A 57,671-nucleotide genomic window follows, 5' to 3' on the forward strand; every position below is an offset into this window, starting at 1 on the left:
CCACGCTTCCTTCCCACGCTCGGTCGCCCTGGCGCAGTTGCGCTTCACTTCATTCGCTGTGACCAACTTATGGCGGGACTTGCACCCACAGGAGTGCGCCCATGCTGGGCGCACAAAAAAAGGATGCCATGGCAGGCATCCTGAAAAACGTCCGCTTTGATACGAGGGGAAGAGAAGAGGCGGACGAAAGGGGTATCCTGACGCCTGGCCCGCCTGGCGATCTGGAATCGGGCGAGCCTGCAAAGCGGCAGGGATACGATGTATGACGTGGGCCGAGCAAAAAGGTTCACCCCTGCTCGGTACCAATTTGCAACCAACTGTACACTGGCTTGAGCCCGGACGAGACCGCGCAGACTGCAATCCCGGATCGCTCAACGCAGATCATGCAGCCCGGATCACGCGCTCGGAATCACACGACCCGGATCAGGCCGCCTGAAAATCGGGCGCCTGCCCCTCGAGGGCCACGCGCAGCTTCTTGAGTGCTGCGGCTTCGATCTGCCGCACCCGCTCGGCCGACACCCCGTATTCGGCGGCCAGTTCGTGCAAGGTGGCGGCCTTGTCATCAGCCAGCCAGCGCGCCCGCATGATGTGCTGCGAACGCGCATCGAGCGTGGCCAGGGCATCCTGCAGGCCCTGGCCCTGCAGCGTATCCATCTGCTGGCGTGCCAGCACCTCGGCGGGCTCCTGACCGGGATCCGACAGCCAGGCAGCGGGTGCATACTGATCTTCGGCATCGGCCGGGGCATCGAGGGCGCAGTCGGCCCCGGACATGCGCACTTCCATTTCGGCCACGTCTTCGGGGCGCACGTTGAGTTCGCGGGCGATGTCAGCGACCTGATCGGGCGCGAGGCTGGTGCCGTCGGGGCGCATGCGCCGCAGGTTGAAGAACAGCTTGCGCTGCGCCTTGGTGGTGGCCACCTTGACGAGGCGCCAGTTGCGCACCACGTATTCGTGGATTTCGGCGCGGATCCAGTGCATGGCAAACGACACCAGACGCACGCCACGGCCTGGATCGAAGCGGCGCACCGCCTTCATGAGGCCGATGTTGCCTTCCTGGATCAGGTCGGCATGGGGCAGGCCGTAGCCCAGATACTGGCGCGCCACGGACACGACCAGACGCAGATGCGACAGGATGAGATCGCGCGCGGCGTCGAGGTCATTGTGGTCGTGCAGACGGCGGCCGAGGTCGGCCTCTTGTTCGGCCGTGAGCAACGGCAGGCGGTTGACCGCCGAGATGTAGGCTTCGATGGTGCCCAGCGCTGCCGGATTGGCAATGGCCAGCGACAGCTGCGACGGCACCAGGGCCGTGGTGGTCGGTTGTGTTGTCATGTGGCTGGGGCCTCGTTCAGGGTTTTCCACTATTTTAGCACTCGAGTGGTTAGAGTGCCAATATCTGCCGGAGTTCCCGTTCAATCTGCCAGAGTTCCCGCTCAGGGCAATTCGAGATCCGCCACCAGCGGCGCATGATCCGACAGCTGCTTCCAGGGCAGGCCATGCAGCACGCGCGCCTTGCGCACGGCAAAACCGCGCTGATAGATGCGATCGAGCCGCAGCCACGGAAACATGGCCGGAAAGGTGCGCGGCGGCGGGGTCGTGCGGGCCTGGCCATGAAAGGCCAGTTCGGGCGTCGAGCGCAGGGCGGCGTCGGCCGTCCAGGGCAGGCGCTGGCGCAGGCGGGCCACCGTGTTGCGCAGGCGATACACCTCGTCCATCCCCTGCGGCGCCGCCGAAAACACCTCGACCAGCCCGAGCTGCTCGACGAACAACGGCGCGAGACGGTTGCTCCAATCGTTGAAATCACCGGCAATGAGCAGTGGCTCGGGGTCGGGCACCAGGCGCCGGATACGATCCACCAGCGCCTCGACCTGCCGCGCGCGCCCCCCCGCCAGCAGCCCCAGGTGCACCACCAGGCAATGCACCGGCACGCCGTTCATTTCGACCACGGCATGCAGCAGGCCTCGCTGCTCGAGCCGGTGATCGGAGACATCCTGATTTTCGAAGCTCAGGATGGGGTAGCGCGACAGCAGTGCATTGCCATGATCGGTGGCGGCGCGCACGGCATTGCAGCCGTAGGCGGCCTCCATGTGTAGCGCGGCGGCCAGGGACTCGTGCTGGGCATCGAGACTGACCTGCGCCTCGTTGCGCCCCTGGACTTCCTGCAGGAACAGCAGGTCGGGGCGCAGGCCGTACAGGCCCAGGCGCAGGTCGGCCAGCGACTCGCGCCCGCCCGTGGCCGAGCGGCCCTTGTGGATGTTGTAGCTGACGACGCGTATGCCCGACACACCCCCCACCTATTCTGTTTTTTCGATCTGGCGCAGCCGGATGTGCAGCTCGCGCAGCTGTTTTTCATCGACGGGTGCCGGTGCATGCGTGAGCAGATCCTGGGCGCGCTGCGTCTTGGGGAAGGCGATCACGTCACGGATCGAATCCGCCCCGGCCATCAGCGTCACCAGGCGATCCAGCCCGAAGGCCAGGCCACCATGGGGTGGCGCGCCGTACTGCAGGGCATCGAGCAGGAAGCCGAATTTCTGCCGGGCCTCGTCGTCATCGATGTGCAGGGCACGGAACACCTTGGTCTGGATCTCGGCGCGGTGGATACGCTCCGACCCCCCGCCGATCTCCCAGCCATTCATGACCATGTCATAGGCCTTGGCCAGGGCCTGGCCCGGATCGGACTCGAGCAGATCTTCGTGGCCATCCTTGGGGCTGGTGAAGGGATGATGGGCTGCCGTATAACGGCCTTCGGCCTCATCGTATTCGAACATCGGAAAATCGACCACCCACAGCGGCCGCCAGCCCGGCTCGAAGAGCCCGTTCGCGCGGCCGAACTCGCTTTGCCCGAGTTTCACGCGCAACGCCCCCAGCGCATCGTTGACCACCTTGGTCCGGTCGGCGCCAAAGAAGATCAGATCACCATCCTGGGCCCCGGTGCGTTCGATCAGGGCACGCAAGGCGGCCTCATGGATGTTCTTGACGATGGGCGACTGCAGCCCGCCCGGAATGTCTGCGGCCGAATTGACCTTGATGTAGGCCAGCCCGCGCGCCCCGTAAATGGCCACAAACCGGGTATAGGCGTCGATATCGCTGCGCGGCAGGCTGCCACCGCCAGGCACGCGCAAGGCGACCACCCGGCAGCCCGGATCATTGGCCGGACCGGAAAAAACCTTGAAGGCGACATCGCGCATCAGGTCGGCCACATCGGTGAACTCGAGCTGGACCCGCAGATCGGGCTTGTCGGAACCAAAGCGCTGCATGGCCTGGGCCCAGCTCATGACCGGAAAAGGATCCGGCAGCTCGACCTCGAGCACCTGGCGGTAGACCTCGCGCACCATGCCCTCGAACAGGCTGCGGATCTGCGTCTCGTCGAGGAACGACGTCTCGCAGTCGATCTGCGTGAATTCGGGCTGGCGATCGGCGCGCAGGTCTTCGTCGCGGAAACACTTGGTGATCTGATAATAGCGGTCGAACCCGGCCACCATCAGCAGCTGCTTGAACAACTGGGGCGACTGCGGCAGTGCGAAGAATTCGCCCGGGTTCACCCGCGACGGCACCAGGTAGTCGCGGGCGCCTTCCGGGGTGCTGCGCGTGAGCATCGGGGTTTCGATATCGATGAAGCCCTGGGCGTCCAGATAATTGCGCACCACCATGGCCACCCGGTAGCGCAGCATCAGGTTGTGCTGCATCTGCGGACGGCGCAGGTCGAGCACCCGGTGCGTCAGGCGCGTGGTTTCGGACAGATTGTCGTCATCGAGCTGGAAAGGCGGTGTAACCGAAGGGTTGAGGATCTCGAGATCCTGGCACAGGATCTCGATCTCGCCCGACGTGAGTTCGGGGTTTTGGGTGCCTTCGGGGCGGCGCCGTACCCGGCCGGTGATGCGCAGGCAGTATTCGTTGCGGATCCGCTCGGCGCGGGCGAAGACCTCGGGCGTGTCGGGGTCGACCACCACCTGGGCCAGGCCGGCGCGGTCACGCAGGTCGATGAAGATCACGCCGCCGTGGTCGCGACGCCGGTGCACCCAGCCAAACAGGGTGACGGTCTGGTCGAGGTATTGCGTGGAAACCTCGCCGGTATAGCAGGTACGGTTCAAGAAGGGCTCCGTGTCGGAAGGGTGTCTGGGGAAGTGGGGGTCGCCGGCGGGGCCACCACGCCCATGGAGATGATGTGCTTCAAGGCGGCTTCGACCGGTATGTCGAGCATGCGGACATCGCTGCGCGGCAGCATCAGAAAGAAACCCGAGGTGGGGTTGGGCGTAGTGGGCACATAGATGCTGACGTAATCCCCCGGCAGATGTGCGGCCGCCTGGACACAGGGCACCCCGGTGATGAAACCGATGGTCCACAGGCCCTCGCGCGGGTACTGCACCAGTACGGCCTCGCGAAAGGCCTGGCCGTTGGGTGCAAACACCGTGTCGCCCACCTGCTTGACCGAGTGATAGATGGAGCGCACCAGCGGAATATGACTCAGCAGGGCCTCCCAGCGGGCGAGCAGCGCCCGGCCGATGAAATTGGCGAAGATCAGCCCGGTGAAGAACACCACCACCAGCACCAGGGCCAGTTCGAACCCGGGGATATCCACCCCGAACAGAACCTCGGGCGACAGAAACGCCGGCACCAGCGAGACCAGGGTGCGGGCCAGCATGGCCAGCACCCAGATGGTGGCCACCAGCGGCAGCCAGATCAGCAGGCCGGTCATGAAGTAGCGTTTCAGAAAGCGCATGGTGCAAATGCAGGCACAAAAGCCCGCCCCCTATGAAAAGGAGCCGGGCAAAAGGAACATGATAGCAGCCACCAGCGTGGGCACGCTGGCCGCCCCCAGCAGTTTCAAGGGCGAGATCGTACCATGCGCAAAGCAGCCCTTGAGCAGCGAGAAGCCGGCCGGATTGGGCGCATTGGCGATCACCGTCAGGCCCCCGCCGGTGACCGCACCGGCCACCAGCATGTAGCGCCAGAGCTCATCGGTGCCCTCGACCAGCGAACCCAGATACGTGAGCGCCGCGTTATCGGTGACGGCGGTCAGCAGCGTGGCCCCCGCGTACAGCACATAGGGTGACAGGCCCGCCAGCAGTTCCTGCAGCCACCACTGCTGCAGCCCGCCCAGCACCACCAGACCGGCCAGGAAGAAGCCCACCATCAACCCCTCGCGCAGCAGCAGGGGCGACTGGTAACGCTTGTAGGCGTGCGCGTAGCCGATGAACAGCACCAGCAGGGCGAGAAAGATCGTCATGTGGTGCGAGGCCATGACCACGGCCAGCAGGAACAGCACGTGCACCAGCATGACCACCACCGACATGGGCCGCTGACCTTCGCCCGCGTCCAGTTCATGCTGCGGCTTGCCGATCGAGCCATCCACCAGGAACGGCCGGCAGATCCAGGTGAGCACCAGGCTGTTGATGAGTACGGCCGATACCGCGCGCCAGCCGAAATGGGTGGCCATGAAGGCCGTGTCCCAGCCGAAGGTGTGCGCCACCATGAGCACCGGTGGCGCGGCATAGGCCGTGAGCACGCCGCCGATCGAGACGTTCACGAACAGCACGCCAATGGCCAGGTACTTGAAGCCGTCCTGCCCCGGGCGGCGGAAATAGGCATCACGCAACAGCAGAGCCGCCAGCGTCATGGCCGCCGGCTCGGTGATCAGCGACCCCGACAGCGGCACCAGCGCCATCACCACGAAGAAGCGCGACAGTTCGTGGCGCACCGGTATCCAGCGCGAAACCATGTCGACCACCCGCTGCACGAGTTCGATGATGGGCCGGCTGGCGGCCACCACCATGATCACGAACACGAAGGCCGGCTCGGTGAAATTGCGCGTCTCTAGATACTGGACGGCCCCTTCGAGCCCCAGGGTCAGCGTCATCCAGACGAACAGCGCACAGGCCCAGACACCGAACACCGCTTCGACTTCGGAGAGCAGGTGCCACAGGCCGGCGTGCGCGCCCCCCTTGTTGGCCAGCCGGGCAAAAACGGGAACGGAAAAGGTATGGACGATGGCGATGGCAAAAAGAACGGTTGCCACGACTTCGGTATGACTGACCATATTCGGGTCCTGGTGATGACGGATGAGGTATCAGGGTGATGGATGCCGTATCGGCGCAAGAAGGGTGGTCAGGCAGCCAGAATCATGCGGGCGCCTTTTTCGGCAATCATGATGGTGGGCGAATTGGTGTTCCCCGAGGTGATGCGCGGCATGATCGAGGCATCGATGACGCGCAGGCCCTCGAGCCCGTGGACCCGCAACTGGGGATCGACCACCGCCTGCGGATCGACGCCCATTTTACATGTGCCCACCGGATGGAAAATCGTCGTGCCGATGTCGCCCGCCGCTGCCTCGAGCGCTTCCTGCCCCTGTACGGCGGCCCCCGGCAGATACTCTTCGGGGCGATACGGCGCCATCGCCGCCTGCGCCATGATAGTGCGCGTCAGGCGCAGCGCATCGGCCGCCACGGCACGATCGTGGGTCGTGCTCAGGTAGTTGCACAGGATTTCGGGCGCATCGGAGAACTCGGGCGTGCGCGCGCGCACATGCCCGCGGCTTTCGGGCTGCAGGTTGCAGATCGAGGCCGTCATGGCCGGGAACCGGTGCAGCGGATCGCCGAACTTGTCGAGCGACAGCGGCTGCACGTGATATTCGAGGTTGGGCCGCGGTTGCGCGGCATCCGAACGGGCAAACGCACCCAGTTGCGAAGGTGCCATCGACAGCGGCCCGCTGCGCCAGAGCAGATACTGCAGCCCCATCCAGGCCTTGCCCCACCAGGCGTTGGCCAGGGTATTGAGCGTGAGCGCCCCCTGCAGCCGGAAGATCATGCGCAACTGCAAGTGATCCTGCAGGTTCTCGCCCACCCCGGGAAGATCGTGCACCAGCGGCACGCCCAGCGCCTGCAGATGCGCGCCAGGGCCCACGCCCGACACCTGCAGCAGTTGCGGCGAGCCGATGGCCCCGGCGGCCAGGATGAGTTCGCGCCGCGCGCGCGCCTGCAGGCGCTGGCCTTCATGGGTGAATTCAACCCCCGTGGCCCGCCGGCCTTCGAACAGGATGCGGCCCACCTGGGCATGCGTCATCACCTTGAGATGATCGCGCCCCATGACGGGATGCAGGAAGGCCTTGGCCGCGTTCCAGCGTACGCCGCGCCGCTGGTTGACCTCGAAGTAATTGCAGCCGAAGTTGTCACCCCGATTGAAGTCATCGGTGCCCGGGATGCCCGCCTGCCCGGCCGCGGCACGAAAGGCATCGAGCACCTTCCAGCGCAGGCGCTGCTGCTCGACCCGCCAGGTGCCCGAGGCACCGTGGAATTCGCTCGCCCCGGCGTGATGGTCTTCGACCGCCATGAACAGCGGCAGAACGTCTTCCCAGGCCCAGCCCGTGTTGCCCAGCGCGGCCCAGCCGTCGTAGTCGGCCGCCTGGCCGCGCAGGTAGAGCATGCCGTTGATGGACGATGAGCCGCCTAGCACGCGCCCGCGCGGATAACCCAGCGCGCGCCCATTGAGGCCCGGGTCGGCCTGGGTGCGGTAGCACCAGTCGGTGCGCGGGTTGCCTATGCAGTACAGATAGCCGACCGGGATGTGGATCCAGCGCCAGTCATCCGGCCCGCCGGCTTCGAGCAGCAGCACGCGGTGCTTGCGTGACAGGCGGTTGGCCAGCAGGCAGCCGGCCGAACCGGCCCCCACAATGACATAATCGAAGTCGAGCGCACTGGCGCCGGACGGGGCATCGGGCATGATCGGTCTCCCATGGGAACTGTGCGGACCCGCCGCCGACCCACAGGCCAGGCCACAAGCGCACAGGCAATGCTTCGTGTTCTGTTGCGGCTCAGTCTACTACAGCCAGGGGCGCAGTATCGTGCCGGCCAGCGCCGCCACCACCATCAGCACCCCGACCAGCATGTTCGAGCGAAACAGGCGCAGCCCGCGTTCCGGGTGGCGCACGTCGAAGTGCACCATCTGCCATACGAAATGCGCGGCAATCACGGCCAGCACGACGAAATAAGGCCCATCCAGGCGCATGCCCAGACCAGCCGCCCCCCAGAGCACGATGGTGAGCGCGTACATGGCGCTGATCCAGGCCTTGCCCCGATCGCCAAAGCGCATGGTGACCGATTTCAGGCCCAGGCGCAGGTCATCGCGCAAATCGATGTAGCCGTAGATCGCGTCATAGCCGATCTGCCACAGGATGGCCCCCACCCACATGGCCAGCGCCGGCCAGGGCAGCATCTCGCGCGTATCGGTCCAGGCCATCAGCATGCCCCAGTTGAAGGCCGCACCCAGCACGGCCTGCGGCCAGTACGTGAAACGCTTGCACAGCGGATACACGATCACCAGCGGCACCAGCAGCAGCGCCAGCCAGCGGCTGGGCGTGTTGATGGCCAGCAGCAGCAGCGCGCACACCAGCAGTTGCGCGAACACGAACCACAGCGCCGCCCGCAGGCTGATCTGCCCGCTGGTGAGCGGCCGAAAGCGCGTGCGTTCGACCTGGTGATCGAAATCGCGGTCGAAAATATCGTTGAAACAGCAGCCCACGCAGCGCATCAGCAACGCGCCCAGCGCAAACACCACCACGCGCCACAGCGTGGGCCAGCCATCGGCCGCCTGCACCAGGGCCGCCAGCGCCGGCAGCAGCGTGAGCCAGGTGCCCACCGGCCGGTCGAGCCGGCACAGGCGCGCGTACGGCCCCCAGGTCGCCGGCAGCCAGCGCGCCACCCAGTCGTCGGGGTGCATGTCGGCGAGATCGGGCCGCGGCCGCGCAGGCCCGTGTCGACTATCGGACATGCTGAGGCAGCCAGGTGACCAGGTCGGGCCAGGCGATCAGCACGAACACCATCGCCAGCATGATCAGGAACATCGGAAAGGCCGCCTTCGCCAGATAGCCCAGGTCGTGCCGCGTCAGCCCCTGCAGGATGAACAGGTTGAAGCCGACCGGCGGCGTGATCTGGGCCATCTCGACCGTGATGACGATGAAGATGCCGAACCAGATCGGATCGATCCCCGCCTGGGCGATGATGGGCTGCACGATGGACACCGTGAGCACGACGATGGAGATGCCGTCCAGAAACATGCCCAGCACGATGTAGAACACCAGCAGCGCCATGAGCAGTTCGAACTGGGTCAGGCCCAGCGTGCCGATCCAGGTGGCCAGCATGCGCGGCAAGCCGACGAAACCCATGGCCAGGGTCAGGAACGCCGCGCCGGCCAGCAGCAGCGCAATCATGGCCGAGGTGCGGGTGGCGTTCATCAGGCTGGCCAGAAACATGGGCCAGGTAATGGCCCGCTGCAGCACGGCAATGATGAGCGCGCCCAGCACGCCCACCGCCGCCGCCTCGGTGGCGGTGGCCAGCCCCATGTACATGGAGCCGATCACCGCGATGATCAGGCTGACCACCGGCAGCAGCCCACGCGCCCGGCGCAGTTTCTCGCGCAGGACAATGCGGGGTTCCTGATCGGGCGCCCAATCTGGCGACAGGCGCGCAGCCACCCCCGCATAGAGCATGAACAGCAGCGCCAGCACGATACCGGGCAGAATACCGGCGATGAACAGCTTGCTGATCGATTCGTTGATCGTCACCCCGTACACGATGAGGATCAGCGAAGGCGGGATCAGCAGACCCAGCGTGGCGGCCCCGGCCAGGGTGCCCATGATCAGGCCCTCGGGGTAGCGCCGCTGGCGCAGTTCGGGGATGGTGATCTGCCCCACCGTGACGCAGGTGGCTGCCGAAGACCCGGACACCGCGGCAAACACGGCGCTGCCCACGATATTCGTGTGCAGCAGCCCGCCCGGCAGGCGGGACAGCCAGGGCGACAGGCCCTTGAACATGTCCGATGACAGGCGCGTGCAGTGCAGGATTTCGCCCATCCAGATGAACAGGGGCAGCGCGGTCAGCGACCAGGCCGTGGAAGAGCGCCACAGGATCGTCATCATCGCATCGCCCGTCGGGCGGGAGGCGAAGAACTCCATGCCCAGATAGGCGCACCCCAGCAGCGAGAGGCCGATCCACAGGCCGCTGCCCAGCAGCAGGGCCAGAATGAGCAGGAACAGGCCGACGATGATCAATGGATCCATGGAGACACCTGCATGGAGAGACGGGAGATGGCTGGCGGATTCGCCCTAGCTGCCGAGGTCATCGGCTGCATGAGCGATATTGTCGTGCCCGCAAAAGAGCATGGACAGCAGATTGTCCAGAAAGCACAGGGCCAGGATCACGGCCCCCACGGCCACCGGCGTCTGCACCACCCACAGCGCGGAGGCGTCCTGCCCCTGGCTGACATCGCCCAGCATCCAGGACCAGTACACCATGCTGACGGCGTGCCAGGCCAGGGCCACGCACAACACGCTTGCCGCCGCATGGCAGACGAGTTCGAGCGCCCGGCGGCGCCCCCCGGTGAGGCGCCCCAGCAGCAGGTTGACGCGCACGTGCCCGCCGCGATTGAGGGTATAGGCAAAGGCCAGGAACGACGCAGCCGCCATCAGGTAGCCGGCGTAATCCGTGGCGCCCGGCAGGCTCCAGCCGAGCGCCCGAAACAGCATCTGCAGGATCACGGTGACAAACAGCAGAAAAATGCACAGGGCAGACAGCCCCCCTGCCGCCAGATAGACGAGATCCAGCGTTTTGCGCAGCCTGTGCCGGGGCGCGCTCAAGAGCGCTGCCCCAAGGCCCGGGCCCGCGAGGGGCCCGGGGTCAGAACGGCGCGGTCTTCAGGACTGGGGCTTGCGGTAGGCATCGAGTATCTTCTGCCCGTCTGCGCCGGCCTTCTGCAGCCATTCTGTGGTCATGGTCTCGCCCACCTTGGCCAGGCCCTGCTTGAGGTCTGCGCTGGGTTCGAGCACCTGGATGCCGTTGTCGACCAGTTTCTGCTGGTACTGGGCAGACAGATCCTTGGCGGTTTGCAGGCCGCGATCGTAGGCTTCGTTGCCGCACTCGACGAGTGCCGCACGGGTGGCGTCATCGAGCCCGTTCCAGACCTTCTTGTTGACGAACACCGTGTTGCGGGGCAGCCAGGCCTGCACGGCATAGTAATACTTGAGGCCGGATTCCCAGACCTTGCTGTCGACCCCCGTGGTGCTGGAGGTCATGATGGCATCGACCACGCCCGTGGCCAGGGCCTGGCTGAGGTCGGCCGCCTCGACCTGCACCGGCACCAGCCCGGTGAGTTCGGCGATGCGCGTCTGGGCCGCATTGTAGGTGCGGAACTTGATGCCCTTGAGATCATCCATGGTGTGGATCTCTTTCTTGGTGTAGAGATCGCTGGATGGCCAGGGCACGGAATACAGGTAGACCAGATTCTGCTTGTCGAGGACTTCTTCCATGACCGGCAGCCCGGCCTTCCAGAGCTTGTCGGACGCATCGAAGGACGTGGCCAGGAACGGAATGGCCTCGAGCCCGTAGATGGGGTTTTCGTTTTCGTGCGCCGACAGCACCCGTTCGCCGATGTTGACCTGGCCGGTCTGTACGGCCCGCTTGATGTCGTCACCACCGAACAGCGAGCCATTGGGGTGGGTGACGATGTCGAGCTTGCCGCTGGTCTTGTCGTGTACGCAGGTGCCGAAATCGGCGGCATTGATTGAATGGTAGTTGGCTGCAGGATAGGCCAGCGGCATATCCCATTTCTCGGCATGAGCCGCCAGCGACAGGGTGCCCAGTGCCATGGCGGCAACGAGGCAGGTACGTGCTTTGGCCATTGATTTGTCTCCTGAAGGGTACGGGTGACGCATGATTGAAACAATATAGCAGAGAACTGGGCGTGTCCCGCCCTTGGTACATTGATCGCGCCGACCAGATCGGCGCATTGGCCGTTCCTGCTGGCCGCCGGGCCGAAGTTCATGTTTGAAGGCGTGCAGGACGCGGTTTGCCGCAGGCCTGATCAACAAAAATGCACCCGGTGAATTTCAGAACGGGATGTCGTCATCCATGTCGGACAGGTCGGCGGCCGCCGCGGGTGCCGCCGGGCGGGCCTGCTGGGCGGGGCGCTGGGGTGCCGGCCGGCGGGCCGGGGCCTGGTCGAAGCCGGCGTCTGTGTCGGCGCTGTCGCGCCCACCCAGCATCTGCATCTGGTCGGCCACGATTTCGGTGCTGTAGCGATCCGCCCCGGTTTCCTTGTCTTGCCACTTGCGCGTGCGCAGGCGCCCTTCAATGTAGACCGAACGGCCCTTTTTGAGGTATTCGCCCGCGATTTCGGCCAGCCGGTTGAACAGCACCACGCGATGCCATTCGGTTTCTTCGCGGCGCTCGCCCGTGGCCTTGTCTTTCCATTGGCTGGAGGTGGCCAGCGCCAGATTGCAGATGGCGGCCCCATCGGGGCTGTAGCGCACTTCGGGGTCGCGCCCGAGGTTGCCGACGAGGATGACTTTGTTGACTGAGGCCATGGTGGTTCCTGTGCGTGAGGGACAAAGCCCGATTATGCCCATAACGGCATGCCGGGCCCCATCGTGAAGACATGAACGGGACATTATCGCCCAAGCGGGATTTGCGCTACAAGCGCGCCGGCAAGACGGCGTGACCCCCGCTCCGGCCTCCCTGCCAAACCCTCTGCCAAACCCTCTGCCGAGCCCTTCTGCCAAGTCCCCGGCCAAGCTTGCTGCCGAACGCCCCTACAGGCGCACCTCTTTGAAACCCCGCGCCGTGTACAGCCAGACCACCGCCAGCATGGCACAGACCCAGAACACCATGGAGGGCCCGCTGGCGCGCACCAGCATGCCGCCCGCCAGGCTGCCCGCGAACACCCCCAGCGACTGGGCCGTGTTGTAGAACCCCAGCGCCAGCCCCTTGTAGCTGGGTGGCGCCACATGCGACACCAGCGACGGCTGCAGGGCCTCGAGGATGTTGAAGGCCACGAAGAAACCCACCAGCGCCGCCGCCACCGGCCAGAACCAACCCGAGATCCAGGGCAGTACCGCCAGCACCACCGCCAGGCCCAGCACCGCCCACTCGAGCGCGTACTTGTGTACCTTGCGGGTTTCTGTATAGAAGACCGCCGGCACCATGAAGACGAACGACAGCAGAATGACCGGCAGGTAGACCTTCCAGAGACTGGCCGAGGTGTAGTCGCCCAGCCGCCCCAGCAGGCCCGGCGTGACCATGAACAGCGCCATCAGGATGAAATGCAGGCAGAACACCCCGAAGTTCAGGCGCAGCAGATCGCGATGGGCCAGCACGTCGTGTGCCGACGCCTGCACGATGTCGGCCTCGGAGCGCGGCACGGCGGGCACGAAGAACATGGCGATCAGCAGGCACACGAAACCCAGCAGGCTGATTGCCCAGAACAGGCCCGACAGGCCGAACGCCCCCACCAGCATGGGCGAGAGCACCAGCGACAGGGCAAACGAGATGCCGATCGAACCGCCCACCATGGCCATGGCGCGCGTACGCACTTCGGGGCGCGTGGCATCCGCGATCCAGGCCGTGATGGCCGCCGACACGGCACCCAGGCCCTGAATGATGCGCCCCACCGTGACCCAGTCGACATCGTCGGTGAGCGCGCACACTACCCCGCCCAGCACGAACAGCAGCATGCCGAACACGATGATCGGCCGGCGCCCGTAGCGGTCGGAGGCCATGCCCAGCGGGATCTGCATGATCGCCTGGGTGAGCCCGTAGGCCCCCAGCGCAAGCCCCACGCGCACCGGATCGTTGCCACCCACCAGGGTCTGCGCAGCCACCGCGAAGATGGGGGTGAGCAGGAACAGGCCCAGCATGCGCGCGGCAAACAACAGGGCCAGCGAGATGCTGCTGCGCCGCTCGAGGGGAGTGAGCCGCAGGGCAGGAGTGGGAGCAGAAGAACGGGCCATGTGCGCGCCATAGAACAGTGAGAGGCCCTTCGATTGTAAACAGGGCTGCGCGTTATAGTAGCAAGTTGCCCGTCGAAAAACCTGAACCGCCCCACCCGCATGGACGTCATCGGTATCCGTGGTGCCCGCACCCACAACCTGAAGAATCTGTCGCTCGAGATCCCGCGCCGGCAACTCGTGGTCGTCACCGGGCTGTCGGGGTCGGGCAAGTCGTCGCTGGCCTTCGATACGCTGTATGCCGAAGGCCAGCGGCGCTATGTCGAAAGCCTGTCGGCCTACGCACGCCAGTTCCTGCAGATGATGGACAAGCCCGATGTGGACGTGATCACCGGCCTGTCGCCCGCCATCGCCATCGAGCAGAAAACCGCCGGCCACAACCCGCGCTCCACCGTGGGCACGGTGACCGAGATCCATGATTACCTGCGCCTGCTGTACGCCCGGGTGGGCACCCCGTACTGCCCTGAACATGGCGTGCCCCTGCAGGCCCACAGCGTCAGCCAGATGGTCGACCAGACCCTGGCCCTGCCCGAGGGTACGCGCATCGCCGTGCTCGCCCCGCTGGCGCGGGCCAGTCGCGATGACCTGGGCGACGAATGCCGCCGCCTGCAGGCGCTGGGTTTCATGCGCGTACGCGTCAACGGCAGCCAGCACCTGCTCGATGGCAGTGTGCCCACGCCCGTGAGCGACGGCCCCTGGGACCTGGACGTGGTGGTCGATCGCCTGCGCGTGCGCCCGGACGCGCGCCAGCGCCTGGCCGACAGCCTCGAGACGGCGCTCGAACTGGCGCGTGGCCGGGTGCGCGTGCTCGACATGGACCGCCACACCGAGGCCGCGTACTCGGTGGATTACGCCTGCCCGCTGTGCGGCCACACGCAAGAGCCGCTCGAACCACGCCTGTTCAGCTTCAACAACCCGGCCGGTGCCTGCCCCGAGTGCAAGGGCCTGGGCCAGGTCGACGCCTTCGATCCCGAACGCGTGGTCGCCCTGCCCGAACTCAGCCTGGCAGGCGGTGCCATCCATGGCTGGGATCGCCGCAACGCCTTCAGCTACGCCACCATGGCCAGCCTCGCACAGCACTACGGCTTCGAGCTCGAAACCCCCTATCAGGATCTGGACCCGGCCATCCAGCAGGCCATCCTGCATGGTTCGGGCGACACCCCCATCGCCTTCCAGTATCTGGGCGAAGGCGGCCTGCCCGTGCTCAGGCAACACCCCTTCGAAGGGGTCATCCCCAATCTCGAACGCCGCTGGCGCGAGACCCACTCGAATGCGGTGCGCGACGAACTCGCACGCCTGCGTCGCAGCACGCCCTGTCCGGCCTGCCACGGCACCCGCCTGGGCCGCACGGCGCGGCATGTGCGTCTGGGCGATCAGGCCATCTACCAGCTCGAAGCCCTGTCCCTGGCCGATTGCCGGGCCTGGTTCACGCACTGGCAGCCCACGGGCGCACGCCGCGAGGTGGCCGCCCGCATCGTGCATGAAATCCGCGCCCGGCTCGATTTCCTGAACGACGTGGGGCTGGACTATCTCACGCTGGACCGCGGCACCAACACCCTCTCGGGGGGCGAATCGCAACGCATCCGCCTGGCCAGCCAGATCGGCTCGGGGCTCACCGGGGTCATGTACGTGCTCGACGAACCCTCCATCGGCCTGCACCAGCGCGACAACCAGCGCCTCATCCACAGCCTGCAGCAATTGCGCGACCTGGGCAACAGCGTGATCGTCGTCGAGCACGACGAAGACATGATCCGCGCGGCCGACCACGTGATCGACATGGGCCCGGGGGCGGGCGAGCTCGGGGGTCACCTGGTGGCCCAGGGCACCCCGGCGCAAGTGGCTGCCTGTGCCGCCTCGCTCACCGGCCAATATCTGGCCGGCACGCGCCGCATTCCCGTACCCGGGCGGCGCGCCGTGCCCGACGGGCACTCATGGCTGGTTCTGCGCGGCTGCTCAGGCAACAACCTGAAACATATCGACTTCGAACTGCCGATCGGGCGCTTTGTCTGCGTCACCGGCGTCTCGGGCTCGGGCAAATCCACCCTCGTCAACGACACCCTGGTCCCCGCGCTGGGGCGTGCCCTGCAGCGCGCCCAGGCCCAGCCGGCGCCCTTTGACGCACTCGAAGGCCTGAGCCATTTCGACAAGATCATCAGCATCGACCAGGAACCCATCGGGCGCACGCCGCGCAGCAACCCGGCCACCTACACCGGCCTGTTCACGCCCCTGCGCGAACTCTTTGCCGGTGTGCCGGAAGCCCGCCTGCGCGGCTACGACGCGGGCCGCTTCTCCTTCAACGTCAAGGGGGGCCGCTGCGAAGCCTGCCAGGGGGACGGCGTGGTGCGGGTCGAAATGCACTTCCTGCCCGACATGTACGTGCCCTGCGAAGTCTGCCAGGGGCGCCGTTACAACCGCGAAACCCTGGACATCCGCTACCGCGGCCTGAACATCAGCCAGGTGCTCGAGCTGACCGTCGCCCAGGCCCTGGACCTGTTTGCCGCCGTGCCATCCGTGGCCCGCAAGCTGCAGACCCTGGCCGACGTGGGCCTGGCCTACCTGCGGCTGGGGCAGAGTGCGACCACCCTCTCGGGGGGCGAGGCCCAGCGCATCAAACTGGCCCAGGAACTCTCGCGGCGGGGCACCGAACGCACCCTGTACGTACTCGACGAACCCACCACCGGCCTGCACTTCGAAGACATCGCCGTATTGCTGCGCGTCCTGCAGCGGCTGGTCGACAGCGGCAGCACCGTGCTGGTCATCGAGCACAACATGGACGTGATCAAGACGGCCGACTGGGTGGTCGACCTGGGCCCCGAAGGCGGCGCGGGGGGCGGTGCCATCGTGGCTGCCGGCACCCCTGAAGACCTGGCCGCCTGCGCGGCCAGCCACACCGGCCACTGGCTGGCCCCCGTGCTCCGATCCCGCCCTCAGGCCTGACCCGCCACGATCACCCGGTTGCGCCCGTCCCGCTTGGCCTGGTAGAGCGCGTCATCGGCGCGCCGGATCAGGTCCTCTACCCCCACCAGATGACCTGGCACCTGCTGGGCCACCCCGATGCTGATCGTCAGGCGCCCCATCACACCCAGCGGATGCACGATGCCCAGATCCTGGATCTTGCGGCGCACGGTGTCGGCCAGCCGGCCGGCGGCCGCCACATCCAGCCCCGGCACGATGACGGCAAATTCTTCACCGCCATAGCGGGCGGCCAGGTCGGCCGGGCGCTGCAACGCCGCCTGCAGCACGGCGGCCAGGCGCGACAGGACCTGGTCCCCCGCCTGATGGCCATAGCGGTCGTTGTAGGCCTTGAAATAATCCACGTCCAGCATGAGCAGACTGAGCGGCTCGCCCGAACGCCGTGCACGGGCCCATTCCTTGGCGAGCACCTGGTCGAAATGACGCCGGTTCGCCAGGCCCGTCAGCCCATCGGTGAGCGACAGCGCCTGCAGCCGCGCATTGGCCAGCGTGAGTGCCTCGGTGCGCTCGGCCACCTGCTGCTCGAGCTGGCTGGCATGCGCCTGCATATGCCGGGCCATCCGGCTCAGGGCACGCGACAGCGTGGCGATCTCGCGCACCGGGCTGTGTACGGGCTCCGTGCGACCACTCTGATCATGCGCCAGCTGCTCGGCCCAGACGCTGAGCTCGCGCAAGGGGCGCGAGAACCACCAGGCCAGCCCGAAGGCCAGCAGCGTGCCCATCAGCCAGAAGCCCATCACCAGCAGACCGATGCGCAACAGAATCCCCTCGATTGACTCGGTATAGCGGTCTTCGGGCAGCGCAAGCGCCAGCTGCAGGCGCGGCCCGTTGGGCAGTTCGAGCGAACGCCAGTGCAGCAGCGTACGCACACCATCCACCCTCATCCAGTACTGACCGGTCGATTCGCGGCTCTCGTGGATCCATTCCATACCCTGACGCACCTCGGGCAGGGGGCTGTGCACGGCCTGGGTATACATGAAACCATCGCGCATCGGCTGGCCCAGGGCCTGCGGCGACGAGGCCGCCAGCAAGGTACCATCGGGCAGCGTCAGCCAGGCCAGCCCGGAAAGGGGCGCCATTTCATCGCGCAGCAGCTCGTTGATCTGGGCCAGCGCCACATCGGCCATCAACACCCCGGTCGGTTGCCCCTGCGCATCACGCAGTTGCAATGACATGCCGATACCCCAGTCCTCGTAGAGCATGGCCGCATCCTGCAGCGCATACGGATCGGGCAGATTCCAGTGCAGGCCTGGCGTATCCGCAGCGCTGCGGTAGCGTGCATGCGAGCGCATGTCGACGTAGCGATCGCCCAGCGACTCGAGCGGCCCGTGCCGGTTGGCATCATCCACATGGAACTTGCGCATCCGGCCATCCAGCCTCATGTCCGACTCGAGAATCCGCAGGCTGGATACGCCCCCCTGCCAGGTACGGCTGGCCGCCCAGAAGCGGCCATCCTCACGTGCAAAGCCCAGCAACGTCAGGTGCGGCTGGGCACGCAGCTGCAACATGAAGCTGTCCAGCATCGCTGCGGGATCGCGTGCCTGGATCAGGCGCCCGTGCCACTGCCCCTGATTGAAGGTCAGCACACTGCCCGGAATCCCGAAAGCCGATGCCAGACGCCCGCGAATGAGGCCGCCCAACTCGGTGACCTGCTGTTCTTCGAGTATCCGTACGGCACGGATCGAGGCACCATAGACCCACCAGCCGGTAAGCCCGGCGATGATGGGCAGCGGCACCAGCACGGCCAGCAGAATGAACGTGCGCAGCGAGGTCAGCCCATCGCGCGGCAGGCGACGCAGCCGCTTGTGCAGGGTGCCGCTGTGCCGCCACCACAGCGCCAGCACCGCAAGCGCCAGCAGCAGGCCCAGCACCCGGATCAAGCCCGCCCATGCGGCCGGGTAGGCCGCCAGCGTGCGGCTGGGCACGGCACGCAGCCACCAGACCTGATCAGGCAGTTCGAGGCGCGTCTCGCTGCGGTGGTTCACGGGCAATTCGACGGGCCCGTGCAGCAGATGCTCCACCCCATCGGCATCTTCCTGGCGGATCTGCAGTTCGAACGGCACATCGTCGCCCGCCAGCCCCTGGCGCTGCAGCATCCCGTGCCAGTCCAGCGACAGCACCACATGCCCGCGATACCGGTCCTTGTCATCCTGGCGATAAAAGGGGCTGCGCAGCAATACCCCCGGACGCCCGGTCTGCAGCAGACGCGGCACCGGATCGAGTATGGTGCCGCGACGTGCCAGCATGCGCTGGATACCGCCCATGTATTCCGGATGCCGGCCATAGTCCAGGTCCACGATGCCTTCATTGCCGGCGGGCGGCGCCACGCGGCGCAGGCTCAGGCCGTCTATCCAGGACTGGCTGATCAGTTCGGGGTGCTGGCGGTGCAGCTCGGCTGTCCAGAGGTCGAAGGGCTGGATTTCATCCCCTTCGGCCACGGCCAGGGCTTCGGCCAGCCGCTCGTTGATCTCGACCAGGCTCAGCAGATACGCCTCCAGATTTCGTGTACCCGCCTCGAGCCGCTGCTGCACCTGCTGCGTCGCCTGCGCGGCATGGCGCACCCGATCGATTCGTTCTATCGCCAGGGTTCCAGCGTATATGGCCAGCAGCAGGAAAAAGAAGAAAAGATGCTTTCTGACCATGTACGGACCGTAAGGACGCTAGCCCATGCGGTAAATGGCGTCGTGCTCGCGGATCGCGTAGCGATCCGTCATGCCGGCGATGTAGTCGGCGATCGCACGCGCCTGCTGCACGGGATCGTCGCGCCGGTACTCGGGCGCGAGCAGACGGGGTTCTGCGAGAAAAGCCGTGAACAGCTCGCGCACGATACGCCGGGCCTTGCCGGTCATGCGCACGACACGCCAGTGGCGGTACAGATTGTCGTGCAGGAAGCGCTTGAGCTCGTTGGCCTGCGCGCGCACCGTATCCGAAAAGGCCGCCAGTGGCGGCGCAGCCCGCACCGCATCGACCGAGCCCGGCGCCTGCGCGGCCAGCCGCACGGCCGTGCTGTGCGTCAGATCGAGCACGAGCGTATTGATCATGGCCCGGATCACTTCATGCACCAGGCGGCGGGCCTCGATCTGCGGCCAGCGCTGCAGGACGGCCGCGTGATGGCGGGCGAAGAATTCGACCTCGAGCAGTTGCGGCACGCTGATCAGGCCCGAACGCAGGCCGTCGTCCACATCGTGATTGTTGTAGGCGATCTCATCGGCCAGGTTGGTCAGCTGGGCCTCGAGCGAGGGCTGGCTGCCATTCAGGAAACGCTCGCCCACGGCGCCCAGCTGGCGGGCCTGCCGGCGCGAGCAATGCTTGAGTATGCCCTCGCGCGTCTCGAAGCACAGGTTCAGGCCATCGAAGGCCGCATAGCGCTCTTCGAGCGTATCCACCACCCGCAGGCTCTGCAGATTGTGCTCGAAGCCGCCGGCTGCGGGCGCGAGTTCGCGCAGGCAGGCATTGAGTTCATCCTGCCCCGCATGGCCAAACGGCGTGTGACCCAGGTCATGCGCCAGCGCGATGGCCTCGATGAGGTCTTCGTGCACCCCCAGATTGCGCGCCAGCGTGCGCGCGATCTGGGCCACTTCGAGGCTGTGGGTGAGGCGGGTACGAAACAGATCGCCCTCGTGATTGAGAAACACCTGGGTCTTGTATTCAAGCCGCCTGAAGGCCCCGCAATGCACGATGCGATCGCGATCACGCTGGTACTCGGTGCGCCCTTCGGGCGGCGATTCGGCAAACTGCCGCCCGCGCGTGGCGCGCGGGTCACAGGCGTAGGGCGCGAGAGCAGGCATGGCAGGTTCGGGGGACGAATGGGTGGACATGCAAGCAGGATATCACCGTCACGGCCGGGAACGGCCCGCCTGCGGGTTTTCACCGCCTGCACACGCCCCTTCAGGCCCCCGATTGCAACAGCAGGGCGGCCACGACGGCGTCCTCGACCTCGTGCACCTGCGCTGCGCCCAGCCGGGGCAAGAGTACATAATGGATCTTTCCGCCGCGCGATTTCTTGTCGACCCGCATCAGTTCGAGCCAGCGCCCGGCACCCAGGGCAGGCGCCCGGGTCGGGCAGCCGATGGCCTGCACCAGGGCCTGGATGCGCGCCACTGCCGCCGCATCCAGCCCGCAGACCCGCGCCGAGAGCCCGGCGGCGAGCACCATGCCGCAACCCACGGCCTCGCCGTGCAGCCACTGCCCGTAGCCCAGCCCGGCCTCGATCGCGTGGCCGAACGTATGGCCGAAATTCAGGTGGGCGCGCACCCCGGCCTCGCGCTCGTCCTGCGACACCACGGCCGCCTTGATCTCGCAGGACCGGCGGATGGCCTGCGAGATCAAGGCGGCGTCCAGGGCGCGCAGGCCTGTCACGTGCGCCTCGCACCAGTCGAAGAACGCCGCGTCGGCGATCATGCCGTGCTTGATCACCTCGGCCAGCCCGGCCGAGACCTCGCGCGCCGGCAGAGTCTGCAGCACATCGGGGTCGATCACCACGGCCTGGGGCTGGTGGAAGGCACCGATCATGTTCTTGCCGCGCGGATGATTGATCGCCGTCTTGCCGCCCACCGACGAATCCACCTGCGCCAGCAGCGTGGTCGGCACTTGCACGAAACGCACCCCGCGCTGGTAGCAGGCCGCCGCAAAGCCGGCCAGATCGCCCACCACCCCGCCACCCAGGGCCACCAGCACCGTTTTGCGGTCATGGCCCCGCGCGAGCAGCGCATCGAAGACCTGGTTGAGCGAATCCCAGCTCTTGTGTGCTTCGCCATCCGGCAAGGCGATGGTCACCAGCGGTTTGCCGGCGGCGGCCAGCAGATCGCGCACCCGCTCGCCATACAGGGCATCCACCGTCACATTGGTGACCAGCGCCAGGCTGGTGGCATCCGCCGGAATGCTGTCGGCCAGGGCGTCCAGGCAGCCACTGCCGATGTGGATGGGATAGTGCCCCCCAGGGGCTTCGACCAGTACGGTATGCATGTCACCTCGATTCAGGGTCAGTCCATTCAATTGCTGCGCGTTCCGGGCCGGCGGGCCATCCCCGGGCTGCAAGCCCACCCCCGGGCTGCAGGCCCACCCCCGGGCCGCCGGGCCGCCCATTGACGCCCACTCAGGTCGGCGGGCCGCCCAGCTGGGCCACCAGCCGACGCAGGATCTGGCTCGCAGGCTGCCTGCCCGTGGCCACCGTGATGTGGGCCACCTCGGCATACAAGGGCTCGCGCTGCTCGAGCAGGGCGACGATGCGCCCCTGCGGGTCTTCGGTCTGCAGCAGCGGCCGGTTGCGGTCGCGCGCCACGCGCTGGTAGAGCTCATGGGCCTCGGCCTGCAGGTAGATCACACAGGCGCGCGTACGCAGCATCTCGCGGTTCTCGGGTGCCAGGACGGCCCCCCCTCCGGTGGCCAGTACCAGATCGAACTGGCGCGTGTACTCGTCCAGGATGGCGGTCTCGCGCCGACGAAACCCCGCCTCGCCCTCGATATCGAAAATGGTGGCCACACGCACCCCGCAGCGCGCCTCGAGGGCCTGGTCGAGGTCCACGAACGGACGCTCGAGGGCCGCTGCCAGCTGCCGGCCCAGCGTGGTCTTGCCTGCCCCCATCATGCCCACCAGACAGACCGGCTTGCGGCCTTCACCTCCGCCTGCCGGCGCACCTTGTGCAGCGTCGGTGGTGGTGGCAGGGCCGGCAACCACGGGCTGTAACGCAACGGAACCTGGGACAGAGGAATATCGGGCAGCGGGGTCAGACATGACAATCCGGCTTGGTTTGCAAGGTGATCGTGACCCGCCGTCCCGGCGGAATCCGGATCGAATCACGTAAAATAACGTGTATTATCGCATCAGCCTGTCCCTGGCCCATCGGGGTCCTGAAATACACGTTTACATCCCTACTCGCCTGCTTGCACGTCCGGTTCTGGCCAGCGCTTACAATCGCCTCTGATGACCTCCACCCGCACCCAATCCGCAAATCAGTCAGCCGGGTCATCCTGGCTGACCCGGCTGATCGTCAAGACCATCGCGGTTCTGGCGGGTCTGGGGCTGTGCGCGGCCTTGCTGCTGGGCATGGCCCTGGCACTGGCCTGGCCCAACCTGCCCGACCTGGGCGCCATGATCGACTACCGGCCCCGTGTGCCGTTGCGCATCTACACGGCCGACAAGGTGCTGATCGGCGAGTTCGGCGAAGAACGGCGCAACGTGCTGCGCTTCAACGAAATCCCCGATGTCATGAAGTCGGCGGTGCTGGCCGCCGAAGACGACCGCTTCTACCAGCACGCCGGCATCGACTGGCTGGGCGTGCTGCGCGCCGCCCTGGCCAATACCATGCACATGTCCAAGACCCAGGGGGCCAGCACCATCACCATGCAGGTGGCGCGCAACTTCTACCTGTCGTCCGAAAAAACCTATACGCGCAAGTTCTACGAACTGCTGCTCACCTTCAAGATCGAGGCCACGCTCACCAAGAACGAGATCCTCGATCTGTACATGAACCAGATCTTCCTGGGGCACCGGGCCTACGGCTTCGCGGCTGCCAGCCGCACCTATTTCGGCAAGCCGCTGGCCGAGATCACCGCGGCCGAAGCCGCCATGCTCGCCGGCATCCCCAAGGCGCCCTCGCGCTACAACCCGATCGCCAACTTCCAGCGCGCCAAGGCGCGCCAGATGTACGTGCTGGGCCGCATGCGCCAGCTGGGCTACCTGACCGAAGCCGAATACCGGCAGGCGGCCGACCAGGCCATCGTCATCAAGTCGGCCGCCGGCACCCCCACCGGGCGCTACGCCGTGCACGCCGACTACCCGGCCGAACTGGCCCGCCAGCTGCTCTACGGGGTCTATCAAGACGACATCTACTCACGCGGCCTGAACGTCTACACCACCATCAACGCCAAAGACCAGGAAGCCGCCTACCAGGCCCTGCGCGCCGGCGTGCTCGACTACACCCGGCGCGCACCGTACACCGGCCCCGAAGAAACCATCGACCTGCCACCGGGCATCGAGAAAGACCCCGAAGCCTTCAACGATCTGCTCGACGAAGCGCAAGAGCGCCACCCCGACAACGGTGACCTGCTCACCGGCATCGTACTCTCGGCCAGCCCCACCGAAGTGCGGGTGGCCCGCAGCGCCGATCAAGTCATCACCATCAACGACAAGCAGGCCCTGCGCGTGGTGGCCCGCGGCCTGGTGGCCAACGCCAAAGACAATGTGCGCATCGAGCGCGGCGCCATCGTCTACGTGCACCAGAACGGCGACACCTGGGAACTCATCAACAAGCCAGCCATCCAGGCGGCCCTGGTCGGCATCAGCGCCCAGGACGGCGCGATCCAGGCCATGATCGGCGGTTTCCATTTCGACGAAGGCAAGTTCAACCGCGTCACCCAGGCCTGGCGCCAGCCGGGCTCGTCGTTCAAACCCTTCATCTACGCGGCGGCACTCGAGCGCGGCCTCACGCCGGCCACCCAGATTTCCGACGAGCCCTTCTCGCTGACCGCCGAGCAGACCGGCTCCAAGCCCTGGAACCCGAAGAACTACGGGCGCAGCTACGAACCCATGCTGACCATGCGCCAGGGCCTGTACAAGTCCAAGAACATGGTGTCCATCCGCATCATGCAGGCCATAGGCCCGCAGTACGTGCAGGATTACGTCACGCGCTTCGGCTTCGATCGCGAACGCCAACCGGCCGTGTTGCCGCTGGCCCTGGGCGCCGGCAGCGTCACCCCGCTGCAGCTGGCCGGCGGCTTTGCGGTGTTCGCCAACGGCGGCTACCGGGTGCCGCCGTACCTGATCGATACGGTCACCGACAGCGAAGGCAAGGTCATCATGCGCGCCCATCCCACCGTGGCCGGCGATGCCCTGGCGCGCGTGATCGACCCGCGCACCGCCTACGTCATGGCCGACATGCTGCGCGGCGTGGCCACGTCGGGCACCGGCGCGCGGGCGCGCCGCGAACTCCAGCGCGTCGACCTCGGGGGCAAGACCGGCACCACCAATGACTCGCAAGATGCCTGGTTCGCCGGCTTCACCCCCAAAGAGGTGGCCGTGGCCTGGATGGGCTTCGACCAGCCCCGTTCCATGGGCCAGGGCGAAACCGGTGGCGGCGCCGCACTGCCCATGTGGATCGACTACATGCGGGTCGCCCTGCAGGGCCAGCCCGAGATCCAGCCCGGCCCGCTGCCCAGCGGCCTGGCGCGCATCGATGGCGACTTCTACTTCTCCGAATACCCGCCCGGCATCGCCATCGCCCGGGTCGGCCTGCCCCAGCCGGGCGACACCTACCCCGCAGCCAACAGCCTGGACGGGCAGGAAATGGACGACATCAACCGGCTGCTCAACCAGTTGCAGACCCAGGTCCTGCCCAGCGACGCCACCCCATACGAAGCCGCGCAGCCACAGCCCGTGCGGGTTCCCTTTTAAGGACGGTATCCCATGCCAGCCCACCCCGCCGAAGCACGCAGCAAAAACACCACCCACGGCACACCTGGCATGCATGCCCCATGCGCGCCGGCAGGCCATCCGGCCCAGGGCGTCGTACCCGCAATCCGCGCCCGCCGGCTGCGCATCACCGGCAGCCTGGCGCTGGCCAGCCTGCTGCTGGCCGGCTGCGGCATGAAAGGCCCGCTGTACATGCCCGAGCCGCCGCCACCGGCCGATGAGCAACTGGCCCTGCCCCCGGACGTGCCACTGGGCAGCAACCCCACCCAGCAACCACTGCCCTGAGGCCACATCGATGCTGCCCAGCCAACCCTGGTTCGACCTGCGCGATGGCGTGCTGCACGCCGAGGGTGTGGCGCTGCCCGCGCTCGCGCGCCGCTACGGCACCCCCTTGTATGTGTATTCGCGCGCGGCCCTGCAGGCCGCCTGGCACGCCTACCGTCAGGCCCTGCATGGGCGCCGTGGCCTGGTCTGCTACGGCGTCAAGGCCAACAGCAACCTCGCCATCCTGCACGAATTCCAGCGCCTGGGGGCCGGTTTCGACATCGTCTCGGGGGGTGAACTGGCCCGCGTGCTGGCCGCCGGCGCGCGGCCCGAGACCATCGTCTTCTCGGGCGTGGGCAAGCAGGCCTGGGAAATCCGTGCCGCACTCGAGGCGGGCATCCTGTGCTTCAACGTCGAATCGGCGGGCGAGCTCGAATGCATCGCCCAGGTGGCGGCCGACTGCGGCCGCCCGGCCCCCGTCTCGGTGCGCGTCAACCCCGACGTGGATGCCCACACCCACCCGTATATCTCCACCGGCCTGAAAGACAACAAGTTCGGCGTGCCCATCCAGGATGCCCGCGCCCTGTACCATCGGGCGCGCAGCCTGCCGTCGCTGCGCATCGTGGGGATGGACTGCCACATCGGCTCGCAGATCACCACCATAGCGCCCTGGCTGGATGCCCTCGACCGGCTGCTCGCCCTGATCGACCAGCTCGCGGCCGATGGCATCCAGCTGCAGCACCTGGACCTGGGCGGCGGCCTGGCCATCCGCTACACCGACGAAACCCCGCCCCAGCCGGCAGACCTGCTGGAGCCCGTATTTGCCACCCTGCAGGCGCGTGGCCTGGGCCACCTGAAGGTCGTGCTCGAACCCGGGCGCTCGCTCGTGGGCAATGCGGGCGTGCTGCTCACCGAAGTCCTCTATCTGAAGCGCGGCGAAACCCGCCAGTTCGCCATCGTCGATGCCGCCATGAACGACCTCATGCGCCCGGCGCTCTATGAAGCCTGGCATGGCGTGCGCCCCGTCTGCCCGCGCGATGGCGAGCCCACCGAGACCTGGGATGTGGTCGGCCCGATCTGCGAAAGCGGCGACTGGCTCGCGCGCGGGCGCGCGCTGGCGCTTGCCCCGGGCGACTGGCTGGCGATCGAATCGGCCGGTGCCTATGCATTCTCGATGGCCAGCCAGTACAACAGCCGCCCGCGGGCGGCCGAGGTGCTGGTGGATGGCGAGCAGGCCTGGCTGGTGCGCCCGCGCGAAAGCGTGCACGAACTGTACGCGCAAGAGCGCATCCCTGGCCAGCCCGCGCACCCCGGGGTTCGCGGGCCGTAGCCCGGGGGCCCGAAGACCCGGCCGCCGGCCTAGAGTTCGCCGTACGAGTGCAGCCCCGACAGGAACATGTTCACCCCCAGGAAGGCGAAGCTGGTCACCAGCAGGCCGGTGAGCGCCCAGTAGGCCGCCATCGCCCCGCGCAGGCCTTTCATGAGGCGCATGTGCAGCCAGGCGGCATAATTGAGCCAGACGATGAGCGCCCAGGTTTCCTTGGGGTCCCACTGCCAGTACGTGCCCCAGGCATCGGCCGCCCACAGGGCCCCCAGGATGGTGGCCACGGTGAAGAAGGCGAAGCCGATGGCGATGGCGCGGTACATGATGTCATCGAGCACCTCGAGCGATGGCAGGCGCTGCGCGATGGGCCCGCGAAACGCCAGGATGCTGCCCACGATCAGGGCGCCGATGCCGAAGAACAGCATCCACGTGGCCGAGAGCTCGCGCGAGCCGAACATGAAGGGCTCGGCGCACAGCACGGCACCCAGCAGAAAGAGCGGTATCAGTGGTTTGATGCCGCGGGTCTCGCCATGCGCCTTGACCAGATAGGCAAAACCCACCATGGCCGCCAGGCTGAAGGTGCCATAGCCGATGAAGTTGGCCGGCACGTGCAGCTTCATCCACCAGCTCTTCAGGGCGGGCACCAGCGGCTGGATCTGGTAGGCGTCGCGGGTGAACGAATACCACAGCAGGAACACCACCAGGGCGCTGATCACCAGCAGCGCGAAGCCGCCCAGCGCGCGCGTGGCATAGCGCCGCTCGTAGTAGAGATAGAACAGCGCCGTGATGAGCGCCAGCAGCACGAATACTTCGTAGAGATTGCTGACCGGCACGTGGCCAATGCCCGGCCCCAGCAGATGGCCCTCGCGCCAGCGCACCAGCAGGCCGGTGAGCCCGGCGTAGACCGCGCCCCAGGTGAGCACCGTGCCCACCCACGAAAACGTCGGCACGGCAAAACCCACCCAGTAGCAGACCGTGGCGAGCACGAACAGCGCGCACATCCACAGCACCGCCGACTGCGACGAAATCAGGTACTTGAGCAGGAACACGCTGTCGACGTGTGTAAGGTCGCCCTGCAGCAGATTGCCGGTGGGGCTGTACAGCCAGATGGCCAGCAGCGCCGTCAGGCCGCTGGCCAGCATCAGCGTGCGCAGCGGCCGCCAGAGCCAGCCCATCCAGCTGAACAGGGCCACGCAGCCCAGCAGGATGAGGGTCTCGTAGTAGTCCATGAAATGGCCATAGGCGTCGATCGCATAGCCCGCACCCGCGGCCAGGAGCACGAAGAAGGCGATATCGGACCAATCGGGGCGGCCCCGCCGGCCGCGCCGATCGCCACTTGCGTTCATGGGCCCGGCCCACAGGCCGGGCGCTTGGCGGACCATTGAATCAGACGTCATGTTGACCTCCCAGTGTGCGCAAGGCATTGCGCAAGCGCTCGAATTCGTGATTGAAATCCAGTGTACGACGTTGTGTGGTCATTGCGGCCAGCCAGCTGCTGCCCGCACCGCTGGGCCGCACCCAGACCCACACCCGCCGCTCGCGGATGTAGAACATGGAGAACACCCCCAGCACCAGGAACAGGCAGCCCAGATAGACGATGGTCTTGCCGGGGCTGCGCGCCACCTGGAAGACGCTGGCCTGGACGTGATCGAACCCCGCGAGCTGCAGGGCCACCGGGGCAGGATAATCCGGCAGCATCGCCAGCGCCACCACCGCCAGCCCGAGCCACTGCTGCTCGCGCTGCGCGGCGTCGCCCTGCAGCCCGGCCAGGGCCGGCAAGCCTGCGCGGGCCCGCATGAGGTTGCGCAGTTCGGCCACGCTGAGCTGGACCATGGGCACCGCGAAGTTGAGGATTTTCTCGCGCTGGTCTTCAGGAGCGGCGGCGATGATGCCATTGAAGCCCTCGCGCTCGAACGTGGTCAGGGCGCCGCGCGCCGCCTGGAACATCAGGTCGCGCTGTTCGCCTTCGGGCGCATTGTGCTCGGCAAACGCCTGTGCCGCCTGCTCGCGCAGCGCCGGATCGGCCAGCGCCGCGCGCAGCTGCATGAACTCGTGCATCTGGCCCCGCGCATCGGCCGGAATGCGCAGATAGCGCCAGGGCTGCGCCGGGGTGTCGCGCACCCCCAGCAGGAACAGCGGAAAGCCATCGAGTGCCACCGGCAGCATGTACTGGTTGAACTCGTGCGCCTGCCCGTCGGCCCCGATCAGGCGGTATTGCACGCTGGGGCCCACGTTGCGCAGATCCTTGTCGCGCGGCCGCGCCGCACTGCCGGTGACGGCCGCCACGTGCTCGATCACATTGGCCGGCTGCGGCCCCTGGCCATCGCCCAGGTTCTCGACGTTGATCAGGCGCAGGTCGGTGTAATCGACCATGTCACCACCCAGACCCGCCGGCAGCTGCGACTCGGTGCCCACCGTGCCGGTGAGTGCGACCGGCTCGGAGCCCTGGCCGCGCAGGGGCCAGCCGCGCAGCTGCAGCGCACTGCCGCCGTCATCGAAGCTCGACTGATACACCGTGAGCCCACGATAATGCAGCGGCTCATTGACCTGGATCGTCTGATCGAAGGACTCGCCCGTGACCCGGTCGGTGACCGTGACGTCACTGCGGAAATCGCTGGGCTGGCCGTTTTCGTAGTATTCGATATGAAACTTGTTCAGCCGCAGGCTGAAGGGCAGCGGCTGCAACAGCACCCCTTGACCCGACGGGATGATGCCCACGCTGCTCTGCTTGCCATCGGGGATCAGCATGTTCGCGCGGAAGCTGGGGTTGTAGGCCGACAGGCGGCCCGACTCGGGCACCTCGGAAATCAGCATGTTGCCGACCACCGGCTGCTTGTCGAACAGCCAGGTCTGCAGGCGCACGGGCAGCTCGCTGTCGAGCAGCCCGCCCACGCAGATCACCACGATCGCCACGTGCGCAAAAATGTAGCCCAGCCGATTGGCGGCACCCTTCTTGGCGGCCACCATGCGGCTGTCGCCATCGATGCGCACCCGATAGCGGAAACCCTGCGCGCGCAGCAAGGGGCCCAGGGCATCGACGGCCGCATCGGGGGCCAGCGCGCTGTGCACCTCGACCTTGTGGCGGAACGCCTTCAGGCTGCTGCCGCGCACGTATTCGCGAAACGAGCGCATGTCGCGAATCATCTTGGGCGCATTGCGCAGCACACACAACGAGGTGGACACCACCAGAAAGGCCATGATCACCAGGAACCACGGGCTGTTGTAGATGTGCCAGATCGAGAACTGGTCGAACAGCGTATACCAGAACGGCCCGAACTGGTCGATATAGGTGTTGGGCGCCTGGTTCTGGGGCAGTACCGTACCGATCAGGCTGGCCACGCAGATGAAGACCAGCAGGCTGATGGCAAAACGCATCGAACCCAGGAGTTCGATGATGTCCGCGCCACGTGCGCGCCAGGACGAAGATGAGGCCACTGCGGTGAAATCCGTAAAAAAGGGGCCCTGTATGACCAGAACCCCCTGTATCCGTATTATTGAACCTTGAACCTTGAACCTTACACCCGAAGCCCGGCCCATGGCAGGATAACCCTGCCCCGAACGAGGAAACCGCTTCAGGGACGCAGGCCGGCGGCGTAATTGGCCACGGCGGCCAGGTCGGACTGGTTCATGCGATCGGCGATGTCGTGCATGATCTCGTTCTTGCGGTCACCTGTCTGGAACAGCTTGAGCTGCTCGAGGATGTAGTCTGGGTACTGGCCGGCCAGGCGCGGAAATTCGGCCGGGATGCCGGTGCCCGCAGCGCCATGGCAGGCCGCGCAGGCCGGCACGTGGCGATCGGCAATGCCGGCGCGCCAGATGGTCTGCCCGCGCTCGACCGTGTCTTCGTTGGTGGCCGTGGGGGCCGTATCCCAGTCGAGTGCCTGGTTGGTGAGATACAGCGCAACATTGCGCATGTCTTCGGGGGTCAGCGCCGGGGCGATGCTGGCCATGACCGAGGGCGCGCCATCGGGCCCGGTGCGCACGGCGGGCTTGTCGCCCTGCGGGGTGAAATCGTGCAGTTGCTTGACCAGGTATTCGTGCGGCTGGGCCGAGAGATTCGGATTCATGGGGATGGTGCTGTTGCCACCCTCGCCATGGCAGGTGATGCAGGCCAGCACCCCGCGCGACATGTCGCCATTGAGATACAGCTGTTCGCCGGCCGCGGCATCGGGTTTCTGATCCTGGGCGTGAGCCATGCCGGGCAGGACACCGGCCAGGACCAGGCTGCCGGCCATGAACATACTGGAGAGCGCACGCTTCATGAGATCCTCGGTGATGATTCGTTCAGCACGAAATTATACAATAGGCAAAAATTCAATCATTTGGGGCTTGTACCGCGTGTCCTTGCTACATCGTGCCCGCTTCGTGGCCTCGGCAGCCCGGCTCGACCAGCTGCCGCCGCCCACCACGGCCGAGATCTGTTTCGTCGGCCGCTCCAATGCGGGCAAATCCTCGGCCATCAATGCCCTGTGCAACCAGAAGCGCCTGGCGTTTTCCAGTAAAACCCCGGGGCGCACCCGGCTCATCAACCTGTTCGGCCTGCCCGACCCGCTGCAGCCCGACGCCTGGCTGGGCTTTCTGGTCGACCTGCCCGGCTACGGTTACGCGGCGGTCGACCAGGCCGCCCGCGAAGCCTGGGCCGAAGTCCTGGGGCGCTATCTGCACGAACGCCCCAGCCTGGCCGCCGTGGTGCTGATCCTCGACATCCGCCGCGGCGTCACCGACCTCGACCGGCGCCTGGCGCACTGGATCGCGCTGCGCGGCCTGCCCACCCTGGCCCTGCTCACCAAGGCCGACAAACTGCCCCACGGCCAGCGCCTGCGCGCCGTGGCCCAGGCGCGCCGCGATCTGGCCGATATCGGCACCCTCACGGCCGTGCCCTTTTCGGCTACCCAGCGGCTCGGCCTCGAAGAGGCCACCGCGTGCATCCTGCACTGGATCGCCCCTCCTTCAGCCTGAACCCGCCCCGGCCTGCATGCCGGGGTTCTCCGGAGCCTTTCATGACCCGTTTCCTGCCCCACGCCGAATTTCCCACCGTGCGCCTGCGCCGCAACCGGCGCGATGAGTTCTCGCGCCGCCTGGTGCGCGAGCACCGCCTGAGCACCGACAACCTCATCTACCCCGTGTTCGTGCGCGAAGGCAGCGGCGTGCGCGAGCCCGTGGCCTCGATGCCCGATGTCCTGCGCCACTCGCCCGACACCTTGCTGGCCGTGGCCGAGCACAGCCTGCAACTGGGCATCCCGGTCATCGCGCTGTTTCCGCACATGGACCCGGCCACCAAGACGCCCGACGGCATCGAAGCCACCCGCCCCGATGGCCTCATCCCGCGCACCGTGCGCCTGCTCAAGCAGCACTTCCCCGAACTGGGCATACTCACCGACGTGGCCCTGGACCCCTACACCAGCCACGGCCAGGACGGCCTGGTCGATGACCAGGGCCAGTTGCAGAACGATGCCACCGTAGCCCTGCTGGTGCGCCAGGCCCTGGCCCACGCCGAGGCGGGCGTGGATTTCATCGCACCCAGCGACATGATGGATGGCCGCGTCGGCGCCATCCGCAGTGCGCTCGACGCCAACGGCCATATCCACGCACGCATCATGGCCTACTCGGCCAAGTACGCCAGCGCATTCTACGGGCCATTCCGCGATGCCGTGGGCTCGGCGGCCAACCTGGGGCAGTCGAACAAATCCACGTACCAGATGGACCCGGCCAACCGCCTCGAAGCGATACGCGAGGTGGCCGCCGATCTGCGCGAAGGCGCCGACATGGTGATGGTCAAGCCCGGCATGCCGTATCTGGACATCGTGCGCGAGGTCAAGGACGCCTTCGGAGTGCCGACCTACGTCTACCAGGTGAGTGGCGAATACGCCATGCTCAAGGCCGCCGCAGCCAACGGCTGGCTGGACCACGACAAGGTGATGATGGAGTCGCTCATCGCCTTCCGGCGCGCCGGGGCCGACGGGATACTGACGTATTTCGCACCGGCGGCGGCCGAGATCCTGCGGGGCGGTCATTCAGATTCATGAGCCCGCTCAGGCCGGGTTGTCAATGTCGATGAACGTGCAGCGCACCCCGAATGTGGTCTCGATGGCCGCCCCCAGCGCCTGGACCCCGTAGCGCTCGGTGGCATGATGCCCGGCGGCCAGATAGGCGCAGCCCGTTTCACGCGCCCAGTGCACGGTGGGCTCGGAGATCTCGCCACTGAGATAGCAGTCGGCGCCCGCGGCCACGGCGTGTTCGATCATGCCCTGCGCCGCCCCGGTGCACCAGGCGAGCCGGCCCACGGGCCGGTCGGGCTCGCCCACCAGCAGCGGCTCACGCCCCAGGCGCCCGGCCACCTGCGCGGCCAGTTTGGCCACCGTGCAGGGCTGCGCCGGCCGCCCCAGCCAGACCAGGCCTTCGGGCCCGCAACGCAGCGGCAGGCCTGCGGCATCAAGATCGGGCTGCCAGCCCAGGATACGCGCCAGCTGCGCATTGTTGCCCCATTCGGGGTGCGCATCCAGTGGCAGATGGTAGGCAAACAGGTTCAGCCCCGCCCCCAGCACGGCGGCCAGGCGCCGGTACTTGGGCCCGCGTATGGTGGGGTCTTCGTTCTTCCAGAACCAGCCATGGTGCACCAGCAGCGCGTCGGCCCCCTGACCGATGGCGGCCTCGATCAGGGCCTGCGAGGCCGTGACCCCGGTGACGACATGGCGGATGAGATCACGCCCCTGGACCTGCAGGCCATTGGGGCAGTAGTCACGAAAGCCATCCGGCTTCAGCTGCGCGCTGAGCCAGGCTTCGAGGGCAACCCGGGTGATTTCAGCCATGGCGTACCCGATCGCTGGTACCGCAGGCCCGCACAGGCTCGCCCGTTGCACCCTGCCAGCCCGATGCCCCCTGCCGGCACGGTACGCCAACCGGGCCTGCGAAGCCCGCCGCTGGCATGAGCCGCGCCGTCATTTCTTGAGCGAGTCGCGGATTTCGCGCAGCAGCAGGACGTCTTCAGGGGTGGCCGGCGGTGCCGGTGGCGCGGCCTGTGCCTCGGCTTCGGCCTCGAAGCGGCGCCGGGCGGTGTTGACCATCTTCACCATGATGAAGACCACCAGCGCCAGCAGGAGGAAGTTCACGAACACGGTGAGAAAATGGCCCCAGGCGAACACCACGGCCCCGGCCTTGGTGAGTTCATCGTAGGTTTGCGCGCCGACATAATCTTGTGGGGCGCGCAGCACCCAGTAGAGATTGTCGAAATTGACATCACCCCCGAGGATGAAGTTGATGATCGGCATGAAGAGGTCGTTGACAACCGAATCGATGATCGTGCCGAAGGCGCCGCCGATGATGACGCCGATGGCCAGATCCATCATGTTGCCCTTGATGGCAAATTCGCGAAACTCGCTGATGAAACCGCGTCCGGTGCTCATTGATCTGTTTTCCTTGTCTGTACCCTGGCGGGCGTAACGCTATAATACGCGGTTGAAAGCCCTCATGGGCGGGCAGCGCAATTACGCCGCCGGCAAACAACCGATACACCTTGACACGTTTCGCCCTCGTGGCGATCAACCGGGATAACCACATGAGCCAGCAACCGACACAGCCTGACAATCAGGGCGCAGTCGATCCCACCCTGCCCTCCGACCCCAAGCGGCGCTTCTGGGTCGCCACGGCCTGCACCCTGGGCGGGGCCGTGGGCGTGGGCACCGCCGTGCCGTTTGTCGCGTCCTTTGCGCCGTCCGACAAGGCGCGCGCCGCCGGTGCACCCGTCACGGCCGACATCTCCGATCTGGCCATGGGCCAGATGAAGGTGGTCGAATGGCGTGGCAAGCCCGTCTGGATCGTACGCCGCAGCAAGGTCACGCTCGAAGACCTGCCCAAGCACGATGCCGAACTGGCCGACCCCGAGTCCGACCGCCCGGGCTTCACACCGCCCTGGGCCAAGAACGAGTGGCGCTCGCGCGATCCCGAATACTTCATCTGCATCGGCATCTGCACCCACCTGGGCTGCTCGCCTACCGCCTACTTCCAGACCGGCGCCCAGCCCGGGCTGCCCACCGGCTGGCCCGGCGGCTGGCTGTGCGCCTGCCATGGCTCCACGTTCGACCTGGCCGGGCGCGTCTTCGCCAACAAGCCCGCGCCCGACAACCTCGAGATCCCGCCCTACGTCTTCTCCGCCGACGGCACCAAGGTCACCATCGGCGTCGACGAAGACAACAAGGCCTGATGCGCCCCGCGCCCATCGTTTCAAGCAATCAACAGGAGCCATCCATGGCCGAACAAAACGTCGAGACAAGCGGCTTGCTGGGCTGGGTAGACCGCCGCTTTCCGCTCAGCAAGCTGTTCAAGGAGCACATGTCCGAGTACTACGCTCCGAAGAACTTCAATTTCTGGTACTTCTTCGGGTCGCTGGCGCTGCTGGTGCTGGTCATCCAGGTGGTCAGCGGCATCTTCCTGGTCATGAACTACAAGCCCGATGCCACCTTGGCCTTCAGCTCGGTCGAGTTCATCATGCGCGAAGTGCCCGGCGGCTGGTTCATCCGCTACATGCACTCCACCGGCGCCTCCATGTTCTTCGTGGTGGTCTACCTGCACATGCTGCGCGGCCTGTTCTATGGCTCGTACCGCAAGCCGCGCGAACTGGTCTGGATCTTCGGCGTCGCCATCTTCCTGTGCCTGATGGCCGAAGCCTTCTTCGGCTACCTGCTGCCCTGGGGCCAGATGTCGTACTGGGGCGCCCAGGTCATCGTCAACCTGTTCTCGGCCATCCCCTTCATCGGCCCCGACCTGGCCATCTTCATCCGCGGCGACTACGTCGTGTCCGATGCCACGCTGAACCGCTTCTTCGCGTTCCACGTCATCGCCATCCCGCTGGTGCTCATCGGGCTGGTGGTCGCGCACATCATCGCCCTGCACGAAGTGGGCTCGAACAACCCCGATGGCATCGAGATCAAGCAGGGCCCCAAAGACAAGTACGGCCATCCGGTCGACGGCATCCCCTTTCACCCCTACTACTCGGTGCACGACATCGTCGGCGTGGCGGGCTTCCTGATCGTATTTGCCGCCATCCTGTTCTTCGGCCCAGAAATGGGCGGCTACTTCCTCGAATACAACAACTTCATCCCGGCCGACCCGCTCAAGACGCCGCCGCACATCGCCCCGGTCTGGTATTTCACGCCGTTCTACACCATGCTGCGCGCCACCACCAGCGACTTCACCTGGGTCCTGGCCGCCGGCGCCGTCATCGCCGCCCTGTGGATCTTCATCAAGGCGCGCGGCTGCGGCCTGTGCCGCTATATCGCGCCGCTGGTGCTGCTGGTGGTCGCCGTGCTGCTGCGGGTCATCGACGCCAAGTTCTGGGGCGTGGTCTCCATGGGCGGTGCCGTGGTGCTGCTGTTCTTCCTGCCCTGGCTCGACCGCTCACCGGTCAAGTCCATCCGCTACCGGCCGGGCTGGCACAAGTGGCTGTACGCCATCTTCATCATCGATTTCCTGGCGCTGGGCGTGCTGGGCACCCTGCCCGTCACCCCCGAATACACCATCGCCGGGCAGATCTGCACGGTCATCTACCTGGCGTTCTTCTTCCTGATGCCGGTCTGGTCACCCCTGGGCACCTTCAAGAAGGTTCCGAGCCGGGTCACCTTCCGCGCCCACTGAAACCGCCCCTGACTGCTACGGAAACATCATGATCAAAAAACTGCTCGGTGTCCTGGCCCTGTCGCTGACCTGCACCTTTGCCTACGCGGCCGATGGGGGCGCCCAGATCCAGAAGGCCCCCGACCGCATCGCCGACCTGGCCGCGCTGCAAAACGGCGCCAAGATGTTCGTCAACTACTGTCTGAACTGCCACAGCGCCAGCGCCATGCGCTACAACAAGCTGATGGACCTCGGCCTCACCGAAGAAGACATCAAGAAGAACCTGCTCTTCACCCGCGAGCGGGTGGGCGACCTGATGACCATCTCCATGACGCCCGAAGACGCCAAGCGCTGGTTCGGCACCACCCCGCCCGACCTGTCCGTCATCGCACGGGCCAAGAGCACCAGCTTCGGGCCCTCGGGGGTCGACTACATCTATACTTACCTCAGCACCTTCTTTCGCGACACCGAGCGCAAGACGGGCTGGAACAACGTGGTCTTCCCCAACGTCGGCATGCCCAACCCGCTCTGGGAACTCGAAGGCCCGCGTTCGCTCACCGACGTGCAGGTGCACCAGGTGCCCGACGAAGCCGGCAACATGCACTGGGTCAAGACCACGTCGATTTTCGACCACAACGGCTATGCCGAGATCACCAATGAGAAGCTCGCCAACTACCATGGCGATGTCACGCGCACGACCACGTTCGACTCCAAAGACGCCAAGACCTTTGCCAAGTTCGAAAACGACGTGGCCGACCTGAGCAATTTTCTTGGCTGGATGGCCGAGCCCGTGCAACTCGAACGGCGCGAGATCGGGGTCATCGTGATGATCTTCCTGGTCCTGTTCCTGTTGATCGCAATCCGCATGAACAGCACCTACTGGAAGCACGTGCGCTAAACCCCGGGTGCCTTCCGGGGCACCCCTTTTTCTGGATGGGAACCCACATCATGATGGTGCTTTATTCCGGCACGACCTGCCCTTTTTCGCAACGTTGCCGCTTCGTGCTGTTCGAAAAAGGCATGGATTTCGAAATCCGCGATATCGACCTCTACAACAAGCCCGAAGACATTGCCCTGATGAACCCCTACGACCAGGTGCCCATCCTGGTCGAGCGCGACCTCATCCTGTATGAGTCCAACATCATCAACGAATACATCGACGAGCGCTTTCCGCACCCGCAGCTGATGCCGGCCGACCCGATCATGCGCGCTCGCACGCGCCTGTTCCTGCACAATTTCGAAAAAGAGATTTTCACGCACGTCTGCACTCTCGAAAGCCGCAGCATCACCGACGAAAAAGTGCTCGATGCGGCCCGCAGCGCCATCCGCGAACGCCTCACCCAGCTGGCGCCGCTGCTGGTCAAGAACAAGCACTTGCTGGGCGATGACTTCACCATGCTCGACGTGGCCATCGCACCCCTGCTGTGGCGCCTCGAACACTATGGCATCGACCTTCCCAAGAGCGCCGCACCCCTGCAGAAATACGCCGAGCGGCTGTTTTCGCGCCCGGCCTACATCGAGGCCCTGACGCCATCCGAAAAAGTCATGCGCCGCTGATCCTGATGATGCAAGAAACCAGTACCAAACCGTATCTCCTGCGCGCCCTGCACGAATGGTGCACCGACAATGGCTACACACCGTATATCGTGGTCCGGGTCGACGACAACACCGCCGTGCCGCCCGCCCACGTGCACGACGGGCAGATCACGCTGAACATCAGCCACCTGGCCACCAACCACCTGACCATGGGCAACGACTACATCGAGTTCGAGTCGCGCTTCAATGGCCAGGTCGAGCAGCTGTTCATCCCGGTAGCCGCGGTATCGGCCCTGTATGCGCGCGAGACCGGCGCCGGCATGGGCTTCGAAGTCACCCCGTCGCAGGCTTATCCTGGGGGCGATGACACCGACCCGCAGCCGGCCTCCAGCGCATCCGGCTCGGGGGCCGCCACGCGGGCCGAGGCACCCAAGCCCTCGCACCTGAAAGTCATCAAATAGTCAGGCCGCCACTGCGGGGGGCAATTCCTGTAGAATGGCGGCCCGGGCCGGCTTAGCTCAGTTGGTAGAGCAGCTCACTTGTAATGAGAAGGTCGGGGGTTCGACTCCTCTAGCCGGCACCATCACTAAAAGAGACGAGATCCCGCCCGCGCTTGAAACCTGGCCGCTAGGCCGTACGCCTGCCGTATGCCACATTCGCCACGCCGGATACGATGACGATCATGATCCCGAACAGGGTGATGCCGTCGGGCATGGAATGAAACAGAAATATGCTGAACAGCACGGCCATGGCGAGCTGCAGGTAGTTCAGCGGCGCCAGGGCCGACGCCGCTGCTTTCTCGAAGGCGGCAATCAGGATCAGGTGCCCGGCCGCATTCAGTGAGCACACCGCAAGAATCAGCAGCAGCATGCCGGGGGTCGGCCAGGGGTCGGGCGGGTACAGCGCCGCCGGGACGATCGCAATCAGGAACGCCACGATCGCCGTGCTGCCATACTGGATATGGATCGGGATACCGCCACTGGACAGATATTTGGTCAGCACCTGGTAGCAGGCATAGCTCAGCGCCGCGATGACCATCAACACCGTGCCGTACAGCGGCAGCGCACCCCCCGGTCGGATGATCAGCAGCATGCCCAGAAAGCCCGCAATCACGGACAGCCACTTGATGGTGCCCACGGTTTCACCCAGCACCCAGCGCGAAACGACCACCACCATGAACGGTGCCGTGAAATAAATGGCCGTGGCTTCGCCAAGCGGCATCCACGTCAGGGCCAGCATGAAACAGATGCCCGCAACGCCAAGCGCAATGCCGCGCAACAGCAGGAACCAGCCGGCAGACACCCCACGCGCAGGGGGGCTTCTTTTCCCGCGCATGAAGACCATGGCGCCCACACCCAGAAAGGCAAGATAACGCGCCGCGTTCAGGAACAAGGCCGGCAGTTGCAATGTGATCAGGTACTTGCTCGATGCGTCGAACGCGGCGAACAACAGCATGGCGAGCAGGAAGAGCGCCATGCCCTGTCGACCGCTGCCCGCCCCCGCGTCGCCTTGCAACATGGCCGGATCAGGACGAGCCGGCCTGCCCGATCACCGGCGCATCCGGCCAGAAACGCGTGCCCTCGCGGGCGTTGCCCCCCGAAAGCCCCGCAGGCGCGCCATCGGCACGCCAGCAGGACGCGCCGATGCTGGTGCCATCCGCAGCGAATTCGATGGCCGCCATGCCACCCCCTACATGCGCGACCCGGTCGATCACCCAGCCTTTTTTCTCGAGCAGGCCATCGAGCGCCGCATCGAAACCTGCCTCGAGTTCGAGATGTTCGCCGCTGGTCCACAATCTGGGCGCCTCGACCGCCTCTTGCAGGGACATCCGGTGATCGATCAGGTTCACGATCGCCTGCATGACCGAGCCGAATATCCTCAGGCCGCCCGGCATCCCCAGGGCATAGCGTGGGCCGTGCCCATCGCAGACGATGGTCGGCGCCATCGACGTCGTGACCCTTTTCCCTGGGGCAATCGAAAGCGCCTGCCCCGGTTCCGGATCGAAAAGACACATATAGTTGTTCGGAATGATGCCGGTTCCGGGGATCATCATGCGCGCGCCGAACAGACCGTTGATGGTCTGTGTGCTGACCACGATGTTGCCATCTGCATCATTGACGGTGACGTTGGTCGTATGGGCCGATTCGCCCGCCAGGGGGCCGGCCTGCCAATCGGAGGTCTGATCCAGTTTCAGTTCGGCGCGCTTTGCCGCCGCATACGCGCCGGACATGATCGCCTCTGTGGGTACGGCAACGAATTCGGGGTCGGCGGTAAATGCCTTTCTGTCGGCAAACGCGATCTTCAGGGCCTCGGCAAGCAGATGCGCGCCGTCTGCGGAGCCGAAACCCAGCCCCCGAAGATCGAAACCTTCGAGGATGTTCAGCATCTGCACGATGTGAATACCCCCGGCCGAAGGCGGCGGCGGCCCGTAGATATCGAAACCGCGATACACACCATGCACTGGCGCCCGATCGATGGTGCGCACCGCGGCCAGATCGCCCAGCGTCATCAGACCGCCGCTGTCCTGAATGGACTGGCACACCTGCTGGCCCAGCGCGCCGGTGTAGAACGCATCGGGCCCGCCCTCTGCGATCGCCCTGAGCGTATCGCCATAGTCATTCATGACGATCAGATCGCCGGCACGCCGGGGCACCTGGCCATCAAAAAACACTTTTGTGATTTCGTGATCGCGCAGCAGATCGGGCGCTGCTTCGGCGATGCAATTGGCCAGGTAGGGGGTGACCCGGAAGCCGCGCCGCGCCACCCGTATGGCCGGCTCGAGCACATCGGCCAACGACAGGCGCCCGTAACGCGCCTGCGCGTCGCACCAGCCGCGCAGCGAACCGGGGGTTGCAATCGCCATGGGCCCGATGCGGTTGCGATGGCCCACCGTACCGTAGCCATAGCCGCCATCTGCAAGCGGCTCGTACATCGTGGGGCTGGCCTGCATGGGCGCCTGACTCAGGCCATCCAGAATGACGTGGGCGCCATCGGCCATCCGGATATGCGCCATGCCACCGCCGAACAGCCCCACCATCATGGGCTCGACGATGGTCAGCACGAACAGCGCCGACACGGCGCTGTCGACCGCGTTGCCGCCGATGGCAAGCATCTCGAGGCCGGCGGCAGACGCCACGGGATGGTTGGTGACCACCATGCCCCGGCTGGAGCGGCCGGGCTGCTTTTCGGGCGCGAACTGCGTCTGTGCCAATTGCCGCCACCCCGGCTGGCGTGCGTGTGCTGTCATGATGACTCTTGCCCCCTGTGTCCCGGGAACAGCCTGGCCGCCCCCGGTCGTGCTTCATGGCATGCCTGGCCTACTGCAGAAAGCCATTCATGTACGCCGTCAGGTTCTTGCCCAGTGCCTCGACGCAGTAGCCGCCCTCTTGCACAATGACCGTGGGCAGTGCGAGATCGCGAACCATGGCACCGAGCTGCGTGAAGCCCGACGTGGGAAATGCGATCTTGCTTTGTGGATCGTCTTTGTACATGTCGAAACCCAGGGCCAGCACGATGGCTTCGGGTTGATAGATGCGGATGGCCGCCAGCGCCGTATCCAGGCGATCGAAGAACACCTCTTCCTTTGAGCCGTGGGGCATGGGCAGATTCAGGTTGTACCCATGGCCGGGCCCTTCACCTCTTTCGGTGTCCAGGCCCGTGACCACGGGGTAGAAATTGCGCGTGTCGCCATGAATGGAGATATAGAACACGTCATTGCGCCGGTAAAAGATCTCCTGTATGCCCTGCCCATGATGCATGTCGGGATCGAGGATGACCACGCGCCTGTACTTGTGCAACAAGGCCTCTGCCGCAAGCGCACAGTTATTGATGTAGCAGAACCCGCCCGCCGCGTCCCGGCGGGCATGGTGGGCTGTCGGGCGGGTCAGCGCATAGGCACTGGGCGCCCCGCCGACCACCGCCTGCGCCGCACTGAGCGCCGTTTGCGCGGACCAGTAGGCCGATGTCCACGTGTGTTCGCCTATGGGGCAGCTGCCGTCGGCCAGGTAGTACGCCGCCTCGGCCAGGATGCTGTTGAGCGGGTTGTTCTCGCGAATGAACACGTTGGAAATCACCTCGTCGCCCCAGTCGTATGGCAGCGCGTGCCACCTGCGGTAAGCGGATTCGAGGAATCTCAGGTAGCCAAGGGAATGGACCTGCAGCAGCGGGGCATGGCCGTGATCGGTAGGCGATTCGACCGACATGCCCATCTGCTCGAGTGCCCCCAGCAGTTCGAGCGCCCGCTGGGGGACTTCTTCGGGCGTACGCATCTGGCCACGGGAAAGATACGTCTTTGGGGTATGTAGAAGCTGCTTCTCATGAAAGAATGAACGCATGATCTGATGTGCCTGAAAGTTGAAAAAAGGCGGCCAGTCGATGGAAAATCAATTTCTTGCTGGTCGTCGCCTGAAAAACTGGATCAACCCCTTGGGCCAGAACAGCACGAATATCACCAGGGCAAGCCCGTAGACCATCATCCGGTAATTGCCGATGGCGCGCAGCTGCTCGAGCCCGAAAATGATCACGAAGGCACCCAGTATGGGCCCGAATATGGTGCCCGTACCACCGATCAGGGTCATGGTCAGGATGAGGATCATGATGTCGACCGCAGCCGTCGACTCTGGCGTCAGGACCCCCAGATAATGCGCATAAAAGGCACCGGCCAGGCCCGCCAGCATGGAACTGATCACGAACACGATCAGCTTGTACCTGACGAGATCGATCCCCAGGCTTTCGGCGGCGTCTTCGGAATCACGAATTGCCTTCAGGGCCAGGCCCGTACGCCCGTTCAACAGCCGGATGATGATCCCCAGGGTGATCGCCACGATGAGCAATATCAGGTAATAGCTGCCGATCCGGCTGCTGACATCGAAGGTCACCCAGGGCTCGCCACCGATCACCAGCGGATCGAACACCGGAATCGAAGACAGGCCCAGCGTGCCGCGAGTCAGTTCGGGCAGGTTGGCGATGCACAGCCTGACCACTTCGGCGAATACGAGCGTGATGATGGCGATGTGGGCGATGGACCGGATGCGCAGCACCGGCAGCCCGATGAGCAGACCCGCCAGCCCGCCCAAAAGCACCCCGACCCACAGGGTGGCCCAGGGCGACAGCCCGAAATTCATGGCAACCAGCGCCGAACCATAGGCCCCCAGCGCAAAGAACGCCTGATGACCGAAGGTGAAGATCCCCGAATACCCATTGATGAAGTTCCAGCTCATGGTCAGCACGCTGAATATCATGCTCATCACCGCCAGGTGCAGCACATAGGGGCTGTGCACGAATATCGGCACCAGGGCGAGGACCAGTATGACCAGCACGGCCTGCAGCCCATGGCTGTTGATCTTGATCGGCATGGCTAGTTCCTCTCCTCGATCCCGAGCAGGCCCCATGGCTTGGCCCAGATGATGAAGATCAGTATGGCATAGGAAATCACATCGCCCCATTCGGCTGACGTGTACAAGGAACCGATGGCCTCGAGCACCCCCAGAAGCAGTCCGCCCACAATGGCCCCCGCAAAACTGCCGAGGCCCCCGAGAATGACCACGACGAACCCCTTGAGCAGCGGCCCGACCCCCATCAGCGGGTTGACGGACACGATCGGTGCCATCATCACCGCGGCAATCCCCCCCAGCACGGCCGACAACGCGTAGGTCTGGCTATAGACCCGCAGGACATTGATGCCGTACAGTTTCGCCGCATCCGGATCCTGTGCGGTGGCGCGCAATGCCATGCCGAAGCGCGTGTATTTGAGCAGGTACCACATGACGCCCAGCGTGACGATGGAGACCAGGAAGATCAGCAATCGCTGATAGGACACCCGCACCCCCATCACCCGGACGATGCCGTCGACGAAATAATCGAGTGACTTGTAATCCGCCCCCCAGATGTTCAACGCGCCGTTCTGCAGAAAGATCATGACGCCCAGCGTGGCGATGATCGTCGTCAGGGGCCACGTGGCCTTGTTCAGCAAGGGCCGGATGACGGCCCGCTCGACCAGCAGGCTGATGAGGTAGACCACCAGCAAGGCCACGGCGATGGCCAGCACCGGGTTCAGGTGATTGGCCTGATACAGCATGTAGAGCACATACCCGCCGACCATGAAGAACGCGCCGTGAGCGAAGTTGAGCATCTTCATGGTGCCCCAGATGAGGGTGAGGCCGCCCGCGAAAATGGCGTACATCGTGCCGGCAATCAGGCCATTGATGACCGTCGCAATAAGCAGTTCTATGGGCATGGCCTAAATCCCCAGGTAGGCGCGACGCACCGATTCGTCGCCGAGAAGATCCGTTGTGTCGCCCGACTTGATGAAACTGCCGTTCTCCATGAGATAGGCCCGTTTCGCCGTGCGCAGTGCCAGTTGTGCATTTTGCTCGACGAGCAGAATGGCAGTGCCTGCTTCGTTGATGCGTCGCAGGGTCTCGAATATCGTACCCACGATCTTGGGTGCGAGGCCCAATGAGGGCTCATCGAGCATGATGAGTTCGGGGCGCCCCATCAGCGCCCGGCCCACGGCCACCATCTGCCGCTCGCCACCCGACAGCGTACCGGTGTACTGGTTCAGCCGCTCGCCCAGCCGCGGAAATATCGCGAATATCTCTTCGAGCCGCTTGAACCGGTCGGCCCAGTCGGCCGTGCCGAACGTGCCTATCAACAGGTTTTCACGCACGGTCATCTGTGGAAACAGATGCCGGCCCTCGGGCACATGAGCAAGGCCCAGGCCGATCAGCAGATGCGCCGGCATGCCCGTGATGGCCTTGCCCGCGAACTCGACGGAGCCACTGGCGGGCTTCAGGAGATTCGATATGGTCCTGAGCGTCGTCGTCTTGCCGGCGCCGTTCGAGCCAATGATGGCGACCACCTCGCCCTTGTCCACCTCGAGGCTGACATTATCGATTGCGCGAGCCTGGCCATAGAACGTGGTCAGCCCGCTGACCTTGAGCAGACTCATTGCGGGGTACCCTCGGTATGCTCGCTGCTGCCGAGATAGGCCTCGATGACTTCCGGGTTTTCGGCGATGTCCTGGGGCGCCCCGTTGGCGATGATGCAGCCCCTGTGCAGGACCGTGATGCGGTCGGCGACTTTCATTGTGGCCCGCATGACGTGCTCGACGAACAGAACGGTGATGCCGTCGTTGGGCAGGGCACGTATGATTTCGGACATTTCATCCACCTCTTCGGGCGACAGCCCACCCATGACTTCATCACAGAGAATGATGCGGGGCTGGGTGGCCAGCGCCCGTACCAGTTCGAGCTTTTTTCTGGCGCCCAGCGGCAGCGCGTCGGTGGTCTCGTGGGCCCAGCGTTCGAGGCCCACCCTTTCGAGCCAGGCCAGGGCACGCCTGCGGTGATCTTCGGTGACTTCGGCGTGATGCCCGAACTGCAGGGCGACTTCGATGTTCTCGAGCACATTCAGCTGAAGAAACGGCTTGGGGATCTGGAAGGTACGCGCCACACCCATCTTGCAGCGCCGGAATGGCTTTTCGCGCGTGATGTCGTGGCCGGCCAGCACAATGGCCCCTTCATCGGGGCGGATCACGCCGGCGATGATGTTGAACAGCGTGGTCTTGCCGGCACCGTTGGGCCCGATGATGGCCACGATCTCGCGATCGGCCGCCGTCAGGGACACGTCGGTCAGCACCTCGAGGCCCCCGAAGCGCTTCCGGACGTGTCGTACTTCAAGGACGTTGTCTGCCATTGATGACCTATGCGCGTACTTTGTTCTGCCAGTACCGGCCGATCTTGCGTCGGTACTGGCCACCCGTTACTTCATCCAGGACTGCTTCTGGTATTTGGTGTTGGCAATGTTTTCGGGCCACAGTACCTTGTTGACACCATTCTGGATCTGCACCGTGGGCACGCGAATGAAATCGGGCCCTGCTTTTGCAGTGTGGTTGTCGAGATTGAATACATGCTTGCCCATCACGCCGTCGAAATCGGTTCGGCCCATGGCGGCGGCCACCGCGGCCTTGTCGGTGGTGCCCGCGAGCTCATAGGCCTGGGCAATCACCCCCATGCAGTCAAACCCGTTGGCATGATCGCCGGTGGCGGAGACCTTGAACTTTTCTTGAACCAGGTCGTTGAGTTCTTTTGCGCCCGGGAAACCGAGGTCAAAGCTCAGCGGGCTCCAGACCATGCCTTCGCCGGCCTGTTTCGCGCCTTGCAGATATTCGGGGCGCAGCGGATAGTAAATGGCATACTGGAAGGCCGTGAGCCCGGTCTCTACGAACTGCCTGGACAGCGCAATGCCGGAATCGGCCGAGGTGAACACGGAAAACAGGACGTCGGGTTCCATGTAATCGATTTTCGACAGAATGGCATTGAAATTCGTGTGCCCGAGCGGGACCGTTTCATTTGCCACGATCTCCCAGCCATCGCCCTTGAACAGATCACCCGTGAGTTTGGCGATGGAGCGGCCGTAGTCGGTGTCTTCGGCGATGAGGGCGATTTTCTTGTTGCCATCAGACAGATCGCCATTGGCCACCAGCATCTTGTGCGATTCGTACGCGCCTTCGGCATAGGCATCGCTGCTGAAATTGCCCTTCCAGAAATACTGGTATTTTTCGGGGTTTTTCTGCACCTTTGCCGAGATGTCGGAACTGACGGGCTGGCAGCTGAGCATCGGCGTCTTGAACTGATCGGCCAGTTCCATTTCTGCCATGGTGACCGAGCTGGCAAAAACATCGGCAATGAGAAAATCGACCTTGTCGTTGGTGATCAGTTTCTGTACCACGCTGACACCCTGGGCCGGATTGTTTTCGGTATCTTCGACCACGAGTTCGAGCTTGTATTTTTGCCCACCCACATCGACGCCGCCGGCCTGATTGATCTTGTCGGCCTGTATCTGCACGCCCTGCACCGTAGCGAGCCCGGACTGGGCGGCCGACCCCGTGAGCGGCGCCGTGATCCCGATCTTCAGGACACCCTCGGCCAGCACGCTGGTGGATATGCCGCCAAGCGCCAGCGCTGTTGCCGTAATGAATAACTTCACACCTTTCGATGGCATGGTCAGCTCCTTGTGACTGAATTGCAATCATGAATGCGGCCCGCATGCTGCTGCCGCCCTGTATACCGCTACTGGAACATTTGATTTCGAGCACCTGGCTGCGTTGTTCTGAATGATCAAGGGTTGATACCCATTGATTTAAACATGAAATTCAGCGGGTATTGCCCGATCGTTTATTTTCTGAAACCGGTTTTCTGCACTTGCCCCGGAAGCCCGATTTTCCGCGGCTGCAGGGTGCTGTCGACCCTGAATTTTTTAACCTGACCCATCCACACGTGTCAAGCTGTTCGTTTGGTTACAATTAACCGGAAGAGCGGGGCTTGCGCTCGCACTTGCCGTGACCCGGGACTATACTCGTTCACGAAAGCCCATATCGGGGCCCCCTCGTGGGGGTTCATTCATCGTGGGGATTCAGTCAAACAACCTACACAGCGCGAGCCGACAGCAGGAGGCAATGAATGAGTGACAAAAACTGGAAGGCAATTGAAACCCGTATCCGCGACGAGGTCGACCGGAATTTCGACGAGCAGATCGATTATCTGGCTGAAATCGTGCGTTTCCCGTCGGTGCGCGGCGCCGAGCACACCCTGCAGGACTTCCTGGCGGCCGACATGCACGAGCGCGGCCTGGCGGTCGACCGCTGGCAGATCCGGGTCGAAGACATCGAGGGCATGGAAGGCTTCTCGCCGGTCAGCGTATCGTATGACAATGCATTCAACGTGGTCGGCACGCACCGCGCCAGCACACGCAAAGGCCGCTCGCTGATCCTGAACGGGCACATCGACGTGGTGCCCGAGGGCCCACTGGACATGTGGACCCATCCGCCCTACGAACCGCATATTGAAGACGGCTGGATGTACGGCCGGGGTGCCGGCGACATGAAGGCGGGTGTGGCCGAAATGATCTACGCGCTCGAAGCCGTGCGCCGGCTGGGCTACCGGCCGGCTGCAGACGTATTCGTGCAGACCGTGGTCGAAGAAGAATGCACCGGCAACGGCGCGCTGGCCTGCGTGCAGCGCGGCTACCGCGCCGATGCCGCCCTGATCCCCGAGCCCATGGACAACACCTTGCTGAGTGCGCAGGTGGGCGTCATCTGGTTCCAGGTCCAGTTGCGCGGGCACCCGGTGCACGCCAAGGATGCCGGCACAGGGGCCAATGCCATCGAAGCCGCCTATCCATTGATGCAGGCCCTGCGCGAACTCGAGCGCCAGTGGAACCTGCCCGAGCACAAGCACCCGGCCTTCGACGGGGTGGATCACCCCATCAACCTCAACATCGGCATCATACGCGGCGGCGACTGGGCATCCAGCGTACCGGCCTGGTGCAACTTCGACGTGCGTGTCAGCCTGTATCCCGGCCAGAATCTGGCCGACATACGGGCACAGATCGAAGACTGCATTGCCCAGGCGGCCCGAGAGAACGCCTTTCTGTCGAAAATCCCGCCCAAGGTCATTTACAACGGCTTCCAGGCGCCCGGGTATGTGGTACCGGAATCCGCCAACGAAGCCATCGAATGCCTGAAACAGGCCCACCTTTCGATTTATCAGCAAGAACTCAGGCAAGTGGCCCTGACCGGCACGTCCGACGCCCGCTGCCTGGGGGGGCCGCACAGCCACATGCCCGTGCTCGAATACGGCCCGACTGCCGAAAACACGCATGGATTCGACGAACGGGTCAATATAGAGTCGATCCGCAAGAACACGCAGGCCATCGCGTTGTTCATTGCCAACTGGTGCCAGCTCGAGGATCACTGACCGGGGCGCGGCCAGCCGGCGAACCATGGCCAGGCCGGCGGCGCACGGCTCTGCTATGGCCGCGCGCCATCGCCCGGCCCAAGCCCCTCGCGCCAATCCAGGAACGGCATCGCATCCGGCCCGAGCGCGCTGACGGGCGACAGGTTGTACACCCGGATGCCGCGCTGCGCCAGCACCTGCACCGCGCCCCTGAAAGACGGCTCGATCAGCACCGGGAAACTGCGCTCGAGCCAAGTGGGCGGGCGCGGCGCGCCCGGCTGTTCATAGAAGCGGGGCTGGGCGCTCGCGCCCGTGATGTCCAGCCCGTGGAAATACACCCGCTGCGCGCCGCCCCAGATGGCCGCCTGGAACGCCGCGTAGGCCACCGTATCGGCGTCGAACCAGCCTAGATCGGCATCGAAGCTGAAGCCCAGCTGGCGGCTGTCGTCGAACAGGACGATATCGCGGCCCTGCGCCTGCCAGGCCTGCAGGCCAGCGGCAGTGGCATGGGCCTCATGGGCGCGCTCGGACAGGCTCTCGATCAGGCACAGGCGCGCGCGGATATGCGCCAGCGGAACGTACTCGAGAATGTAGCGCAGCACCTCGGGCGTCAGCAGCAGCAGGCGCTCGCCCGAGACCACGCGGCGCACCAGTTCGCGCCGCTCTTCCACGAAGGTGCCATCGATGATGCAGTAGTACGGGAACTCGACCGGGCTCGTATCCTGCAGGGCGATCGAACCATTGACCCCCATCACCTGCAGCCGCGGCAGGCGCGCATAGTCGATCTGGCGCACCGAGCCGCCGCTGAGCACGATATGCATGTCCGGGCCGGCATCGGCAAACGCCTGCGCCAGGCCCAGCACGGGGACATGGCGGCCGAACACCCGGATGCTTTCCAGGCCGCCGCGCGCGTTGCGCTGCAATTTCACGTAAGGCCACAGATGCTCGTTGTGGCGCCAGCTGCGCGCGTGGGTCTTGCGGTACAGCTTGCGCAGCCAGCGGTGCCATTGCAGGGTATGCCAGGGCTGGTGCCCGGCCGACAGTGCGGTGCCCATGAGTGATCCGGCCGCCCTGCCTCAGCTGGCCACGCAGTGCTGGCCGCCGTCTACCGGCAGTGCCACCCCGGTGATGAACTTGGCTTCATCGCTGGCCAGGAACACCGCGGCCCAGGCCACGTCCCAGCCCTCGCCCTGGTGCTTCATGGGCGGGATGGCGGCGCGTTTGGCTTTCATTTCTTCGATGCTGCTGTAATAGCCGCTGATCTGCCTGTAGATATGCGGGGTGTCCATGATGCCCGGCATGATGGTGTTGGCGCGGATGCCGCGGTCGGCGAACTCGATGGCCACCGCGCGCGTGTAGTGGTTCAGCGCCGCCTTGGACGCATGATAGGACACATAGGGATAGCCCAGCGTGCGGATGGCCGCGAGCGATGAAATGTTCACGATGGCCCCGCTGCCCTGCGCCACCATGATGGGCAACACCGCCTTGCAGGCCAGGAACACGCTGGTCATGTTCACGTCCATGACCTTCTGCCAGCTCTCGAGGCTGGCGTCGATGGCGCCCCCCGGCAGGTTCATGCCCACGTTGTTGTGCAGGATGTCGATGCGCCCGAAGCGCGCCATGGCCGCATCCACCGCGGCCTGCACCTGCGCGGGCACGGTCACGTCGGCCGCCAGCGCCAGTGCCTCGGCGCCTTCGGACTCGATCAGGGCGGCCGTGGTCTGCGCGGCCTCGGGGTCGAGATCCACCGCCACCACGCGCGCGCCTTCACGCGCGTAGGCGACCGCCGCCGCATTGCCATTGCCCCACCCGCGGCCCACCGAGCCGGCCCCGAACACCAGGGCGATCTTGTCTTGTACGCGTCCCACGTCGTCTACCTCATCAATTCATCAGCATATTCGGCAGCCAGGTGGCCAGGCCCGGCACATAGGTCAGCAGCGCCAGCACCAGCAGCCCGCTGATCAGAAACGGCCAGATGTAGCGTACCCCTTCTTCCATGCGGATGCCCGCCATCAGGCTGGACAGATTCAACGTCAGCCCCACCGGCGGCGTGATCAGGCCGATGCACAGGTTGACCACCACCACCACCGAGAAGTGCAGCGGGTCGATGCCCAGCTGCAGGGCCACCGGGTACAGCACCGGCAGCAGCATGATGAGCGCCGCATTGGCCTCGACGAACATGCCCACGATCAGCATCAGGATGTTGATCAGCAACAGGAACAGCAGCGGGTTGTCGGTGACCGACAGCAGGAACGCGGCGATCTGGTCGGGCAGGCCCGTATAGCCCAGCACCCACGAGAAGATGCGCGCCGCGCCCACGATGACCATGATGATGGCCGTGATGTGCGCCGAGGACACCAGCGAATCATAGACCTTGCGCCAGGTGAGTTCGCGGTAGATCACGAAGCCCACGAACAAGGCATACAGCACGGTGACCGCGGCCACCTCGGTGACGTTGAAGATCCCCGTGCGGATGCCGCCTATGATCAGCACCGGCATCAGGATGGCCGCCAGCGCGCGCACGAAGCTGCGCCCGATCTCGGCCAGCGGCGTCTTGCCGTACACCGGAAAATCGTGCGATCGCGCCATCCACGCGATCACCGCGATCAGCGCGGCCGAATAGATCAACCCGATGACGATGCCGGCGATGAACAGCCGGGTGATGGACTGGCTGGTCAGCACGCCCACCACGATGAAGGCGATGGAGGGCGGAATGATGGGCGCCAGCACATTGGCCGACGCCGTCAGGGCGGCCGCGAACCCCGGCCGGTAGCCGGCCTTGATCATGGCCGGCACCAGAATCCGGCCCAGGGCCGAGGTATCGGCCACGGCCGAACCCGAAATGCCGGCGAAGACCGTGGCCGAGAGCACATTGCTCATGGCCAGGCCGCCGCGAAAGCGCCCCAGGATGGCATTGGCCAGATCCAGCAGCCGCGTGGTGATGCCGCCCGCGCTCATCAGCGCGCCCGCCAGCAAAAAACACGGGATGGCCAGCAGGCTGAACGAATCGATGCCGATGAACACCTGCTGCGGCACGATGACCAGGTTTGCGTGCGGCATCATGGTGGCGATGGTCAGCGTGCCACCCGCCAGGATGGCAAAGCCTATGGGTATGCCCAGCAGCATCAGGCCAAAGATGGCCCCCAGAAGAACCGCAACCAGTGTCATTCAGATCAGCTCCAGGCGCGGGGCCTCGTCCGGGTCCTGCTCGATGCGCCGCACGCACAGAAAGAAGGCCATCAGCGCACCGCTGATCGGAATCGCCAGAAACGGCCAGTACATGCGGATCTCGAGCGCCGGCGTGAGACGCTGGCCGCCGATTTCGGCCAGCCCGTAGCCATACCACACCAGCACCCCGGCGCAGGCCAGCACCACCGCGTCGCGCAGCCAGAACAGCGCCAGACGCAAGGGGCGCGGCAGCGCCATGACCAGCGCGGTGACCTCGATGTGGCCATTGCGGCGCAGCACCACGGCCGAACCCAGCATGGTGACCCAGACCATCAGAAAGCGCGCCACCTCTTCCGTCCAGCCGGGCGCGTCGTTCAGGACGTAGCGGCCATAGACCTGCCAGCACAGGCAGGCCACCAGCACGAAGAGCATCAGGGCAAGCAGGGCATTCATCCAGAACTCGACCCGATCGGCCCAGCGCGACAGGCGGCCCGGCGGCCGGGCCGTGTTCGGGCCACCTGCCGCATCGGCCGCCGCGCTGCCCGCCCCCCGGCCGGCCGCGCTGCCCGCCAGGATGGACTCTGCGGCCGGGCCGGGCGGCTGCCCGGATACCGCCATCAGCCTGCCTGCTGGAACTTGACCACCCACTCTTTGAGATCGGGGAAGTCATCGGCGATGGGCGCGACCTTTTCGCGGAACGCGGGCAGATCGACATCGACGAACACCACGCCCTTGTCTTCCAGGCTCTTCTGGTAGTCGTTTTCCATGCCCAGCACCCGATCGGTGGCCCACAGCATGGCATTGGCGCCCTCTTCGCGCAGGATCTGCTGCAGTTCGGGCGACAGGGCCTTGAAGCGCCCGTCGTTGAAGATGAAGGTCATCGCGCCGATCACATGATTGGTATTCATCACGTGGCTCTGCACTTCACCCAGCTTGTAGGTGTTGATGAATTCGAGCGGGTTTTCCTGGCCATCGATCAGGCCCTGCTGCAGGCCGGTGAAGATCTCGGTGACCGGCATGGGGACCGGGCTGGCGCCCAGAAGCTCCCAGGTGCGGCGGTACATTTTCAGGGGCGGCACGCGCAGCTTGAGGCCGGCCAGATCGCCGACCGACTCGACCTTGCGGTTGGCCGACAGCTTGCGCGCCCCGCGATAGCCCGCGCCTATGATGCGAAAGCCCGAACGGCGGGCGACCTCGTCCATGAAGGCATCGCCCACGTCGCCGTAGTAGACCTTCTTGAAGTGGTCCAGATCCTTGATCAGGTACGGAAAGGCCTCGACCCCCGGCAGCGGATCATAGCGGTCCAGCGTGCCGATGGATTCGAGCACGATGTCGTTGGTGCCGATCTGCAGGCCCTCGATGTTCTGGTCCCAGCTGCCGGTCGAGCTGCTGTGTGCGATCTGCATCTTCGCCTTGCCATCGGTGCGGCTGGCCACCCCATCGGCAAAGCGCTGCGCGGCCTCGTACCACACGTTACCCGGCGGGTAGTCGTGCGCCATGTGCAACGTGACGGACTCGACCTCGGCCCGCGCCGTACCCGCCACGGCCACGGCGACACCCGCCAGCGCCAGCGTATTGAATTGTCTTCTGTTCATGGATTCACCTTGTGCAAAGCGGTGGCGGACACGTGAGGTGCCCCGACATCACCCGAGCCTGCATTATTGACGAGCCATCGCCCAATGGGCAAGCCCATTCGAGCCGCGCCGCCTGGCCATTGGTAAAATCGCCCGCATGAAGCCCCCGCCATCCACCCCCCGCAGGCCGGCCAGTACCCGCCTGACCGATCCCGGCCTGACCAGTCCCGGCCGGAGCGGTACCCGCCTGACCAGCCCCGGCCGGATCGGTCCCAGCCGGATCGTCCTGGCCGGTGCCAGCCTGGTCATCCTGGCCAGCGCCGGGCTGCTCAACGGGCTGGCGCCCATGTCGTCGGATGACTACAGCTATGTGATGAAAGGGGTATCCTGGGCGGCCATGCGCGACCACTACATGGGCTGGAGCGGGCGGCTGGTGGCCGACACGCTGTCCAGCCTGGTGCTGGGCTGGGGCACGCACTGGGCCGACGCCGTGAACACCGGGGCCCTGGTCTGGATCCTGGCCACGCTGGGCCAGCGCCTGGCGGGCAAGGCCTCGTGGGTGCCCGATGCGCGCGTGCTGTTCTTCATCTTCATCCTGTACTGGGTCAACAACCCCAAGCTGGGCCACACCACCTTCTGGATCGTGGGCGCGGCCAACTATCTGTGGACCCACGCCATCCTGTTCGGCTTCGTGCTCGCCTTCGTTGCCGCCCTGCAAGGTACGCAGCAGGGCGGGCAGCAGGCCACGCAGCTGGGCGGGCGGCTGGGCCAGCGGCTGGGCCGGCTGCAGGGCGGGCAGCCGCATCGGCCCCTGTGGCAGGGGCTGGCACTGGCCGTACTGGGGCTCGCCGCCGGCTGCACCAACGAGAACACCGCGCCCACGGCCTGGCTGCTGCTCGCCTGGCTGACCTGGCAGGCCCGGCCCGGCCGCCAGCGCGCCAGGCCAGCGGATCAAGCCCGCATTGAACCGGCCTCCCGGCCTGACATTGAACCGGCCGCCCGGCTCGACACGAACACCGAATCCGGCCCGCGGCCCGATATCCCGCAGGGCGCTGCGCGCACGGCCCTGGCCTGGCCCGTGTTCTGGCTCGCCTGCATGGCGCTGGGCATGGCCGTACTGCTGCTCTCGCCCGGCGACCTGCACCGCGCCGCTCACCCCAGCAATCGCGAATGGTACGACACCGCGCTGGGCTGGCGCATCGAATACCACCTGGTGCGCCGCTTTCCAGACTCGATGGCCAAGTACTGGCAGGCCGCCCTGGTGCTGCTCTGGGGCGCCGCCTGCATCCGCCTGCCCCGGCCCGTCGCCAGGCGCATCGGGCTGCTGGTGGGCCTGGCGTGCATCGCCAACCTGGCATTGGTCTTCGCACCGCCCTATCCCAAGCGGGCCCTGCAGGGCGGCTTCATGTTCATGCTGCTGGCGGTGGCCGTCATGGGGCATCAGGCCGTACAGCCCGGCGCCCTCAGGCGCGCGCGCCTGCTGGCGCTGGGGCTTGCCCTGTGCGCCCTGCAATGGCTGGTATCATTTGGCCTGCTGCTGCGCGCCTACCACGGCACGGCGCTGCAGGATGAACTGCGCGTGGCCCTGATTCAAAAAGGCCTGGCCGAGCAGGCGCCGCGCATCGAGATCCCCAAGTATTATTTCAGCCCCCTGTTGAATTCACGCGATCAATTCGACATCTTCTTCAATGGCGAGGCCATGGCGGCCTATTACGGCACCCAGGCGCAGATCGTTGAATATCCGGTCACCGGGCCCTATGATATCGAACACCCTCCTGCCCCAACCCCCTCTGCCGCCCGGTAGGCCAGACACCCACGAACCCGTCATGCGCATCCTCGTCACCGGCGGGGCCGGCTTCATCGGCTCGGCCGTAGTCCGCCACCTGATCCGGCACACCGGGCACGCCGTCCTGAATCTGGACAGGCTCACCTACGCAGGCAACCTGGATTCGGTCGCCTGCGTGGCCGATCATCCCCGCTACCAATTCGTGCAGGCCGACATCTGCGACGCCGCAGCCGTACGCGCCTGCCTGGCGCGCTTCGATCCGGACATCATCCTGCACCTGGCCGCCGAATCGCACGTGGACCGCTCCATCGATGGCCCCGCGGCCTTCATGCAGACCAATTTCCAGGGCACCTACACCCTGCTGGAGGCCGCCCGGCACCACTGGGCCGCCCTGGCGCCCGCGCGCCAGGCGCGCTTTCGCTTCCATCAGGTATCCACCGACGAAGTCTTCGGCGACCTGGGCGACTCGGGCGGCCTGTTCCGCGAAACCACGGCCTACGCGCCCAGCTCGCCCTATGCCGCCAGCAAGGCCGGGGCCGACCATCTGGTGCGCGCCTGGCAGCGCACCTACGGCCTGCCCACGCTGATCACCCACTGTTCGAACAACTACGGCCCGTACCACTTCCCCGAGAAGCTGATCCCGCACATGATCCTCAACGCCCTGCACGGCCGGCCCCTGCCCGTCTACGGGCAGGGCGACCAGGTGCGCGACTGGCTGTACGTCGAGGACCACGCCCGCGCCCTGGTCCACGTGGCCACCCATGCCCCGGCGGGTGAAACCTACACCATCGGCGGCCACAACGAGCAGCGCAACCTGCAGGTCGTGCAGCAGATCTGCGCCCTGCTCGAAGAACTGGCCCCCGAGCGGCCGGCCGGGGTGGCGCGCTATGCCGACCTGATCCGCTTCGTGGCCGACCGCCCCGGGCATGACCGGCGCTACGCCATCGACGCCGGCAAGATCGGCCGCGAACTGGGCTGGCGGCCCCAGGAAAACTTCGAGAGCGGCCTGCGCAAGACCGTGGCCTGGTATCTGGCGCAGCGCCCATGGTGGGGGCGTGTGCTCAGCGGCGACTACCGCCTGGGCCGGCTGGGGGTGGCATCATGAAAGGCATCGTCCTGGCCGGCGGCGCCGGCACCCGCCTGTATCCGATCACGCAGGGGATCTCGAAACAACTGCTGCCCATCTACGACAAACCCATGATCTACTACCCGCTGTCGGTGCTCATGCTGGCCGGCATCCGGGACATCCTGCTGATTTCCACCCCCGAAGACCTGCCCAATTTCCAGAAGCTGCTGGGCGATGGCAGCCGCTTTGGCGTGCGCCTGGCGTACGCCGAACAGCCCTCGCCCGATGGCCTGGCGCAGGCCTTCATCATAGGCGCCGACTTCATCGGCCAGGACCGCGTCAGCCTGATCCTGGGCGACAACATCTTCTACGGCTACGGCTTTGGCCCCATGCTGCGCGAGGCCGCCGCGCGCACCAGTGGCGCGACCATCTTCGGCTACCCAGTGCACGACCCCGAGCGCTTCGGCGTGGTCGAGTTCGATGCGGCCGGCAAGGTGCTGTCCATCGAAGAAAAGCCCGCCCGGCCGCGATCGCGCTTTGCCGTCACCGGCCTGTATTTCTATGACAACCGGGTGATCGAGCTGGCCCGGCAGGTGCGCCCCTCGGCGCGCGGCGAGCTCGAAATCACCGACATCAACAAAGCCTACCTGCAGGCGGGCGACCTGCACGCCAGCATCCTGGGGCGCGGCTTTGCCTGGCTGGACACCGGCACGCACGACAGCCTGCAGGATGCCGGCGCATTCGTGCGCACGATCGAGCTGCGCCAGGGCCTGAAGGTCGCCTGCCTGGAAGAAGTTGCCTTCCACCAGGGGTGGCTGGGCCGCGACCAGCTGCTCGCCCAGGGCCAGGCCATGGCCAAGACGGGCTATGGCGAATACCTGCTGCGGCTGGCCAGAGAGGCGACCGAATGAAAGTCATCGAAACCGCGCTCGCCGGCGTGCTGATCATCGAACCCACGGTGTTCACCGACGCCCGCGGCTGCTTCATGGAAAGCTTCAGCGCCCGGCGCTACAGCGAGCAGGCCGGCATCACCCAGGCCTTCGTGCAGGACAACCTCTCGCGCTCGCGCCACGGCGTGCTGCGCGGCCTGCATTTCCAACAGCGCCACCCGCAGGGCAAGCTGGTCAGCGTGGTGCACGGCCGGGTGTACGACGTGGTCGTCGACATCACCCCCGGCTCGCCCAGCTTCGGGCGCCACCTGGGGCTCGAACTGAGCGACCGCAACCGCCGCCAGCTCTGGGTGCCACCGGGCTTTGCGCATGGCTTCTGCGTGCTGTCCGACTGGGCCGACCAGAGCTACAAGTGCACGCAGTATTACGACCCGGACGACGAAGCCGGCCTCGCCTGGAACTGCCCCGAAGTCGCCATAGACTGGCCCATCGCCCAGCCGCTGCTCTCGCCCAGAGACCAGCGGCATCCCACCCTGAGCCAATTGGCGCGCACGCTGCCTTTCGACA

51 protein-coding genes and 1 tRNA gene (1 of these 52 running past the window's edge) are annotated in these 57,671 nt (G+C 65.6%); 18 read left to right on the forward strand and 34 right to left on the reverse strand.

Annotated elements, in window-relative coordinates:
• Positions 1-101: 101 nt before the first annotated feature.
• A complete protein-coding gene (locus WCY17_RS09980) occupies positions 102-266 on the forward strand; it encodes a hypothetical protein (RefSeq protein ID WP_372702034.1) in 165 nt (54 codons plus the stop codon).
• A 157-nt stretch (positions 267-423) separates the two neighbouring features.
• On the opposite strand, the gene rpoH is transcribed toward WCY17_RS09980, so the two are convergent.
• From rpoH to WCY17_RS10040, 12 genes are all read right to left on the reverse strand, one after another.
• Positions 424-1,329, reverse strand: coding sequence for an RNA polymerase sigma factor RpoH (gene rpoH / locus WCY17_RS09985; RefSeq protein ID WP_372702035.1), 906 nt, complete (start codon positions 1,327-1,329; stop codon positions 424-426).
• Positions 1,330-1,430: 101 nt separating this feature from the next.
• A complete protein-coding gene (locus tag WCY17_RS09990) occupies positions 1,431-2,282 on the reverse strand; it encodes an endonuclease/exonuclease/phosphatase family protein (RefSeq protein WP_372702036.1) in 852 nt (283 codons plus the stop codon).
• Positions 2,283-2,291: 9 nt separating this feature from the next.
• Positions 2,292-4,088, reverse strand: coding sequence for an aspartate--tRNA ligase (aspS, locus tag WCY17_RS09995; protein ID WP_372702037.1), 1,797 nt, complete (start codon positions 4,086-4,088; stop codon positions 2,292-2,294).
• Entirely contained in the window at positions 4,085-4,717 is a 633-nt protein-coding gene (locus WCY17_RS10000) for a DUF502 domain-containing protein (RefSeq protein WP_372702038.1), read from the reverse strand. Before WCY17_RS10000 ends, aspS begins: the two co-directional genes overlap by 4 nt.
• 30 nt (positions 4,718-4,747) lie before the next feature.
• Positions 4,748-6,034 carry a putative Na+/H+ antiporter gene (locus WCY17_RS10005; protein WP_372702039.1) on the reverse strand — a complete coding sequence of 429 codons (1,287 nt, stop codon included), beginning with the start codon at positions 6,032-6,034 and terminating at the stop codon, positions 4,748-4,750.
• Between the two features lie 68 nt (positions 6,035-6,102).
• A complete protein-coding gene (locus WCY17_RS10010) occupies positions 6,103-7,713 on the reverse strand; it encodes a GMC family oxidoreductase (RefSeq protein WP_372702040.1) in 1,611 nt (536 codons plus the stop codon).
• Between the two features lie 99 nt (positions 7,714-7,812).
• Positions 7,813-8,760, reverse strand: coding sequence for a 4-hydroxybenzoate octaprenyltransferase (gene ubiA / locus WCY17_RS10015; protein ID WP_372702041.1), 948 nt, complete (start codon positions 8,758-8,760; stop codon positions 7,813-7,815).
• Entirely contained in the window at positions 8,750-10,048 is a 1,299-nt protein-coding gene (locus WCY17_RS10020) for a TRAP transporter large permease (protein WP_372702042.1), read from the reverse strand. Before WCY17_RS10020 ends, ubiA begins: the two co-directional genes overlap by 11 nt.
• Positions 10,049-10,093: 45 nt before the next feature.
• Positions 10,094-10,624 carry a TRAP transporter small permease gene (locus WCY17_RS10025; RefSeq protein WP_372702043.1) on the reverse strand — a complete coding sequence of 177 codons (531 nt, stop codon included), beginning with the start codon at positions 10,622-10,624 and terminating at the stop codon, positions 10,094-10,096.
• Positions 10,625-10,681: 57 nt separating this feature from the next.
• Entirely contained in the window at positions 10,682-11,665 is a 984-nt protein-coding gene (locus tag WCY17_RS10030; RefSeq protein WP_372702044.1) for a TRAP transporter substrate-binding protein, read from the reverse strand.
• 207 nt (positions 11,666-11,872) lie between these two features.
• Positions 11,873-12,349 (reverse strand): single-stranded DNA-binding protein, encoded by a 477-nt coding sequence (gene ssb, locus WCY17_RS10035; protein WP_372702045.1) that lies wholly within the window; start codon positions 12,347-12,349, stop codon positions 11,873-11,875.
• 225 nt (positions 12,350-12,574) lie between these two features.
• Positions 12,575-13,771: an MFS transporter gene (locus WCY17_RS10040; protein WP_372702046.1), complete on the reverse strand. Its 1,197-nt coding sequence runs from the start codon at positions 13,769-13,771 to the stop codon at positions 12,575-12,577.
• Between the two features lie 99 nt (positions 13,772-13,870).
• On the opposite strand from WCY17_RS10040, the gene uvrA reads away from it, so the two are divergent.
• On the forward strand, positions 13,871-16,705 hold the full coding sequence (uvrA, locus tag WCY17_RS10045) for an excinuclease ABC subunit UvrA (protein ID WP_372702047.1): 2,835 nt from the start codon (positions 13,871-13,873) through the stop codon (positions 16,703-16,705).
• Here uvrA and WCY17_RS10050 read toward each other — a convergent pair.
• From WCY17_RS10050 to WCY17_RS10065, 4 genes are all read right to left on the reverse strand, one after another.
• The gene (locus WCY17_RS10050; protein ID WP_372702048.1) at positions 16,696-19,383 is read right to left on the reverse strand and encodes a diguanylate cyclase; all 2,688 of its coding nucleotides are present in this window, start codon (positions 19,381-19,383) and stop codon (positions 16,696-16,698) included. The genes uvrA and WCY17_RS10050 overlap by 10 nt on opposite strands.
• Positions 19,384-19,401: 18 nt before the next feature.
• Entirely contained in the window at positions 19,402-20,529 is a 1,128-nt protein-coding gene (locus WCY17_RS10055) for a deoxyguanosinetriphosphate triphosphohydrolase (RefSeq protein WP_372702049.1), read from the reverse strand.
• 100 nt (positions 20,530-20,629) lie between these two features.
• Entirely contained in the window at positions 20,630-21,706 is a 1,077-nt protein-coding gene (gene aroB / locus WCY17_RS10060) for a 3-dehydroquinate synthase (RefSeq protein ID WP_372702050.1), read from the reverse strand.
• A 130-nt stretch (positions 21,707-21,836) separates the two neighbouring features.
• The gene (locus tag WCY17_RS10065) at positions 21,837-22,418 is read right to left on the reverse strand and encodes a shikimate kinase (RefSeq protein ID WP_372702051.1); all 582 of its coding nucleotides are present in this window, start codon (positions 22,416-22,418) and stop codon (positions 21,837-21,839) included.
• A 246-nt stretch (positions 22,419-22,664) separates the two neighbouring features.
• Here WCY17_RS10065 and WCY17_RS10070 point away from each other — a divergent pair, with 246 nt between their 5' ends.
• From WCY17_RS10070 to lysA, 3 genes are read left to right on the forward strand one after another with little or no spacing between them, the layout of a single operon-like run.
• Positions 22,665-25,133, forward strand: a complete 2,469-nt coding sequence (locus tag WCY17_RS10070; protein WP_372702052.1) for a penicillin-binding protein 1A — start codon at positions 22,665-22,667, stop codon at positions 25,131-25,133.
• A 12-nt stretch (positions 25,134-25,145) separates the two neighbouring features.
• The gene (locus tag WCY17_RS10075; protein WP_372702053.1) at positions 25,146-25,436 is read left to right on the forward strand and encodes a lipoprotein; all 291 of its coding nucleotides are present in this window, start codon (positions 25,146-25,148) and stop codon (positions 25,434-25,436) included.
• A 10-nt stretch (positions 25,437-25,446) separates the two neighbouring features.
• Entirely contained in the window at positions 25,447-26,745 is a 1,299-nt protein-coding gene (lysA, locus tag WCY17_RS10080) for a diaminopimelate decarboxylase (RefSeq protein ID WP_372702054.1), read from the forward strand.
• 29 nt (positions 26,746-26,774) lie between these two features.
• On the opposite strand, the gene ccsB is transcribed toward lysA, so the two are convergent.
• From ccsB to WCY17_RS10095, 3 genes are all read right to left on the reverse strand, one after another.
• Positions 26,775-28,121 (reverse strand): c-type cytochrome biogenesis protein CcsB, encoded by a 1,347-nt coding sequence (gene ccsB, locus WCY17_RS10085; RefSeq protein ID WP_372702084.1) that lies wholly within the window; start codon positions 28,119-28,121, stop codon positions 26,775-26,777.
• A gap of 4 nt (positions 28,122-28,125) precedes the next feature.
• Complete coding sequence (locus WCY17_RS10090; RefSeq protein WP_372702085.1) at positions 28,126-30,114, reverse strand: cytochrome c biogenesis protein ResB; 1,989 nt, start codon at positions 30,112-30,114, stop codon at positions 28,126-28,128.
• Positions 30,115-30,311: 197 nt separating this feature from the next.
• The gene (locus tag WCY17_RS10095) at positions 30,312-31,001 is read right to left on the reverse strand and encodes a cytochrome c (RefSeq protein WP_372702055.1); all 690 of its coding nucleotides are present in this window, start codon (positions 30,999-31,001) and stop codon (positions 30,312-30,314) included.
• 76 nt (positions 31,002-31,077) lie between these two features.
• On the opposite strand from WCY17_RS10095, the gene yihA reads away from it, so the two are divergent.
• A complete protein-coding gene (gene yihA / locus WCY17_RS10100; protein ID WP_372702056.1) occupies positions 31,078-31,698 on the forward strand; it encodes a ribosome biogenesis GTP-binding protein YihA/YsxC in 621 nt (206 codons plus the stop codon).
• 41 nt (positions 31,699-31,739) lie between these two features.
• Complete coding sequence (gene hemB / locus WCY17_RS10105; protein ID WP_372702057.1) at positions 31,740-32,765, forward strand: porphobilinogen synthase; 1,026 nt, start codon at positions 31,740-31,742, stop codon at positions 32,763-32,765.
• Between the two features lie 6 nt (positions 32,766-32,771).
• Here hemB and WCY17_RS10110 read toward each other — a convergent pair whose 3' ends face one another.
• On the reverse strand, positions 32,772-33,548 hold the full coding sequence (locus WCY17_RS10110; RefSeq protein WP_372702058.1) for a Nif3-like dinuclear metal center hexameric protein: 777 nt from the start codon (positions 33,546-33,548) through the stop codon (positions 32,772-32,774).
• 129 nt (positions 33,549-33,677) lie between these two features.
• Positions 33,678-34,142, reverse strand: a complete 465-nt coding sequence (gene mscL, locus WCY17_RS10115; RefSeq protein WP_372702059.1) for a large conductance mechanosensitive channel protein MscL — start codon at positions 34,140-34,142, stop codon at positions 33,678-33,680.
• Between the two features lie 152 nt (positions 34,143-34,294).
• Here mscL and petA point away from each other — a divergent pair, with 152 nt between their 5' ends.
• The 6 genes from petA to WCY17_RS10145 all read left to right on the forward strand — a co-directional run bounded on the left by petA (position 34,295) and on the right by WCY17_RS10145 (position 38,467).
• Positions 34,295-34,939 (forward strand): ubiquinol-cytochrome c reductase iron-sulfur subunit, encoded by a 645-nt coding sequence (petA, locus tag WCY17_RS10120; RefSeq protein ID WP_372702086.1) that lies wholly within the window; start codon positions 34,295-34,297, stop codon positions 34,937-34,939.
• Positions 34,940-34,983: 44 nt separating this feature from the next.
• Entirely contained in the window at positions 34,984-36,369 is a 1,386-nt protein-coding gene (locus WCY17_RS10125; protein WP_372702060.1) for a cytochrome bc complex cytochrome b subunit, read from the forward strand.
• Positions 36,370-36,397: 28 nt separating this feature from the next.
• Positions 36,398-37,246: a cytochrome c1 gene (locus WCY17_RS10130; protein ID WP_372702061.1), complete on the forward strand. Its 849-nt coding sequence runs from the start codon at positions 36,398-36,400 to the stop codon at positions 37,244-37,246.
• A 50-nt stretch (positions 37,247-37,296) separates the two neighbouring features.
• Positions 37,297-37,905 (forward strand): glutathione S-transferase N-terminal domain-containing protein, encoded by a 609-nt coding sequence (locus WCY17_RS10135; RefSeq protein ID WP_372702062.1) that lies wholly within the window; start codon positions 37,297-37,299, stop codon positions 37,903-37,905.
• Between the two features lie 8 nt (positions 37,906-37,913).
• A complete protein-coding gene (locus WCY17_RS10140; RefSeq protein WP_372702087.1) occupies positions 37,914-38,345 on the forward strand; it encodes a ClpXP protease specificity-enhancing factor in 432 nt (143 codons plus the stop codon).
• Between the two features lie 46 nt (positions 38,346-38,391).
• Positions 38,392-38,467 (forward strand) — tRNA-Thr (locus tag WCY17_RS10145).
• A gap of 44 nt (positions 38,468-38,511) precedes the next feature.
• Here the strand turns inward: WCY17_RS10145 and WCY17_RS10150 are convergent.
• The 8 genes from WCY17_RS10150 to WCY17_RS10185 all read right to left on the reverse strand — a co-directional run bounded on the left by WCY17_RS10150 (position 38,512) and on the right by WCY17_RS10185 (position 46,887).
• Positions 38,512-39,402, reverse strand: coding sequence for a DMT family transporter (locus WCY17_RS10150; RefSeq protein ID WP_372702063.1), 891 nt, complete (start codon positions 39,400-39,402; stop codon positions 38,512-38,514).
• Between the two features lie 7 nt (positions 39,403-39,409).
• Entirely contained in the window at positions 39,410-41,131 is a 1,722-nt protein-coding gene (gene ggt / locus WCY17_RS10155) for a gamma-glutamyltransferase (protein WP_372702064.1), read from the reverse strand.
• Between the two features lie 70 nt (positions 41,132-41,201).
• Positions 41,202-42,218, reverse strand: coding sequence for a histone deacetylase family protein (locus WCY17_RS10160; RefSeq protein ID WP_372702065.1), 1,017 nt, complete (start codon positions 42,216-42,218; stop codon positions 41,202-41,204).
• 48 nt (positions 42,219-42,266) lie between these two features.
• A complete protein-coding gene (locus WCY17_RS10165; protein WP_372702066.1) occupies positions 42,267-43,238 on the reverse strand; it encodes a branched-chain amino acid ABC transporter permease in 972 nt (323 codons plus the stop codon).
• Between the two features lie 2 nt (positions 43,239-43,240).
• Positions 43,241-44,119, reverse strand: a complete 879-nt coding sequence (locus WCY17_RS10170; RefSeq protein ID WP_372702067.1) for a branched-chain amino acid ABC transporter permease — start codon at positions 44,117-44,119, stop codon at positions 43,241-43,243.
• Positions 44,120-44,122: 3 nt separating this feature from the next.
• Positions 44,123-44,833, reverse strand: a complete 711-nt coding sequence (locus WCY17_RS10175) for an ABC transporter ATP-binding protein (RefSeq protein WP_372702068.1) — start codon at positions 44,831-44,833, stop codon at positions 44,123-44,125.
• The gene (locus WCY17_RS10180; protein WP_372702069.1) at positions 44,830-45,579 is read right to left on the reverse strand and encodes an ABC transporter ATP-binding protein; all 750 of its coding nucleotides are present in this window, start codon (positions 45,577-45,579) and stop codon (positions 44,830-44,832) included. The genes WCY17_RS10175 and WCY17_RS10180 overlap by 4 nt, the downstream gene beginning before the upstream one ends.
• A 66-nt stretch (positions 45,580-45,645) precedes the next feature.
• The gene (locus WCY17_RS10185) at positions 45,646-46,887 is read right to left on the reverse strand and encodes an ABC transporter substrate-binding protein (protein ID WP_372702070.1); all 1,242 of its coding nucleotides are present in this window, start codon (positions 46,885-46,887) and stop codon (positions 45,646-45,648) included.
• A 458-nt stretch (positions 46,888-47,345) separates the two neighbouring features.
• Between WCY17_RS10185 and WCY17_RS10190 the strand changes: the two genes are divergently transcribed.
• Positions 47,346-48,641 (forward strand): ArgE/DapE family deacylase, encoded by a 1,296-nt coding sequence (locus WCY17_RS10190; protein WP_372702071.1) that lies wholly within the window; start codon positions 47,346-47,348, stop codon positions 48,639-48,641.
• A 53-nt stretch (positions 48,642-48,694) separates the two neighbouring features.
• Here WCY17_RS10190 and WCY17_RS10195 read toward each other — a convergent pair whose 3' ends face one another.
• Genes WCY17_RS10195 through WCY17_RS10215 form a run of 5 tightly spaced genes read right to left on the reverse strand, consistent with a single transcriptional unit; the run spans position 48,695 to position 53,383 of the window.
• Positions 48,695-49,675, reverse strand: a complete 981-nt coding sequence (locus WCY17_RS10195; RefSeq protein ID WP_372702072.1) for a hypothetical protein — start codon at positions 49,673-49,675, stop codon at positions 48,695-48,697.
• 21 nt (positions 49,676-49,696) lie between these two features.
• Positions 49,697-50,488, reverse strand: coding sequence for an SDR family NAD(P)-dependent oxidoreductase (locus WCY17_RS10200; RefSeq protein WP_372702073.1), 792 nt, complete (start codon positions 50,486-50,488; stop codon positions 49,697-49,699).
• 13 nt (positions 50,489-50,501) lie between these two features.
• Positions 50,502-51,788, reverse strand: coding sequence for a TRAP transporter large permease (locus WCY17_RS10205; protein WP_372702074.1), 1,287 nt, complete (start codon positions 51,786-51,788; stop codon positions 50,502-50,504).
• Complete coding sequence (locus WCY17_RS10210) at positions 51,789-52,406, reverse strand: TRAP transporter small permease (protein ID WP_372702075.1); 618 nt, start codon at positions 52,404-52,406, stop codon at positions 51,789-51,791.
• Positions 52,406-53,383, reverse strand: coding sequence for a TRAP transporter substrate-binding protein (locus WCY17_RS10215; protein ID WP_372702076.1), 978 nt, complete (start codon positions 53,381-53,383; stop codon positions 52,406-52,408). Before WCY17_RS10215 ends, WCY17_RS10210 begins: the two co-directional genes overlap by 1 nt.
• Before the next feature lie 136 nt (positions 53,384-53,519).
• Between WCY17_RS10215 and WCY17_RS10220 the strand changes: the two genes are divergently transcribed.
• The 4 genes in view from WCY17_RS10220 to rfbC are tightly spaced (at most 22 nt apart) and all read left to right on the forward strand, a layout consistent with a single transcriptional unit that may run on beyond the window.
• Complete coding sequence (locus WCY17_RS10220) at positions 53,520-55,166, forward strand: DUF6056 family protein (protein ID WP_372702077.1); 1,647 nt, start codon at positions 53,520-53,522, stop codon at positions 55,164-55,166.
• A gap of 22 nt (positions 55,167-55,188) precedes the next feature.
• The gene (rfbB, locus tag WCY17_RS10225; protein WP_372702078.1) at positions 55,189-56,253 is read left to right on the forward strand and encodes a dTDP-glucose 4,6-dehydratase; all 1,065 of its coding nucleotides are present in this window, start codon (positions 55,189-55,191) and stop codon (positions 56,251-56,253) included.
• The gene (rfbA, locus tag WCY17_RS10230; protein WP_372702079.1) at positions 56,250-57,125 is read left to right on the forward strand and encodes a glucose-1-phosphate thymidylyltransferase RfbA; all 876 of its coding nucleotides are present in this window, start codon (positions 56,250-56,252) and stop codon (positions 57,123-57,125) included. Before rfbB ends, rfbA begins: the two co-directional genes overlap by 4 nt.
• Positions 57,122-57,671 carry the 5' portion of a dTDP-4-dehydrorhamnose 3,5-epimerase gene (rfbC, locus tag WCY17_RS10235; protein ID WP_372702080.1) on the forward strand. 14 nt of this gene lie beyond the right edge of the window, so 550 of the gene's 564 nt are visible here — the first part of the coding sequence; the start codon lies at positions 57,122-57,124; its stop codon lies beyond the right edge, outside the window. The genes rfbA and rfbC overlap by 4 nt, the downstream gene beginning before the upstream one ends.

The sequence above is a fragment of the Castellaniella sp. genome, assembly GCF_041677825.1.
Classification (GTDB): Bacteria; Pseudomonadota; Gammaproteobacteria; order Burkholderiales; family Burkholderiaceae_B; genus Castellaniella.

Coding starts and splice junctions, on each gene's coding strand:
- WCY17_RS10055 (WP_372702049.1), bottom strand. CDS start 20,529: ATGCCTGCTCTCGCGCCCTACGCCTGTGACCCGCGCGCCACGCGCGGG.
- WCY17_RS10040 (WP_372702046.1), bottom strand. CDS start 13,771: ATGGCCCGTTCTTCTGCTCCCACTCCTGCCCTGCGGCTCACTCCCCTC.
- uvrA (WP_372702047.1), top strand. CDS start 13,871: ATGGACGTCATCGGTATCCGTGGTGCCCGCACCCACAACCTGAAGAAT.
- WCY17_RS10220 (WP_372702077.1), top strand. CDS start 53,520: ATGAAGCCCCCGCCATCCACCCCCCGCAGGCCGGCCAGTACCCGCCTG.
- rpoH (WP_372702035.1), bottom strand. CDS start 1,329: ATGACAACACAACCGACCACCACGGCCCTGGTGCCGTCGCAGCTGTCG.
- petA (WP_372702086.1), top strand. CDS start 34,295: ATGAGCCAGCAACCGACACAGCCTGACAATCAGGGCGCAGTCGATCCC.
- rfbA (WP_372702079.1), top strand. CDS start 56,250: ATGAAAGGCATCGTCCTGGCCGGCGGCGCCGGCACCCGCCTGTATCCG.
- mscL (WP_372702059.1), bottom strand. CDS start 34,142: ATGAGCACCGGACGCGGTTTCATCAGCGAGTTTCGCGAATTTGCCATC.
- WCY17_RS10195 (WP_372702072.1), bottom strand. CDS start 49,675: ATGGGCACCGCACTGTCGGCCGGGCACCAGCCCTGGCATACCCTGCAA.
- WCY17_RS10070 (WP_372702052.1), top strand. CDS start 22,665: ATGACCTCCACCCGCACCCAATCCGCAAATCAGTCAGCCGGGTCATCC.
- WCY17_RS10020 (WP_372702042.1), bottom strand. CDS start 10,048: ATGGATCCATTGATCATCGTCGGCCTGTTCCTGCTCATTCTGGCCCTG.
- ccsB (WP_372702084.1), bottom strand. CDS start 28,121: ATGGTCCGCCAAGCGCCCGGCCTGTGGGCCGGGCCCATGAACGCAAGT.
- WCY17_RS10000 (WP_372702038.1), bottom strand. CDS start 4,717: ATGCGCTTTCTGAAACGCTACTTCATGACCGGCCTGCTGATCTGGCTG.
- WCY17_RS10135 (WP_372702062.1), top strand. CDS start 37,297: ATGATGGTGCTTTATTCCGGCACGACCTGCCCTTTTTCGCAACGTTGC.
- aroB (WP_372702050.1), bottom strand. CDS start 21,706: ATGCATACCGTACTGGTCGAAGCCCCTGGGGGGCACTATCCCATCCAC.
- WCY17_RS10215 (WP_372702076.1), bottom strand. CDS start 53,383: ATGAACAGAAGACAATTCAATACGCTGGCGCTGGCGGGTGTCGCCGTG.
- WCY17_RS10090 (WP_372702085.1), bottom strand. CDS start 30,114: ATGCGTTTTGCCATCAGCCTGCTGGTCTTCATCTGCGTGGCCAGCCTG.
- ssb (WP_372702045.1), bottom strand. CDS start 12,349: ATGGCCTCAGTCAACAAAGTCATCCTCGTCGGCAACCTCGGGCGCGAC.
- WCY17_RS10160 (WP_372702065.1), bottom strand. CDS start 42,218: ATGCGTTCATTCTTTCATGAGAAGCAGCTTCTACATACCCCAAAGACG.
- hemB (WP_372702057.1), top strand. CDS start 31,740: ATGACCCGTTTCCTGCCCCACGCCGAATTTCCCACCGTGCGCCTGCGC.
- WCY17_RS10150 (WP_372702063.1), bottom strand. CDS start 39,402: ATGTTGCAAGGCGACGCGGGGGCGGGCAGCGGTCGACAGGGCATGGCG.
- lysA (WP_372702054.1), top strand. CDS start 25,447: ATGCTGCCCAGCCAACCCTGGTTCGACCTGCGCGATGGCGTGCTGCAC.
- WCY17_RS10005 (WP_372702039.1), bottom strand. CDS start 6,034: ATGGTCAGTCATACCGAAGTCGTGGCAACCGTTCTTTTTGCCATCGCC.
- WCY17_RS10110 (WP_372702058.1), bottom strand. CDS start 33,548: ATGGCTGAAATCACCCGGGTTGCCCTCGAAGCCTGGCTCAGCGCGCAG.
- WCY17_RS10095 (WP_372702055.1), bottom strand. CDS start 31,001: ATGAAGCGTGCGCTCTCCAGTATGTTCATGGCCGGCAGCCTGGTCCTG.
- ggt (WP_372702064.1), bottom strand. CDS start 41,131: ATGACAGCACACGCACGCCAGCCGGGGTGGCGGCAATTGGCACAGACG.
- WCY17_RS09980 (WP_372702034.1), top strand. CDS start 102: ATGCTGGGCGCACAAAAAAAGGATGCCATGGCAGGCATCCTGAAAAAC.
- WCY17_RS10030 (WP_372702044.1), bottom strand. CDS start 11,665: ATGGCCAAAGCACGTACCTGCCTCGTTGCCGCCATGGCACTGGGCACC.
- WCY17_RS10180 (WP_372702069.1), bottom strand. CDS start 45,579: ATGGCAGACAACGTCCTTGAAGTACGACACGTCCGGAAGCGCTTCGGG.
- WCY17_RS10075 (WP_372702053.1), top strand. CDS start 25,146: ATGCCAGCCCACCCCGCCGAAGCACGCAGCAAAAACACCACCCACGGC.
- WCY17_RS10170 (WP_372702067.1), bottom strand. CDS start 44,119: ATGCCCATAGAACTGCTTATTGCGACGGTCATCAATGGCCTGATTGCC.
- WCY17_RS10175 (WP_372702068.1), bottom strand. CDS start 44,833: ATGAGTCTGCTCAAGGTCAGCGGGCTGACCACGTTCTATGGCCAGGCT.
- WCY17_RS10185 (WP_372702070.1), bottom strand. CDS start 46,887: ATGCCATCGAAAGGTGTGAAGTTATTCATTACGGCAACAGCGCTGGCG.
- ubiA (WP_372702041.1), bottom strand. CDS start 8,760: ATGTCCGATAGTCGACACGGGCCTGCGCGGCCGCGGCCCGATCTCGCC.
- WCY17_RS10190 (WP_372702071.1), top strand. CDS start 47,346: ATGAGTGACAAAAACTGGAAGGCAATTGAAACCCGTATCCGCGACGAG.
- WCY17_RS10010 (WP_372702040.1), bottom strand. CDS start 7,713: ATGCCCGATGCCCCGTCCGGCGCCAGTGCGCTCGACTTCGATTATGTC.
- WCY17_RS10210 (WP_372702075.1), bottom strand. CDS start 52,406: ATGGCGGTATCCGGGCAGCCGCCCGGCCCGGCCGCAGAGTCCATCCTG.
- WCY17_RS10050 (WP_372702048.1), bottom strand. CDS start 19,383: ATGGTCAGAAAGCATCTTTTCTTCTTTTTCCTGCTGCTGGCCATATAC.
- WCY17_RS10165 (WP_372702066.1), bottom strand. CDS start 43,238: ATGCCGATCAAGATCAACAGCCATGGGCTGCAGGCCGTGCTGGTCATA.
- WCY17_RS10130 (WP_372702061.1), top strand. CDS start 36,398: ATGATCAAAAAACTGCTCGGTGTCCTGGCCCTGTCGCTGACCTGCACC.
- WCY17_RS10140 (WP_372702087.1), top strand. CDS start 37,914: ATGCAAGAAACCAGTACCAAACCGTATCTCCTGCGCGCCCTGCACGAA.
- rfbB (WP_372702078.1), top strand. CDS start 55,189: ATGCGCATCCTCGTCACCGGCGGGGCCGGCTTCATCGGCTCGGCCGTA.
- WCY17_RS10125 (WP_372702060.1), top strand. CDS start 34,984: ATGGCCGAACAAAACGTCGAGACAAGCGGCTTGCTGGGCTGGGTAGAC.
- WCY17_RS10205 (WP_372702074.1), bottom strand. CDS start 51,788: ATGACACTGGTTGCGGTTCTTCTGGGGGCCATCTTTGGCCTGATGCTG.